The organism is Streptomyces cavernicola, assembly GCF_029968035.1.
GTDB lineage: Bacteria > Actinomycetota > Actinomycetes > Streptomycetales > Streptomycetaceae > Streptomyces > Streptomyces cavernicola.
Genome location: NZ_JASCIQ010000021.1, coordinates 54,795 through 109,870 on the forward strand (window position 1 = coordinate 54,795; position 55,076 = coordinate 109,870).

A 55,076-nucleotide genomic window follows, 5' to 3' on the forward strand; every position below is an offset into this window, starting at 1 on the left:
CGTCCGCATCAGCGGCTGCACGGACTCGTCGCCCGCCATCTCCCGCTGCAGCTTGTCGAGGACCTCCTCGGCGACCGGGGTCGAGCCGTACATGGCGGGTCCGTACGCGATGGTCGGCAGGATCCTGGCCAGGCGGTGCAGGTACGCGGGCGGGCCGTACGCCGGGCAGTCGATGCGCTCCACGAGCCGGGCGGACATCGTGACGTGCCCGAAAGCCCCGCGGACAGCCCCTGGGGGCTGCGCCCCCAGGCCCCCGCTCCCCGGGGCTGCCCCCCCTGGACCCCCATCTCGAACGCCGGAGGGGCTGAATTTGGGGCGGCGACACGGGCCCCGACAGGGGCGCGCGGCTGTGACATTTGCGGCTCCGCCGCGTGGGCGCGACCAGCCACGACGGCGCGACAGCCGAACGAACAGCGCCGCAGGCTTTCGGGAAGGGGCGGGGAGGGGAGAAGAACGCACCGAACCCCGCCGCCCCCGCCCCCGTACGGCTCACCAAGACGCGCCTCACCCCCCGCAGCGGGCTGCAATGGACGGGTGACCGCGCCCCCGGACGACTGCCTCGCGCGCAACGAACGGCTCTGCGGCGACTACCTCCGCACCCGCCGCCACCTCCTCACGGACGCCCTCCTCCAACACCTCTCCCTGACCGGGCTGTCCGTCACGATCGCGATGCTCCTCGCCGTCCCCCTCGCACTCCTCGCCCGCCGCTTCCAGCTCGTCAACGGGGTGCGGATCGCGGCCGTCCAGCTCGTCGCCACCGCCACCATCGCGGCCCTCGCCGGAGGCGGCGGCCTCGGCCGCATCATCACCGCGGGCTTCCACCTCGCCTCCACGCCGCAGGTCGTCGCGGGCGCGGTGCTGGTCGCCGTGTTCGCCCTGCTCGTCGAGGCCTGCTTCGAAGTCGGCGAACGCCTCACCCCAGGCCTGGCCCGCAGGAAGGCGGCAACCGCATGAGGGCAGCTCGCGCACGGGCCGCCGGAGCGTTCGCCGGGCTGCTGGTCCTGCCGATCCTGATCACCGGCTGCACCACGGGCCCGTCCCTGGAGGAGCAGGGCGAGGTCACCGCACCGCCCGGCGACAGCCGCAGCCTCACCATCGGATCCGCGGGCTTCACCGAGAGCGACCTGCTCGCCCACATGTACGCGCTGCTCCTGCGCGAGCAGGGCTACCGCACCCAGCTCCTCTCCGTCGCCAACCGCGAACTGTACGAACCCGCCCTGGAGAACGGCCAGATCGATGTCGTGCCCGAGTACGCGGCGACCTTCGCGGACTGGCTGAACGCCAAGGCCAACGGCCCCGACGCGAAGCCCGTCGGCTCACCCGACCTGACGGCCACCATGACCGCCCTGCGGAAACTGGCCGCCGCGCGCGGGCTCACGGTCCTCGACGCGGGCCGCGCGGTCGACCAGAACGCCTTCGCCGTCACCGCCGCCTTCGCGCAGGAGCACGGCCTGAAGACCCTCGGCGACCTGGGCCGCACCGGGCTCCCCGTACGCCTCGCCGCCGGCGACGAGTGCGTCCAACGCCCGTACTGCAAGCCGGGGTTGGAGAAGACGTACGGCATCAGGATCACCGCCGTCGACCCCAAGGGCGTCGGCACCACCCAGGCCAAGCAGGCCGTGCAGAACGGCCGAGACCAGATGGTCCTCACCACCACCACGGACGCCACCCTCGACACGTTCGGCCTCGTACTCCTGCAGGACGACAAGCACCTCCAGAACGCCGACCACATCGTCCCCGTCGTCAACCGCGCCCGAGCCGGCGACCCCCGCGTGGCGAAGGCCCTGGGAAAGCTCAACTCCGTACTCACCACAGCCGACTTGACCGCGCTCAACCGCCAGGTCGACAGCTGGCGCCGCCTGCCGGAGGACGTGGCGGAGGCCTACTTGAAGGAGAAGGGGCTGCTGCAGGGCGGGCGGTCCTAGGCCGGACACGACCTAGCCGAGCTTCGCTGCGACTGCCCGTACGAACTCGGGGCCCACGTCGTCACGCCAGGCAGTGGGAGTCGCGTCCATCCGGCCCTCGAACGTCGCGGTGGTCTGCCCGCCGACCGTGAACATCAACGGACCCTTGCGGCAGGTCCAACTGTCCTCCAGGCCACCGTCGTTGGCGCAGCCGTCGGTGCCGAAGCGCTGGTGGGAGACGGGGGCGGCCTTGTCGAAGTAGCGGGCGATGAGCTCGGGGTCGGCCACGGCGTCGACCCGAACCCACACGCGGGTGGCCGTGAACGTCTCGCCCGGCAGTTCCATGACGTACTCGCACCTGCCGTACGTGGCGTTCTCGCTCTCCTTCCACGAGGAGTCCGCGGCGAACTCCTTGATGGAGGGCGTGTAGACGCCGAGCGGCGGCTCTTCCCGGATCTCCTCGGCATCGGGAAGGATCGCCTCGACGTCCTCCTGGGTCACCAGGGCACACGCGTTCGGCCACCGGTCGGCGGCCAGGATCTGGCCCTTCTCCAGCGGGTCCACATGGACGTCCGAGGTCGGCTTCGGGGCTTTTCCGACGCTGGTCTCGGTGGCGTCGTCAGCGATCCGGAGTGTCGTCCACGCGGTGCCGGCGATCAGCAGCCCGGCGGCCAGGGCGATCCAGGAGATGCGGTCCTTTTTCTTCACAAGGACCGATCCTGCCCAACGTACCCTCTCCAAACGTCACTTGGGCCGGTACTCCGACCGCGCCCCAGCCCCTACGCACCCGAAACCGACTCGAACCCGACCTCTCCCCGTCCGACCCCTCGCGCGTCCGCGTCGACCGAGCGGCGGAGACCTCAGGCGCCGCTCAGCAGAACCACCTCCAGGGTGCGCGGCCCGTGCACCCCCTCCACCCGGTCCAGCTCGATGTCGCTGGTCGCGGACGGGCCCGAGATCCACGTCAGCGGCCGCACGGGATCGAGCCGCTGCAGCGCCTGCGGCACGGACGACACCACCTGGTCCGGGACGCGTACGACACAGATGTGGTGGTCGGGCACGAGCGTGCTGCGGCGCCGGCCCTGATCGGGCGAGCCGTCCAACACGATCGTGCCGGTCTCGGCGACGGCCACCGCGCAGCCCGTGACCACACTGTCCACCTCGTCCAGCTGCTGCGGCGTCAGCTCCGCCCGGTCGTGCACCCGCACCGGGTCCGCCGCCTTCAGCCAGGACGCGTCGAGACCCGGCGGTACGACGACGCTGCGCGCGCCGCGCACCGCGAGGAGCCGCGCGAGCAACTCCGCGAGCCCGTCCGCGTCGCTGCGGTGCACGATGGCCCGGTAGTCGGCGAGGTTCTCCGCCAGCAGCTCGACGGTCTCCTCGGTACTGCGCGCGCCGTGCTCCGTCAGATACGAGCGGTCGACCGGCTCTTCCGCACCGGGGGCGCCGGAGCCGCCGGGGCCGTCTGAGGCGCCGGGGGAGCCGTTCAGCGCCCTGCGGATCCGGTTCAGGATGACGTCCCTGCTGCTCACCTGTCTCCTCCCGTCTCGCCGCGCGTACGCCGCCACCAGTCACGGAACGGCTCCGCGGGCACCTTCGGCACGGCCCTGCTGTCGCTCCACGCCCGGCCGGGCCCCGGCAGCCGCCGCGGATGGAAGCGGCGGGTGCGGGCGGCGAGGCGCTGGCCCGCGGCGAGCGCGCCCGGATGCGTGAACGCGAAGGCGGCGGCGCGCATCGCGGCCCGCTCGGCGGCGTGCCCCTTCGCGGGCTGCAGCGTGACCTTCGCGCCGCGCCGCGTGACCGGCCCGCCCTGCACCACCCGCTCCCGCAGATGCACAAGCACCTCCGGGATGTCGATCGCGACCGGGCACACCTCGTAGCAGGCCCCGCACAGCGACGAGGCGTACGGCAGCGAAGCATCGATCTCGCTTGCCGTGCCCCGGAGTTGAGGGCTGAGGATCGCCCCGATCGGCCCCGGGTAGACCGAGCCGTACGCATGCCCGCCGGCCCGCTCGTACACCGGGCAGACGTTCAGGCACGCCGAGCAGCGGATGCAGCGCAGGGCCTGGCGGCCGACCTCGTCGGCGAGGGTGTCGGTGCGGCCGTTGTCGAGCAGGACGAGGTGGAAGTTCCGCGGCCCGTCGCCTTCTCCGGTGAGACCGTCCCTCGTCCCGGTCCACATCGACGTGTACGGGTTCATCCGCTCGGCCGTCGACGAGCGCGGCAGGGTCTGCAGGAACACCTCCAGGTCCCGCCAGGTCGGCACCAGCTTCTCGATGCCGACGACGGAGATCAGCGTCTCGGGAAGCGTCAGGCACATCCGCCCGTTGCCCTCGGACTCGACGACGACGAGCGTGCCGGTCTCGGCGACCATGAAGTTGGCCCCCGATATGCCGACCTTGGCGCGCAGGAACTTCTCCCGCAGATGAAGGCGTGCCGCCTCCGCGAGCTCGGCGGGCGTGTCCGTGAGGTCGTCGGGCGCGGGGCGGCCCCACTCGCTCATGGTGCGGGCGAAGATGTCGCGGATCTCGCCCCGGTTGCGGTGGATCGCGGGGACGAGGATGTGGCTGGGCCGGTCGTCCCCCAACTGCACGATCAACTCGGCCAGATCGGTCTCGTACGCGGTGATGCCCTCCTCGGCGAGCGCCTCGTTGAGGCCGATCTCCTGTGTGGCCATCGACTTGACCTTGACGACCTCGCGCTCGCCGGTCGCCCGTACGAGCCCCGCGACGATCCGGTTGGCCTCGTCCGCGTCGGCCGCCCAGTGCACGGTGCCGCCCGCGCGGGTCACGGACTCCTCCAACTGCACCAGATACCGGTCGAGGTGACGGAGCGTATGATCCTTGATCTGCTTGCCCGCCTCGCGCAGCCGCTCCCAGTCCTCCAACTCGGCGACGGCCTTGGCGCGTTTGGCGCGGATGGTGTGCGTGGCGTGCCGCAGATTGCCGCGCAGGGTGGTGTCCCGTACGGCGTCGTGCGCGGCCTTCGGGAAGGCGGGCATGCCGACGAACGTATGTGTCACGTGAGTTGCTCCTCTTCCGTGCTCGCCAGGATCTCCGCGATGTGCACCGGCCGCATCCCGCTGCGCAGGCGGGTCATCGTGCCGCCGATGTGCATCAGGCAGGAGTTGTCGGCCGCGCACAGCACCCCGGCCCCGGTCGACTCGGCCGCCCGCACCTTGTCGAGCCCCATCGCCGCCGACACGTCCGGGTTCTTCACGGAGAACGTGCCGCCGAAGCCGCAGCACTCCTCGGCGCCCGGCAGCTCGACCAGTTCGAGGCCGCGCACCTGCGCGAGCAGCCGCGTCGGCCGCTCGCCGAGGCCGAGCGAGCGCAGCCCGTGGCAGGTCGGGTGGTACGTCACCTTGTGCGGGTAGTACGCGCCGACGTCCGTCACGCCGAGCACGTCGACGAGGAACTCGGTCAGCTCGTACGTCTTCGGCACCACGGGGGCGAGCGCCCGGGTGAGGGACTCGCCGCGGCCCTCCGCGCGGGCCCGCGCCCCCATCCGCGGGTACAGCTCCCGCACCATCGCCCCGCACGAGCCGGACGGCGTCACGATCGCGTCGTACCCGGCGAAGACCTCCGCGAAGTGCCGGGCGAGCGGCTCGGCGCCGTGCCGGTAGCCGGTGTTGTAGTGCGCCTGACCGCAACAGGTCTGCCCCGAGGGGAAGTCGACGTCGACGCCGAGCCGCTCCAGGAGTTTCACCACGGCCCTGCCCGTGTCCGGATAGAGAGTGTCGTTGACGCAGGTCAGGAACAGGGCGACACGCATGCGTCTCCTTCCGCGACGATCATCGGATGTGCCGCAGCGTACGCGTGCGGGCGGGCGCTGGGGAGGAGTCGGACGGGATCGTTCCGCGTCGCGGAGCCGTCGTTGTCGCGGGGCCGTCGTTCCGCGGTGCGAGGCGATCGCGCCGCGTTGATACGTTGCAGGCCGCCGCAGAAGTAAGGAGCCCCCTTGACCAGCTACCGTCAGCCCGGCGTCGTCCTCACCGACCACACCTTCGACGTACCCCTCGACCACGCGAGGCCCGACGGCGAGCGGATCGAGGTGTACGCGCGGGAGGTCGTCGCGAGCGACCGGGCCGACGCCGAACTGCCGTGGCTGCTCTACCTGGAGGGCGGCCCCGGCTTCGGGGCGCGCCGCTTCGTGGGACGGCAGGCGTGGCTCGGCCGCGCGCTCAAGGAGTACCGGGTGCTGCTCCTCGACCAGCGCGGCACCGGCCGCTCCACCCCCGCCAACCGCCAGACGCTGCCGCTGCGCGGCGGACCGCGCGAACAGGCCGACTGCCTGGCGCACTTCAGGGCCGACGCCATCGTCCGGGACTGCGAGACGATCAGGGCGCGGCTCACCGGGGGCGCCCCGTGGACGGTCCTCGGCCAGAGCTTCGGCGGGTTCTGCCTCACGCACTACCTGTCCACCGCGCCCGAGGGCGTGCGCACCGCCCTGTTCACCGGCGGCCTGCCGTCCCTCGACGCGCACGCCGACGACGTGTACCGGGCGGCGTACCCGCGCATGCGCCGCAAGGTCGAGGCGCACTACGCGCGCTACCCGCAGGACGTGGAGCGCGCCCGCCGCATCGCCGCGCACCTCGCCGAGCACGGCCCGGTGACGCTCGGCGGCGGCTACCGGCTGACGGTCGAGGCGTTCCAGTCCCTGGGCATCCTGCTCGGCTCCGGCGAGGGCAGCCACCGGCTGCACTTCCTCCTGGAGAACGCGTTCGTCCGCACCCCGGACGGCCACGAACTCGCCGACGCCTTCCGGGAAGAGGCGCACGCCCTCCTCTCGTACGCGGGCCATCCCCTCTACGCGCTCGTGCACGAGGCGATCTACGCCCAGGGCGGTCGGCCCACCGAGTGGTCGGCGCAGCGGGTGCGGGGCGAGTTCCCGGAGTTCGACGCGGAGCGCACGCTGGCGGGGGACGCGCCGTTGCTCTTCACCGGGGAGACGGTGCATCCCTGGCACTTCGACGTCGACCCGTCCCTGGCGCCGCTCCGCGAGACGGCCGAACTCCTCGCGTCCCGCGCGGACTGGGCCCCGTTGTACGACGCGTCGCGTCTTTCGGGGAACGCGGTGCCGGCTGCGGCGGCGATCTACCACGACGACCTGTACGTCGACACGGCCCACTCTCTGGCCACGGCCGAGGCGATCCGCGGGCTGCGGGCTTGGGTCACGAACGAGTTCGAGCATGATGGGGTGCGGGCGAGCGGGGGGCGCGTCCTGGACCGTCTCCTCGCCCTGACCCGCGACGACCTCTGACCCGGGGGCGGCAGCCCCCGGCCCCCTTTCCGGGGCTCCGCCCCGGATCCCGGCCGTCATCCGGCTGCAGCGCCGTTGTGGTTGCTCGCGCAGTTCCCCGCGCCCCTAAAGGGGCACGTCTCGCCGCCCAAAATTAGCCCCTCCGGCGTTTGAGGAGCGGGGGTCTGGGGGCTGGCCCCCAGGGGCCGACGGCAGCCACGCGGCGGCAGCCGCATATCGGACACAGCCGGGAAGGGGCGGGGTGGGGATCCAAAACGGGGTCCGGGGCGGAGCCCCGAAGCGGAGGCCGGGGGCGGCAGCCCCGGGGCGGTCCGCAGGGCCGTCGACCGTGCAGGTCCGCAGGGACATAACCTGCCCCCATGACCGATCAGTTGAAGCCCATGCCCGAGAACTGGCAGCGCGCCCTCGCCGTAGTCGCCCACCCGGACGACCTCGAGTACGGCTGCGCCGCAGCCATCGCGCACTGGACGGACGGCGGGCGAGACGTCACCTACGTCCTCGCCACCCGCGGCGAAGCCGGCATCGACACCTGTCCGCCCACCGAGTGCGCCCCGCTGCGCGAACGCGAGCAGCGGGCCTCCGCCGCCGTCGTGGGCGTGTCGGAGGTCGAGTTCCTCAACCACCGCGACGGCGTCATCGAGTACGGCATCGACCTGCGTCGCGACATCGCCGCCGCCGTACGCCGCCACCGGCCCGAGCTCGTCATCACCCTCAACCACCGCGAGACCTGGGCGGGCGGCGCGTACTGGAACACCCCCGACCACGTCGCCGTCGGCCGCGCCACTCTCGACGCCGTGGGCGACGCGGGCAACCGCTGGATCTTCTCCGAGCTGATCGAGCAGGGCCTGGAGCCGTGGAACGGGGTGCGCTGGGTGGCGGTCGCCGGCTCGGACACCCCGACGCACGCCCAGGACGCGGGGCCCGGCTATGAGCGAGGGGTGCGTTCGCTGCTCGAACACCGTGCGTACATCGAGGCGTTGACGGACGAGGACCCGGAGGCGTACGCGCGCTCGATCCTCGACATGGGCACCTCGCAGGTCGCCGACCGCTTCGGCGGCCGCCCCGCGGTCGGGTTCGAGGTCTTCAGCCGTTGAGCCGCAACCATTAACCTGACGCCGCTTCTTGACGGACCGTCAAAGACGTAAGGGGGCGGCGGCGTGATCGACACCATCGGCACGGACATCCCGGAGGGTGAGGAGCGCCTGCGCCTCCACGTCGAGGACGGCATCGGCGTCCTCACCCTCTGCCGGCCGCGGCAACTCAACGGCTGGAGCTGGGAGTCGACCCGGCAGCTCGGCCTCATGGCCGACCGCATCCGCTTCGACGACTCCATCAGGGCGGTGCTGCTGCGCGCCGAGGGGCGGGCGTTCTGCGCGGGCATCGACGTCACGGCGCCGGGCGGCGCGATCACCGGCCGCTCCCCGGCGGAGCGCACCCGCAACTACTACGAGGGCATCCGCTGGGTGCACGAGCGCTTCGCCGACTTCGCGACGCTGCCGCAGCCCATCGTCGCCGCCGTGCAGGGCTACTGCTTGGGCTTCGGCTTCGAGCTGGCCCTGATGGCCGATGTCCGGGTCGCCGCCGACGACGCGGTGTTCGCCCTGCCCGAGGCCCAGCTGGGCGTGGCCGTGGACGCGGGCGGCGATCTGCGCATCGCCCGCGAGGCCGGCGCGGGCTGGGCGAAACTCCTCGCCCTGACCGGCCGCCGTATCGACGCGGCCACGGCGGAACGGCTCAACCTCGTCCAACTCAGCGTAGAGACAGGTGAGTTGGAGCGCACCGCCCGCGAACTCGCCGTCGAGATCGCCGCCAACGCCCCGCTCGCCGTGCAGGGAATCAAGCGCGACGTCGACGCCTTCGCGGACGCGGGTCTCACCGCCGCCCTCGACCGCACCGCGATGTCCGCCGCCGTCACCCTCACCTCCCAGGACGTCCGCGAGGGGTACGCGGCGAAAGCGGCCCGCAGAACCCCGAAGTTCGACGGCACGTGAGCGAGCGCCACCTTCAGGGCGCGAACGGCCCCCGCCCCAACTGCTCCCGCACCGGCGTCACCGGCGCCCCCACCACGTCCCGCCGCTGCCAGTTCGCCCCGTCCACGACGAGCGTGTGCCCGTTGACGAACCGGGCGTACGGCGAGGCCAGGAACGTCGCCGCCCAGCCCAACTCCCTCGGCGCGCCCACCCGTAGAGCAGGCTGGCGCAGATCCCGGTCGCCGTGCGAGCTCTCCAGGCCCTCCTGGATGTCGGCCGTCATGTCCGCGTGCGGCATCAGGCCTGGCACGAGCCCGTTCACCCGCAGCCCGTACGGGCCCCACTCCACGGCGAGCGTCTCCACCAGGTTCTTCACGCCCGCCTTGGCCGCCGCACTGTGCGCGAAGCCGGGCCCGCCCGTCCACGCGTACGAGGCGCCCACGGCGATGATCGAGGCCGGGGTGCCCGCGGCGAGGTGGCGGCGGCCGAACTCGCGGGTCATGTAGAACGTGCCGTTGAGCGTGATGTCGACGACCGAGCGCCAGGCGTTCGGCGACATGTCCTCGGCCGGTACGGGGAAGTTCGCGGCGGCGTTGTTGACCAGGACGTCCGGGAGGCTGCCGGTCGCCGCGACCTCGTCGACGACGGCCGCGATCCGGTCCGGGTCCCGGATGTCGCACTGATGCATCGTCACCTCGCCGCTGAACGCGCCGAGTTCGTGTTCGGCGGCGCGCAGGTGCGCGGGGTCTCGGCTCGCGATCGCCAGGTCCGCGCCGAGCCGCGCGAACTCCGCGGCCACCGCTTTGCCGAGCCCGGTCCCGCCGCCCGTCACGAGCACCCGGCTCCCCTCGTACGTACCGGGAGGCAGGGCACTCGCGCCGAGCGGGGGAGGGGCGGGCAGTCCGGGGAGTCTTGGCGGGTGCGTCGAGTCCGTCATGGGGCATCGATAGCGGGGCGCGCCGCAAAGGTCCATGGGCGTACGCGAACGGCGCTGTCTCGACGAGGACGGCCCCGCCCCACCGCATGGCCGTCTTGACAAGCCCACTTGCCGAAACTGCAATGACCGCATGACCTCAGAGCCGCAGCGCACCCCGCACGCCCATCCGCACGACGAGCCGCCCGCCCCCGAGGGGACGGAGGACGTCCTCGCCGAGGTCGGCCCCCGGCTCCGTCGGATCCGCAAGGAGCGGGGGGCCACCCTCGCGGGGCTCTCCGAGGCCACCGGGATCTCCGTCAGCACGCTGTCCCGCCTGGAGTCCGGCCACCGCAAGCCCAGCCTGGAACTGCTGCTGCCCATCGCCCGCGCCCACCAGGTCCCGCTGGACGAGCTCGTCGGCGCCCCGCCCGTGGGCGACCCGCGCGTCCGGGCCAAGCCGATCGTGCGCGGCGGCCGCACGATGGTGCCGCTGACCCGCCAGCCCGGCGGCCTGCAGGCGTACAAGGTGGTGATCCCGCAGCTCACCGAGGTGCCGGAGCAGCGCACGCACGAGGGGTACGAGTGGCTGTACGTCCTCTCCGGCAGGCTCCGGCTGCTGCTCGCCGACCATGACGTGGTGCTCGGCACCGGAGAGGCCGCCGAGTTCGACTGCCGCCTTCCGCACTGGTTCGGTCCGGCGGGCGACGGCGGCGTGGAGTTCCTCAGCCTCTTCGGGCCGCAGGGCGAGCGGATGCACGTACGGGCGAAGCCGACGGCGAAAAAGTAGCCGCGGATGCGCTCGGCACGGGTTCCCAGGAGGCAAGCGACCGCTTAGTATGCGGTCGAGTCCGGTTCTACGACCCCTCCGTGGAGGCCCCGCATGCAGGCATGGCGAGTGCACGAGAACGGCGAGCCCGGCGAGGTGATGCGCCTGGAAGAGACGGACGCGCCCACGCCCGGTGCGGGGCAGGTGCTGCTCAAGGTGCGGGCGGCCAACATCAACTTCCCGGACGCACTGCTCTGCCGCGGCCAGTACCAGGTCCGGCCGCCGCTGCCGTTCACGCCCGGCGTGGAGATCTGCGGCGAGACCGAGGACGGCCGCCGTGTGCTCGCCAACCCGGCCCTGCCGTACGGCGGCTTCGCCGAGTATGCGGTGGCCGACGCGGCCGCCCTGCTGCCCGCGCCCGACGCGCTCGACGACGCCGAGGCCGCGGCGCTGCACATCGGCTACCAGACCGGCTGGTTCGGCCTGCACCGGCGGGCCGCGCTGCAGCCCGGCGAGACGCTGCTCGTGCACGCGGCCGCCGGTGGCGTCGGCTCGGCCGCCGTGCAGCTCGGCAAGGCCGCGGGCGCGCAGGTCATCGGCGTCGTGGGCGGGCCCGAAAAGGCGCGCGTGGCCGAGGAGTTGGGCTGCGACGTGGTCATCGACCGACGCTCCGACGACCTGATCTCCGTCGTGAAGGAGGCCACCGGGGGCCGTGGCGCGGACGTCGTCTACGACCCGGTGGGCGGCGACGCGTACGCCAAGTCCACCAAGTGCGTGGCCTTCGAGGGGCGCATCCTCGTCGTCGGCTTCGCGAGCGGCGCGATTCCGACGCCCGCGCTCAACCACGCCCTCGTCAAGAACTACTCGGTCGTCGGCCTGCACTGGGGCCTCTACAACACCAAGGACCCCGAGGCGGTCCGCCGCTGCCACGACACGCTCACCGAACTCGCCGCCAAGGGCGCGATCAAGCCGCTGGTCAGCGAGCGGGTCGCGCTGAAGGACGGGGCCGCCGCCGTGCAGCGCGTCGCCGACGGCGTCACCACCGGCCGCGTGGCGATCGTCCCGGCCGGACCGGAAGGAGCCGCGGCATGACCCTCGACGACACTCAACTCCAGGACCGAGTACGGGAGTTCCTCGCCGCCCATCCGCCCGCGAGCACCCCGCGCGAGGCGTTCCTCGAAGCCCGCTTCGACGCCGGGCTCGCCTGGGTGCACTTCCCCGAAGGGCTCGGCGGGCTCGACCTGCCGCGCGCCCAACAGGCAGTGGTGGACGCCGAGTTGGAGGACGCGGGCGCGCCCGACAACGACCCGCGCCGGATCGGCATCGGCCTCGGCATGGCCGCGCCCACCGTCCTCGCGTACGGCTCCGAGGAGCAGAAGCGGCGCTGGCTCAGGCCGCTGTGGCTGGGCGAGGAGGTGTGGTGCCAGCTGTTCTCGGAGCCGGGCGCGGGCTCCGACCTCGCGGCGCTCGGCACCCGTGCCGTACGGGACGGCGACGCTTGGGTGGTCAACGGGCAGAAGGTGTGGACGTCCAACGCGCACAACGCCCGGTGGGCCATCCTCATCGCCCGCACCGACCCCGACCAGCCGAAGCACCGCGGCATCACCTACTTCGTGTGCGACATGACGGACCCCGGCGTCGAGGTGCGGCCGCTGCGGCAGATCACCGGCGAGGCCGAGTTCAACGAGGTGTTCCTCTCCGATGTGCGCATCCCCGACGCGCACCGGCTCGGCGAGGTCGGCGACGGCTGGCGGGTCGCGCAGACCACGCTGATGAACGAGCGCGTCGCCATCGGCGGCATGCGGCTGCCCCGTGAGGGCGGCATGATCGGCCCGGTCGTGGAGACCTGGCGCGAGCGCCCCGAGCTGCGCACCCACGACCTGCACCAGGAGCTGCTGAAGCTGTGGGTCGAGGCCGAGGTCGCCCGGCTCACCGGCGAACGCCTTCGCCAGCAGCTCGTCGCGGGCCAGCCAGGACCCGAGGGCTCCGGCATGAAGCTCGGCTTCGCCCGGCTCAACCAGCGCATCAGCGGCCTGGAGCTCGAACTCCTCGGCGAGGAGGGCCTGTCGTACGAGGACTGGACGATGCGCCGGCCCGACATCGTCGACTTCACCGGGCGCGACGCGGGCTACCGCTATCTGCGCGCCAAGGGCAACAGCATCGAGGGCGGGACCAGCGAGGTCCTCCTCAACATCGTCGCCGAACGCGTCCTGGGACTGCCGTCCGAGCCGCGCACCGACAAGGACGTCGCATGGAAGGACCTGGCCAGGTGAGCACCTCCGCAGACCTCCTCTACTCGGAGACCGAGGACGAACTCCGGTCCGTGGTACGGGACTTGCTGACCGACCGCTGCACCGCGGGCGGCGTCCTCGCCCGGATCGAGACCGACGAGCCGCACGACCGCGAGCTGTGGAAGGCCCTCGCGACGGAGATGGGCCTCGCCGGACTCCTCGTACCGGAGAAGCTCGGCGGCCAGGGAGCCACGCACCGCGAGGCGGCGGTGGTTCTGGAGGAGCTGGGCCGCGCCGTGGCGCCCGTGCCGTATCTGAGCAGTGCGGTGATCGCCACCGAGCTGCTGCTCGGCTGCCCGCAGGAGCGGCCCCAAGTCGCCGCGCAGCTCGGGGAGTTGGCGTCCGGGCGGCTTGTCGGCGCGCTCGTCGTGCCGTTCGCGACGGCGCCGCACGGCCCGTACCCGCGGGTGCGCCGCAGCGCCGACGGGCTGCTGCACGGCACGGTGACGGCCGTCGCGGACGCGGCCGGCGCGGACCTCCTGTACGTGGCCACCGACGACGCCCTGTACGCGCTCGCCGCCGACCAGGACGGCGTCACCGTCACCCCGCGCACCTCCTTCGACCTGACCCGGCCCCTCACCGACGTCACCCTCGACGGCGCGCGCGGCGGCGAGCCGGTCAGCGAGGACCCGGACACGGCGGTCCGGCGGGGCCTGCGGGCCGGGGCCGGACTGCTCGCCTCCGAGCAACTCGGCCTCGCCGACTGGTGTTTGGCGGAGACCGTCGCCTACACCCGCGACCGGCACCAGTTCAACCGGCCCGTCGGCTCGTTCCAGGCACTGAAGCACCGGCTCGCCGACCTCTGGCTGGAGACCGTCAACGCCCGCGCGGCCGCCCGGAACGCGGCCGACGCCCTGGCCACGGACAGCGCGGAGGCCCCGCTCGCCGCGGCCCTCGCGCAGGCCTACTGCTCCCCGGTGGCCGTCCACGCCGCCGAGGAGGCGCTGCAGCTGCACGGCGGCATCGGCATGACCTGGGAGCATCCGGTGCACCTGTACCTCAAGCGCGCCAAGGCCGACGCGACGGGCCTCGGCTCGGCGGGCCGGCACCGGGAGGCGATCGCCGAGCTGGTGGATCTGCAGGCGCCGTAAGTCGCCGGTGGCCCCGCGCGGCCGGGCGGCGTCGGCCCTGTGTCAGGGTTGGCGGGCGTCGCCCGGCCGGAGGGCGGCCGGAGACAACGGGGGCTTTGATGCGGCTGCGCCGTGCACCAGTGTTTCTCGCAGTGTGGTTCCTCGCGGGCGCGGTGTGGCTTCCCGTCGCCGAGTGGCCCTCGCAGGAGCCCACGGCGAACGGTCACGACTACGACGCGGACAGGCCGTTGGAGCTGGCGGACGGCCGCCGCGTGTTCGTCGAGTTCACGGAGCAGGGCCTGGTCGAGCGGCACCAGAGCGCGAAGGGCGAGCCCTGGTCGAAGCCCCGTGTGCTCCATGCCGAGCCCGGGGACACCGAATGCCCGGTCGAACTCAGCGCGTACGGCGACACGGTGGCCGTCATGGCGCACTGGGACGTGGGCTGCAACGACCCCGCGGCCGACACGGCGATCGCCGCCGTGGGCGACGACGGCCTCACCGACTGGGACGTCGAGCCCATCGACCACATCGACCGCTGGGAGTGGACCCGCTTCTCCTGGAGCGGCTACCGGGTCGTCTTCCGCAAGAGCGGCGGCGACGGCATCGAGGAACTCAGCTGGCGCGAGAGCATCGGCTTCACCGGCCCCTGACCCGGGCCGGCCGCACGCAAGCGCGAACTCAGCCGCCCGCGTACCTCGAAGTCGCCAACGCATAGGCCCGCGCCAGCCGTTCAAGTTCCGCGGGCGCGCCCGGCTCCGCCACGTCCAGGGCTCGGGTCGCCCGTGTGATCGCGTCGAGCAGGTGCTCCTGCGCCTCGGCCGCGGCAGGCGATGCGGGCGGCGCCGCGGGGGTCGCAGCGGCACGGGGCGCTTCCGGGGCGACCGCCGCGCGGGCCCAGTACTCCAGCGGGTTGCGGTCGCGCGTCACGGGACTCGGCCGGGCCTCGCCCTCCTGCGGTGTGCGCTCGGTCATGACACCCCCCTTTCCTGTCCAGAGAAGATCAACTTACCGAGCGGGCCCCCGCGCGGGCGAGCGGTACGGAGCCGAGGCGGCCCCTGCCCATTACGCCCCGCTTACGTGCGGCATAATTGCGAGCTGTTCGCAATAACGGCTGATCTTGAACAGGGGTGTGGGCATGACGGCCCGATCGATACGCATAGCGGGCGGTGCGCTCGCAGCGGTCACCGCGCTGGCTCTGGCCGCCTCGGCCTGCTCGGCGCCGAGTGAGACGTCCCCGGACGGTGCGATGTCCGGATCGGCGGTCGTCGGCATCGCCTACGAGCCCGACAGCCTCAGCCCGCTCCTCGGCTACGGCAAGGACGGCAACTCCAAGATCTTCGACGGGCTGCTCACCCGCGCCGCGAACATGGAGCTCCAGCCCGCCCTCGCCGCCGAACTGCCGAAGGTCTCCGACGGCGGCAGGACGTACACGTACAAGCTCCGCGAGGGCGTGAAGTTCTCCGACGGGAAGCCGTTCACCGCGAAGGACGTCGTCTTCACGTACGAGACGATCCTCGACGAGAAGACCAACAACGCGTACAAGACCGAGCTGGACGCGCTGAAGTCCGTCGAGGCCGAGGGGGACAGCGAGGTGGTGTTCCATCTCAAGTACCCCTACGCGCCGTTCGCCGAGCGGACCGTGCTGCCCATCGCGCCCGAGCACGTGGCCGGCGAACAGGACGTGAACAGCGGCCCGTTCACCACCAAGCCCATCGGCACCGGCCCGTACGAGCTGGTCAAGTGGTCCAAGGGCGAGAAGCTCACCTTCAAGGCCAACCCGAACTACTGGGCCGGTGAGCCGAAGGTGAAGGAATTCACCATGGCGATCATCAAGGACGACGACGTCCGCGCCACCCGCCTGCGCTCCGGCGACCTCGACGGCGCGATCCTGCCGCCCAACCTGGCCAAGGGCTTCAAGGGCGAGAGCGGCATGAGGACGTACACCGCGAAGAGCTTCGACTACCGGCTCGTGACCCTGCCCACCCACAACAAGGTCACCGGCGACACCGACGTCCGCCGCGCCCTGGACGTAGCCGTGGACCGCAAGGCCATGGTCGACTCCATCCTCTACGGCGAGGGCAAGGAGGCCTACGGGCCCGTGCCCACCGACAGCGAGTGGTTCACCAAGGGCACCGAGCGGAAGCACGACCTGAAGAAGGCCGAGCAGATCCTCGACGACGCCGGCTGGAAGAAGGGCAAGGACGGGATCCGCGAGAAGGACGGCCGCCGCGCCTCCTTCCCGCTCTGGTACCTCTCCGGCGACAAGCTCCGCCAGGACCACGCCCTCGCCTACGCCTCCGACGCCAAGAAGGCCGGCGTCGAGGTCAAGGTGCAGGCCGGCACCTGGGAGGTCATCGAGCCGAGGATGAAGACCGACGCGGTCCTCGCCGGCGGCGGCTCCCCTGCCGACCCCGACTTCGACCAGTACAGCCTCCTCGCCTCGAAGCTCTCCGGCGACGGCTTCAACAACATGGCCTGGTACGACAACGCCAAGGTCGACAAGGCCCTCGAAGACGCCCGCAAGACCGACGACAAGGGCGAGCGGAAGGCCGCGTACGACACGATCCAGCGCGAGCTCGTGAAGGACCCCGGCTACACCTTCCTCACGCACATCGACCACCTGTACGTGTTGAGCAGCCGCTTCGGCGAGCGCTCCACGCAGGTCGAGCCGCACGACCACGGCCTCGCCTCCGGCCCGTGGTGGGACGTCGAGGACTGGCAGCCGAAGAAGTGAACTCCCGTACCGCCAGGCTTCCTTGGGGGCCCATGGCGCGCATGACGGCACGGCGGGCCCTGTTCGCCGTGCCTGTCGTGCTCGCCGTGACCTTCGGCGTCTTCGCCGTCGCCGCGGCCTCCCCGTTCGACCCCGTCAAGGCGTACGCGGGCACCGCCGGGCTCACCGCCTCGCAGGAGACCCTGGACCAGCTCCGGGTCAACCTCGGCGTGGACAAGGCGCTAGTCACCCGCTGGTGGGAGTGGCTGACCCATGCGGTCACCGGTGACCTCGGCGACTCGGCGGTGCTCCGCCAGCCCGTCGCCCAGGTCATCGGGGAGCGGCTCGGCTGGTCCGTGCTGCTCGCCGCCGTGGCGTTCGCCGTGGCCGTCCTCGTCGGCAGCGCGCTCGGCGTCCTCGCCGCCCGCCGCCAGGGCGGCTGGTTCGACCGCGGCGTCACCTCCCTCGCGTACACCCTGGAAGCCGCCCCGCCGTTCTGGCTCGGGCTCCTCGCCATGTGGCTGTTCGCGCTCGAGCTCGGCGTGCTGCCCGCGGGCGGCCTCACCGACACCGGCTCGACCGTCGTCACCTTCGACCAGGTCGCCCGCCACCTCGTACTGCCCGCCGCGGTCCTGGCGATCTCGCAGCTGCCCTGGTTCGTGCTCTACGTACGCCAGGGCGTGGCCGACGCCCTGGAGGAGGACCCGGTGCGCGGCGCCCGCGCGCGCGGGCTCGCCGCACGCACCGTGCTCCTCGGCCACGCCCTGCGCTCCGGGCTGCTCCCCGTGCTCACCCTGATCGGCTCGCGGGTGCCCGAACTCATCACGGGCGCGCTGCTCGTGGAGACCGTGTTCAGCTGGCCCGGCATCGCCGCCGCCACCGTGCAGGCCGCCACCTCCGTGGACTTCCCGCTGCTCGCCGCGCTCACCGTGCTCGCCACGATCGCGGTGCTGCTCGGCAACCTGATCTCCGACCTCCTGTACGGACTCGCCGACCCGAGGGTGGGATTCGATGGCTGAGCTCACCTGGAAACCGGTCGGTGCGGTACGCCGCTCCACGCGCGCGTGGCGGGTGCGCAGCTCCGCCGTGATCGTCGCGCTCGTCGTCCTCGCCGTGTTGATCGTGCCGCCGCTCGTGCAGCTCGACGAGCAGGCCGTCGACCTCGCCGCGAAGCTCCAACCCCCGTCCTTCGCCCACCCGTTCGGCACCGACGACGTGGGCCGCGACCTGCTGCTCCGCTGCATCTACGGGCTGCGCGTCTCACTCCTCGTCGGCTTCGTCGCCGCCGTCGTGGCGACCGTCATCGGCACCGCCGTGGGGGCTGCCGCGGCGGCCTCGGGCGGCTGGTTCGACCGGGTCGCGATGCGCCTCGTCGACCTGTTCTCGTCCGTGCCGCACCTGCTGCTCGGCATCTTCATCGTGGCGATGTTCAGCCCCGGCGTCTGGCCCGTCGTGATCTCCGTGGGCCTCACCCACTGGCTGTCCACGGCCCGCATCGTCCGCTCCGAGGTGCTCTCGCTGCGCTCCCGGCCGTACGTCGACGCCGCGATCTCCGGCGGCGCGTCCCGGTGGCGGGTCGCCGTGCGCCATCTGCTGCCGGGCGTCCTGCCACAGGCCGGGCTCGCCGCGGTCCTGATGATCCCGCACGCCATCTGGCACGAGTCCGCGCTGTCCTTCCTCGGCCTCGGCCTGCCCACGCACCAGGCCAGCCTCGGCACGCTCGTGCAGAGCGCCCGCAGCTCGCTGCTCGCCGGCGACTGGTGGCCGACGCTGTTCCCCGGCCTGTTCATCATCGTCCCCACCCTGGCCATCGCCGGGCTCGCGGGCGCCTGGCGCGAGCGGCTCAACCCGCGCCGCCGATCGGAGCTGATGCTGTGACCACCGCCACGGACACCACACCCGCCGCACCGGTCCTCTCCGTCCAGGGCCTCTCCGTACGCTTCCGGATGCGCGGCGGCGCCTTCGTGCGGGCCGTCAGCGACGCGCACTTCGAGCTCGGCTCGGGGGAATGCCTGGCCCTGGTCGGGGAGAGCGGCTGCGGCAAGTCCGTGCTCGCCTCCGCGCTGCTCGGGCTGCTCCCCGGCAACGCCGAGACCGCGGGCAGCGCCCTGCTCGGCGGGGACATCGACCTGCTGAGCGCGGACGAGCAGACCCTGGCCCGCACCGTGCGCGGCCGCCGCATCGGGCTCGTCCCGCAGTCGCCCGCCGCGCACCTCACCCCCGTACGCACGGTCCGCTCCCAACTGGAGGAGACAGTACGGGAGTTGACCGGAACGCCGAAGCCGGACGTGCGCAAGGCGGCGGTGGCGGCGGCCGAGCGGGCCGCGTTCCCCGCCGACCACCTCGACCGGCACCCGCACGAACTGTCCGGCGGCCTCGCCCAGCGCGCCGCGACCGCGCTCGCCCTGATCGGCGACGCCCCGCTGCTGCTCGCCGACGAGCCCACGACCGGGCTCGACCGGGACCTGGTGGAGCGCACCGTCGACGAGCTGAAGCGGCACACCGGCGACACCCGCGCCCTGTTGATGATCACCCACGACCTCGCGGCCGCCGAGCGCATCGCCGACCGGATCGCCGTCATGTACGCGGGCCGCATCGTCGAACAGGCCGACGCCCGCGCCTTCTTCGGCGAGCCCGGACCCCGCCACCCGTACGCGCGGGGCCTCCTGAACGCCCTGCCCGAGCGGGAGTTCACCCCGATCCCCGGCATGCCGCCCGAGCTGGCCGACCTGCCCGCGGGCTGCGCCTTCGCCCCGCGCTGCCCGTCCGCGACCCCGGCCTGCGAGGAGCTTCCGCTGCTCGTCGACGGCGTCGCCTGCCACCACGCCCTGGAGGCCCAGCGTGCTTGAACTCCAGGACGTCACCGCCGGGTACGAGCGCCGCGCGCCCGTCTTCCGGGACGTCTCCCTGACCGTCGCCCCCGGCGAGGCCGTCGGCCTGCTCGGCCCCAGCGGCTGCGGCAAGTCCACGCTCGCCCGCGTCGCCGCCCTCCTGCACCGGCCCGACGCCGGCCGCGTCGTCATCGACGGCACCCCCGCCGGCGGCTGGCGGCACCGCGCCCCGCGCGCCCAGCGCACCGCGTTCGGCGTGGTCTTCCAGCAGCCCCGGCTGTCCGCCGACCCGCGCCTGCGCCTCGCCGACCTGGTCGCCGAACCGCTGCGCGCCAACGGCCGTTCCGCCGAAGTCGCGGACGCCGTACGGGAGTTGACGGAGCGCGTCGGCCTCGGCCCCGAACTGCTCGGCCGCCGCCCGCACGAGGTCAGCGACGGCCAGCTGCAACGCGCCTGCCTGGCCCGCGCGTTGATCCTGAAGCCGCGCTGGCTGGTGTGCGACGAGATGACGGCGATGCTGGACGCCTCCACGACGGCCGCGCTCGTGGCCGTGGTCGAGGAGTACCGCGCGGAGAGCGGCGCGGGCCTCCTCGCCGTGGGTCACGACCGGGTCCTGCTGCGGCGCTGGTGCGACCGGACCGTGGAGTGGGACGGGCTCGGGGCCTCTCCGGGCGAGTGAACCGCGGCCGTCCGTCCGGCCAACTCCCGTGCACAGCACTGCCGTTGGAGCCGTGATCGGGCGCATACTCCCTGACGCCGTAGCCGACGCCGTCAGGGAGACACGCATGAACCGCCTCACGCGCCGCAGAGCCGTCACGACCCTCGCCGCAGCGGCGGTCGGTACGCTCGCCGTCCCCGCCCAGCGCGCCGCCGCGCACACCGAGCCCCCGCTGCGCCGCGCCCACGCGCACAACGACTACCTGCACACCCGGCCGTTGCTCGACGCGCTCGACCACCGCTTCACCAGCGTCGAGGCCGATGTGTTCCTCGTCGACGGCCGCCTGCTCGTCGCGCACGAACCGAGCCAACTCGACCCCACCCGCACCCTGGAGTCCCTCTACCTGGACCCGCTGCAGGCCCGAGTCCGCGCCAACGGCGGCTCCGTGTACGCGGGGTACGGCCGCCCCGTCCAGCTCCTCGTCGACCTGAAGAACGAGGGCGCCGCCACATATCTCGAACTCCACCGCAGGCTCGCCCCGTACCGCCGCATGCTCACCGCGTACGACCACGGGCGGGTGCGGAGCGGGGCCGTGACCGTGGTCGTGTCCGGGGACCGGGCCGCGCGGGAGCCGATGGCCGCGCAGCGCGTGCGGTACGCCTTCTACGACGGCAGGTTGGCCGACCTCGGCGGCCCGGACGACGCCTCCTTCATGCCGCTGATCAGCGACAACTGGTCCAACACCTTCAGCTGGCAGGGCGTCGGGCCGATGCCCGCCGCGGAGCGGGCCGAGCTGCACGCGATCGTCGGCGCCGCGCACGGGCGGGGGCAGCGGGTGCGGTTCTGGGCCACGCCCGACCAGGCGGGCGCGGCGCGCGCCGCGGTCTGGTCCGAGCTGATCGGCGCCGACGTCGACCACCTCAACACGGACGACCTGGCGGCGCTCGAAGCGTTCCTCGACGCCTACGACCGCTGAGGGGACGCCTGTTCGGCAGCTTCCGTCCGTACACGTTCGGGGGACATGTCACTCGCCTGCGCGCCGCCCTCCCTCCGCCACACTGTCCGCCGTGAGCCACGGAGTTGACGTGGCGGAGGAGGGTGTCGCGATGGCCATTTCGATTTCGGTGTTCCTGCTGCTGCTGATCCTCGCGGTGGTGTTCCTGCGCAACGGCGCGCTGAAGCTCTCGCACGCCGTGGTGTGCGTCCTGCTCGGCTTCTACCTGGCCAGCACGAGCCTCGCGCCGACCATCCAGAACGGCCTGACAGCCACGGCGGACCTGGTGAGCGACCTCAAGCCCTGAGACCGGGCGGTGCTGCCGGGCGGTGCTGCAGGGTGGCGGGCCGGATCGTTGCGCTTGGTGAACAGCTGGCTGCATCGTCCCGCGATGAAGGCAGAACACCATGCGGAGGATGGCGAGTTGGTTGCGCTTGGCTTTGTCGGCGCAAGTGCTACTGCCCGCGAGTGATTGCCAATGCGCCTTACCGGACGGGGAGTTGAGGGCGGACAAGGTGGTTCGAAGGCAGCTCGCTCGGCGACCCGAACAGCGCGCCCGCAGCTAGGGCATCGCCGTCGGGAAGACCGACCGAACGCCTCGGCGAGGGACGGCCACTTGCCTCGATGGAGGACCTGTCCGGTGGTGGATCCATACACACCTCCCTATCAACGCGATGGTTAGTCGAATCAAGGAGCGCTGGTCCTGAGGGTGCTGCCTGTCGATACTGGAGATCAGCACCTCACATGTCATGCACACAGAAACGGGGGACATATGCGTACTCGTAAGCGCATCCGCAATCTGCTGGCCGTCGGCTTTCTGGCCGGTGCAGCCGCGCTCACCGCTGCTGCACCCGCTCAGTCAGCGCCGCGCTTCGATTGCATGACCGAGATCCAGAACGGCGGCGAAACCGGGGCAGGTCGGTGTACCAACCTCGGTGATGGGGTGGGCGAATTCCGCGTCCACGTCGTATGCGGCCTGGCCATGGACCAGTACTCCAGCTGGGTGCTCGTCATGCCGGGGGAGAGGGCGCAGACCTCCGCAAACTGCCCCTTCACCCTTCCAGGGCAGGGAGTCGGGCGGGTCACCGTCGAATTCAGGTGACTTCTGGCATGTGCCGGTGAGCGGCGCCGCATGCGCCCACGGCGGACCCCGGTCTGGTCGGTGTTCGCGGGTCAGCCTGGAGGCCCACAACTCGACGTTGATGGCGCCGCTCCTCGGCGCCCCGGGCTGGCCCCCCTGCCCTCCGCCACGGGTGGTTGGGCTGGTTCTAGTCGGGGGTCTCTTCTTGTAAAGCGGTGGTCTCTTCTTGTAATGCGGTGTTGTGTACGACGGAGTGTGCGATGTTCCGGAGCAGGGCGATGTCGGCGCGGTCGCGGTTCTTGGCGAACCATGCGAGGGCCATCGTGCACGAGGGGGCGTCCGTTAGGTCCCGGTAGACGATGCCGGGGCGGGGGTAGAAGGTGCGGGCCGAGGCGGGGAGGATGCCGATGGCCTGTCTGCGTGAGACCGCGTGCAGCACTCCTTCCACGTCTACGGCCAACGGGCCGAAGTGGAGGGGCGATCCGTCGGGGCGTGGGTTGATGGCCCAGTAGTCACGCCACTCCTTGGGCGACTCCGGCGGCATGGTGACCATGGGGCGTCCGGAGAGCTGATCCAGTCTCACCTCGGCCTCGCCCGCGAGGGGGTCTTCGGCCGGGAGGCAGACGACGCGGGGCTCCTCGGCCAGTTGCAACACCTGGATGCCAGGCGGGGCCGGCGGACGCAGAAAAGCGGCGTCCACTTCGCCAGAGGCCAACGCGTCGTACTGGTTGACGAAGTTGAGGCTGCGTATTTCGACGGTCAGTCCTGGCTGCCGCTTGTTCAGTTCGTCGAGGATGGCGTGGGTGTGCGGCATCGCGGGCTCGGCCGAGAGCGTGCCGATCACGATGCGTTCGGCCACCGCCCGCGACCGGGCCTCGGCCTCGCGACGCAGTTCAGCCATGGCTTCCGTGACGGCACGTGCTCTCGGTAGCAGGGCACGCCCAGCGGGGGTCAACTCCACAGCTCGGGAGGTCCGGTCGATCAACTGGAGCCCCAGACGCCGTTCCAGGGACCGGATCTGCTGGCTGAATGCAGGCTGGGTGATGAACAGCCGCGCGGCGGCCCGCCCGAAGTGCAGTTCCTCCGCCAGGGTGAGAAAGAGCCGGAGCTGATGGGTGCTCGGATCCGCGCCCCCGCTCGCCGGCCTTTCGCGTACGGACTCGGCATCATCGCCACCACGTATCGCCATGCCGAAAATCTACCGCCCCCGAATCCGGCGGGGCGCAGTCGACTACATGCAGTGACTGCCAGGGGTGATGGAGGAGCTTGATGTGCCCCTCGGCGGCAGTCTGGCCGTGTACGTGTGTGCGGGTCGGGGGGAATTGCCAGTGGTGCGTTCTACCGTGAAGGCCCAACTGGCAGCCACACAGGGGGATTTGTGGCGAACGGGCGAACCTGAGCACCAGCAACCCTGACGTGATCGAAAGCGCCCAGCGCATCGCCGACGCGCAGGAGCGGCCCGAGCTGGCCTTCTGCAACCGCCGGCGGGTGCTGGAAGATGACGGCTTCTACGTGATCGTCATCCAGTGGTCGCCGCAGACGCCCCCAGTAGCAAGCTGGCCCCGTCGCTGCGCCGGCGTCGTCCGCCGTAGTAGCGACGGGCCTATGAAAGGAAGCCCGCTCATGGCCAGCGCCAACAGCCCTCTGGCTACCGCCCATCGGCGTCCTCGCGTCGAATACCGGCAGTTCCTGCTGGCCGATGAGGAGTCGCTGCCCGAGTTCCCCTCGTGGAAGGGGTCCGACCGCATCGTGATCCAAGGGGATCGCGGCGTACTGTTCCGCACGGCGGCCAATGACTTCTACCCGGACGTCAGTCTCGAAGTCTGGCCTGATGAACCACCCCGAGCCGAGGGCTCCTGGGAAGCCCTGGAGGAGGCTGTGATCAACAGTCAGACCGGGCGGGTCGAACTGCGAGAGTGGGACCACAGCCCCTGTGGAGGCCCAGCGGAACTCGGTGCGTCCGGAAGATTCCATCTCCGTGCCTACTGCCGCGGTCGCGCAGAAGCAGCAGCCCGCTCTGTCGACGAGATGCACTTCGAGGGCGTCGAGGAATGGTTGCTGCAACTCTGGGCCGAAGTCCCTGGCGCTTGACCCTGATTTCTTCGCCTCGCTGCCACCGTTGAGAGTCTGACACGCAGAGAGGAACCATCCCTCGGCGGGCACACGCGCGCCGGAGTCGGCATCCGCTGTGCACCGAACCGCGAGCATGCCCTGCGCCCCCGGCAAGATCCGAAGGAGACGCCCTAGTCCTGGTGCTGGCTGTTTGCGTCAGCCTCGCCGGCGTCAGCGACCGGGCGGTTTCGGTTGGCGGTCGGTTTTGGACATGCAGGGTCTCTGCGTCGGGCAGACCAGGGACCCGCGGCCCTGAAGTGGCGGCGCTGGGGGCTCGGGTGGCGAAGGTGCCCACGCATGCCTGGCCATGACGTCTGCGTACGCCATGGCCGGGAGGAGCGGCACGAGGACGCGAAGACGTGGGCGGCCGGAGAAGCGTCAGGCGGTCAACTGAGACCGGGCAAATGAGTCCGCTCTGGGATAACGCCGCTCGCCCAGTTCGAGATCGCGTCGGATGCCTCGGTGCGATCTCGCCAAAGGATTGCCTCGGCGCCGTACGGGACGAAAGGGTCGATCTCACCGGGCAGCGCTCTGAGGCAGCGCTGCCCCTCGGCCGGTGCGCACGCCGGGGCGGGACTCTACGACCAGAAAGCGTCGAACGCTCTCAGATCAGTCCACAGTTCCCAGCCCTCAGTGATCCTTCCGTCGCTGATGTGGAACACGATGGCGTAGTCCATGTCGAGTTCCTTCCCTTCACGGGACGCAGTTGCGTGCAACAGGGCGACGGTGTGCGCGTCGTTGGCGAGCACATCGTGGAGTTGTGGTCGGTAAGTGCCGCCGGAGAGTCGGAAATCGAGCTCGAACGAGGCGAAGGTGGCGTCACGGCCCTGGAAGTCGCCCGCCAGCGGGGATTGCCCAGGCACGTGCCATCGCACGTCGGGGTGGAAAACTTCTGCGAGGGCGTCCATGTTGCCTGCGGTGAAGGCATTCATGGCGCGCTTGAACACGGCGATGTTGGGATGGTTGATCACGGCGCCTCCATGAGTCAGGAGGATGCTCGGGGGAGCGGTGTGGAGGGCAGCGACCACGCCGGATCGCCATTCCCTGCCACCCCGTTGGTTGCGGCCATGCGGAGCAGATGGCGCATGGATGTGCTACGACGAATCCCGGCAATGCTTCGCCATCCAATCGATGACCTCGGTCGGTGAGAATCGGAGCTGTCGGCCGTCTGTACCCATGCCGGATGCCCCCCCTGGACGAGGGCAAGGCGCTGGAGGCCTGTATCCGGTGCCCCCGGCACGGGAGCGTCTTCCGGCCGGCGGACGGTGCCGCAGTCCGAGGGCCCGCCGCGGTCGCGGTCGCGGCCATCTGGGGCTGCGTGAGGCTGGTCGGCCGTTATGGAGCGTTGGTCAGGTGGCGCCAGCCGTCCATCCCGGCTTTGGTGTCGGGGGAGGTGTTCTCGACGATGCGGACGAGGGTCCGACGAAGGTGCGGCGGCTGGTGCCGCAGGCCCAGGAAGTCCATGGCCTCCAGGAGTTGGAGCAGGCCGGTCCGCTGCTCGTGGGGCAGCTGGCCGAGGGCGATTGCGGCGTCCGCGGCAGCACAGGCAGGGGCTCCCAGTGTGGTGGCGAGCGCCGCGATGCCGGCTCGTTGGGTGTCGGTGAGGGAAGCGTTCGGCTGGGGCGAAGTGCTCATCTGCGTCAACGTCTCCAGGGTCGGGGATCCGGTGGGAGTCGGGTGCGGGTCAGGGCAGTTGGATGGCCTTGGTCTCCAGGAACTCTTCGAGGCCGTGGGTGCCGAGTTCGCGTCCGGTGCCGGACTGCTTGTAGCCGCCGAAGGGGGCGTGGTGGTTCCAGGGGGCGCCGTTGATCTCGACCTGTCCGCTGCGGATGCGGCGTGCGACGTGCTGGGCTCGGTCGAGGTCGGCGGAGAACACTCCGGCGTTGAGTCCGTAAGGGGTGTCGTTGGCGATGCGGATCGCGTCGTCCTCGTCGTCGTACGCCTGGATGACGAGTACGGGGCCGAAGATCTCTTCCTGGACGATGGCCATGTCGCGGGTGGTGTCGGAGAAGACGGTGGGTTGTACGTAGTAGCCGGTGTCGAGGCTCTGGGGTGGTTCGGTGCCGCCGGTCACCAGGCGGGCGCCTTCTTCGATGCCGCGGCGTATGTAGTCGCGTACGGTTTCGCGCTGCCGGTCGGAGATGACCGGGCCGAGGACGGTGCCGGGCTGGAACGGGTCGCCGACCGGGATGGCCTCGGCGACGGTCTTGGCGATCTGCTCGGCCTCCGCAAGGCGGGCGCGGGGCACGATCAGCCGGGTGAGGGCGGAGCAGGTCTGTCCGGTGTTGAGGAAGCAGGCGGTCACGCCGCGGGTCACGGCGGCGGTGAGGTCGGCGTCGTCGAGGACGATGAGTGGGGACTTGCCGCCCAGTTCGAGGGCGACCCGCTTGACCGTGGCGGCGGCGAGTTCAGCGACGCGGCGCCCGGCCCGCGTCGACCCGGTGAAGGACACCATGTCCACCTCGGGGTGGGCGGCGATGGCTTCACCGACCACTGTTCCCTTGCCGCTCACCAGGTTGAACACCCCGTCGGGCAGGCCGACTTCGTGGAGTATGTCGGCGAGGACGAAGGCGTTCAGCGGTGCCACTTCGCTGGGCTTGAGGACGACGGTGCAGCCGGTGGCCAGGGCCGGGGCGATCTTGGCGGCGATCTGGTGCAGCGGGTAGTTCCAGGGGGTGATGGCGCCGACCACGCCGATCGGTTCGCGTACGACGAGGGAGTTGTGCTGCTGTTCGGTGAAGGCGTAGGAGCGGGCGAGTTCGGCGGCGGTGGCGAACGACATGACGGGCAGGCCGACTTGGATGAGGTTGCTGTGGAGGTAGGGCATGCCGACCTCTTGGCTGATCAGGGTGGCGAGCTCGGTCTGGCGGTCGAGGAGGGCCTCGACGGCGCGGTCGAGCAGCTTCGCACGCTGTTCGGCGGGGGTCTGCGACCAGTCCGCGAAGGCCCGTCGGGCGGCGGTCACCGCGCGGTCGACGTCCTCGGCGGTGCCGGCGGGGGTGCTTCCCATGACCTGTTCGGTCGCGGCGTTGACGACCTGTGTGGTCTCGCTGCCGGTGGACGGGGTCCAGGCCCCGTCGACGTAGATCTTGCTGCGGTGGTTCATCGGTGGTCGCTCTCCTTGGGGGGCGGGGCGGTGTCAGGCCAGCTCGCGCTTGAGGATCTTTCCGGTGGGGCCGAGCGGCAGGGCTTCGCGGAATTCCACGAGCCGTGGGTACTTGTGGCCGGCCATGGCCGCCTTGCTCCACGCCACCAGCTCGTCCTCGGTGACGGTGCTTTCGGGGGTGGGGATCACGAAGGCTTTGACTTCCTCGCCGTGGCGGTTGTGCGGTACGCCGACGACGGCGGCGAGGCTGACGGCGGGGTGGGTCATGAGGGCTTCCTCGACCTCGCGCGGGTAGACGTTGAAGCCGCCGCGGATGATGAGGTCCTTGACCCGGTCGACGATGTAGAGGTAGCCGTCCTCGTCGCGGCGGCCGATGTCGCCGGTGTGGAACCACCCGTCGCGCAGTGCCTCGGCCGTCTCCGCGGGGCGTCCGAAGTAGCCCTTCATGACGTTGTGGCCCTTGATGACCAGTTCGCCCGGCTCGCCGACGGGTGCCTCCCGGCCGTCCTCGTCGACGACCCGGACCTCAACGCCCCATACCGGCAGGCCGATCGAGCCCGGTCGGACGGGCCGGTCCTGGCGGTTGAAGGTGGCGGTGGGGCAGGTCTCGGAGAGGCCGTACCCCTCCAGGATCTGCACGCCGAACTTCTCGGTGAAGCCGCGCAGAACCGCCGGTGGCAGCGGGGCGCCGCCCGAGACGGCCACCCGGAGCGTTGCGCGGACGGCATCGAGGTCGATGCTGTCGGTGTCGGCGTTGAGCAGTTCCCAGTACATCGTCGGGACGCCCGCGAAGAAGGTGACCTGCTCGCGTTGCGTCAGCGTCAGCACGTCGGCCGCGGAGAAGCGGGGGAGCAGGACCAGCGTCGCGCGGGAGTAGAAACCGGCGTTCATCTGTGTGGTCTGGGCGAAGCTGTGGAACAGCGGTAGGGCGATGAGCTGTACGTCGTGTGGGTGCCACTCGTACATCACGTCGTAGAGCCGGGCGTTGAGCAGCATGTTCGCGTGGCTGAGTTCGGCGCCCTTGGGCTGCCCGGTGGTGCCGCTGGTGTAGAGGATGACCGCGGTGTCCTGCGGCTCGGTCGGCACGGTCTCGAACGTCGTCGGCCGGCCCTCAAGGGCGGCACCGAGCGTCTGTGCGCCGGCGATCGGTGAGGAGGCTGTGGGATCCGCGGTCAGGAGGAAGAAGTGCTCGCACTTCTCCGCCGCCTGGAAGCCGGCCCAGCCTTCGTCCCCGAGGCGGAGCTGCTCTGTGCCTTCGAAGCAGAGGAACGCCTTCGCCTGCGAGTCCTCCAAGTGGTAGGCGATCTCACGGGACTTGAGCAGGACGTTGAGTGGTACGACGACGCCGCCCGCCTTGAGGATGCCGTAGTAGACGATCGGGAAGTACGGCACGTTGGGGCAGGCGAGCGCGACCCTGTCGCCCGGCTCGATACCGGAGGCGACCAGCAGATGCGCCACTTGGTTGGCTGCCGCCTCAACTGCCGCGTAGGACAGCCGTGTTGATCCGCACACGACCGCCTCACGCGACGGCTGCTCGCGTGCGGAATCCTCAAGCAGCATGGCAAGGTTGAGCATCTGTCGTCGTCCTTCGGTCAGGTGTGGGACATGAGCGGCCGACGCGCGTCGCAGTCGGCGGGCCGTGGTGTGTCAGGTGTTGGCGCGGGTGGCGTCGCGGGCCGGGTCGATGAGGGTGAGGGCCGCGAGGGCGCCAAGGAGCAGGAGGGCTCCGGAGAGCACGATGGCGCTCTGGTAGCCGGTCTCGCCCTGGGTGTCGAGCAGGTGTCCGACGACGGCGGGGGCGATGAGGCCCGCGGTGGTGACGGTGGCGTTCATCGTGCCGAGGGCGCCGCCGCGCCGGGCGGGCGGGGCCAGTTCGGTGATGGTGGTGACCGCGACGGCCGCGAAGGAACCGCCCAGTCCGAGGCCGACGGCAAGGAGTGCGGTCTTCGCTGCCGTGCCGTCCACCAGGGGTACGGCCAGGCAGGCGGCCGCACCGATGAACAGCAGGCCGCTGCCGACTCTGCCGCGCGCCCAGCGGCTGCTGACGCCGCGGCGCATGAGCCATCCGGTGACGGCGGCCTGGCCGAGCAGTGTGAGTCCGCCCAGGACCCAGGTGAGGGCGACGAGGTTGGCGGAGGCGCTTGGGGAGTGGCCCAGGCCGCTGCGTAGGTAGGAGGGCAGCCAGGCGAGCATCAGCGCCAGCGTCCAGTAGCTGGTGAAGTACGCGAGGGTGGTGCCGAGCCAGGTGCGGGTGCCCAGGATCCGCCGGTAGGCGGGCCTGGCCGCAGCGGTGTCGGAGACGGGCCCGGAGGTGGTGGAGGGGGCCTCCGGGGTGTTGGTCCGGTACGGTCCGTCGGCGCCGAGGAGGGCCCAGGCGACGGCCCACAGCACTCCGACGGCGGCCAGCACCCAGAGCGCGGCACGCCAGCCATGGTGGTTGATGACCCAGGTCAGGCCGGGTGCGGCGGTGATCACGCCCAGGGTGACGCCGAGGGTGACCAGGGCCCCGGGGAGGTTGCGCCGATGGTTGGGGAACCAGGACATCGCGGCCTGCTGGGCGACGGGGAAGGCGGGACCTTCGGCCGCGCCCAGCATGACGCGCGACCCGATCAGTACGGCCAGACCGCCGCCCAGCGCGGCCGGTGTCTGAGCGATCGACCAGAGCAGGGCCATGGCCAGGAGCAGCCATTTCGGTCGTACGCGGTCGGCGAGCAGCCCCACCGCGGCGCCGGCGACGGAGAAGAGCAGGAAGAAGGCGCTGTTGGCGAGTCCGAAGTCGGTGGCCGACAGGCCCATGTCCGTGCGGATCTGCTCGGCCGCGAGGCCGAGCACGGACTTGTCCGCGAAGTTGACCATCATGAAGACCACGAGCAGGGCGGTGACGGTCCAGGCGCGGGCGCCGGCGCCCCGGCCTGCCGGCGGGGTCTTGTCGAACTGTCTGGGTGCGGTTCCGGCGGCGGTCACGAGGTCCTCCGAAAGGGATTGCCGGTCACGAGGTGGACGCACGTGGAAGCGGGCCTGCTTCCAGGAAGCGTGCTGGGGCCCGGCACCGCACGTGGTGCGGGCGGCGGAGGAGCGGATCAGGAGAGGGGGACGCCGGCGATCGCGATGCGCTCCATGACGCGTCGCTGCGGGAAGTAGTCGTTGATCGCGTAGTGCTGGACCGCGATGTTGTCCCAGATCGCGATGGAGTCCGGCTGCCAGCGGAAGCGGATCTGGTACTCGGGGACGCGGGCCTGGAGGACGAGTTCGTCGAGGAGCTCGCGGCTCTCGGTGTCGGACAGGCCGACGATCCGTGTGGTGAAGGGCTCGTTGACGTAGAGCACCTTGCGTCCGGACTGCGGGTGGCGGACGACCACCGGATGCTCCACCGGCGGCAGGGTCTTGCGCAGCGGGGCGATCTGGTCCTCGGTCATGGTCGATCCCCAACTGGGCACCCAGTCGTGCACCGCGGTGAGTCCCTCGATCCGGTCCTTCAGGGGCTCGGAGAGGTTGTCGTACGCGGCCCCCATGTCCGCCCACATCGTGTCGCCGCCTGCGGGGGGCACCTCGATGGCGCGCAGTACGGAACCCAGGGCCGGCGCGGCCATGAAGGAGTGGTCGCTGTGCCAGATGTTCTCGTTGCCGATCATCGCGGCGTCCTTGGCCAGGCGGGAGACACCGGCGGTGTCGGCCTTGGGGAAGAAGGGGTTCGCCTCCCGCTCGCCCCAGAGCCCGGCGAGCGCGACATGGTGCTCGGGGGTGAAGCGGTGCTGGTCGCGGAAGAAGATCACCTTCCACTCGAGGAGGGCCTGCCGCAGCTCGTCGGCGAGGCCGTCGCCGATCGGCTGGGAGAGGTCGACGCCGGTGATCTCGGCGCCGATGTGCGGGGTGAGCGGTGCGATGTCCAGCATCCGGTACTCGGTCCGGCGGGCGCCCGGAGCCGTGCGGTTCAGGACACGCTGCCCGTAGTGCATCAGGGGCTTGTCGAGGGCGGGCTTCGGGGTGACGACGGTCGTTGCCATGAGGGCTCCTCCGCGGTGACGAAACCAATTTCGTTAACGGGAGTATCGATATTGCGACGCGTCGGGGCAAGGGCCTGGGCACAGCAAAATTTCAGGACCGCCTCAAGGCAGCCGACTCCGGCCGGGCGTGAACCCTGGGCTCAGGGCTGAACGCCCACGGCGCGGGCGACCAGCTCGACCAGCTCGTCCACCAGCCGGCTGTCGGGCAGCTCCTGCTCGCTCACCAAGCGGAACACCAGAGGCGCGGCCACCAGGGTCGCCGCGGCCCCGACGTCGGTGTCGGGCCGCACCTCCCCGCGCTCGATACCGCGCTCCAGGATGTGCCGGGTCTCGCTCATGACCCGGGCGGTGTAGGCCCCGTACGCGCTGCGCCCGGCTCCGGCCTCGGCCGCCAGGCCGACGACGCCGGCGATGAGGCGGTCGGTCCCGGGCCTGCGGTACGCCTCCATGCGCGCGGTGAGCACCTCGCGCAGCTCGGCACGGAAGTCCCCCAGGTCGGGGACGGACAGGGGGCCGATGCGCGACTCGGCAGCCGCGATGATCAGGTTCTGCTTGGTGGGCCAGCGCCGGTAGATGGCAGGCTTGCTCACCTCCGCACGCAGAGCCACCGCGTCCATCGTGACCGCGCTCATCCCCTCCTCCGCGACCAGCGCGACGACCGCTTCGAGCACCGCGTGAGTGACCCTCTCCTCCCGCGGGCGCCCCGGTCCCCGTGCCGCGCCCCGAGCCTGCTTCTCGACCATGCCCTGACCCTATGGGTTGCGCCGCAGGCCAACCAGGCCGGGGCGTCGGCGCTCTCGTGGGAAGCCCGCGTGTACCCGCCGACGGGGCCGAGCCTGCGCCGGCGCGGCCTCAAATCCAGGCCGCAGAAGGGGTGTTCTGAATGAGGCGTCGTGTCGCGCTTCCCACCGGGTCCGGCAGGGCCTGCCTCGGCTGCGGGCGGGCGGCGCGGGATCGAGCAGGCCAAATCCCGGCGCGCCGCCGCCCTCTTCGGTCTGTGAGGCTCGGCTCTGGTGCGCCACCACGTCCAGCACCGCCGGGTACGGGCCACTGACACGGCACCGCTCTTCGCTCAACTGGCCATTCACGGCGGGCCGTTCCGCGAGTACGTGGCCGCCACCGCTGGACACGCGCCTCACGTGATGGTCGGTTCAAGGTGCGCCCAGGTCGGGGTCGCCGGTCCGCCGGTTGCCGGGTGCGGCCGGGGCCGTGCTGGTCGGTGCTGGTCGGTCCAGTAGTCGACGATCGCGGTGGTGACTTCCTCGGCGGACAGCTTTCCGTCGCCGTCGCGACAGGGGCGTCAGAGGCGGGCCTCGCGGACGCCCTGCGGGCGGCTCGCCCCGGAGTCTGAGGGGGCGGCCGATCACCACACGGTCGTGCTGTCGCACCTTGATGCCTGGTCGGAGGCGGGCGCCGGGGCAGTACCGCTGGTGGTGGCCTGGGCGGACCGGCGTGGCTGGCCGGTTGACGGATTCCACTCCTGCCAGCACACTGAGCGAACGCTTACCAACTAAGCGGTTGCTTAGCGTGGGATTTCTCGGTGCTGTGGCCATTCCGGCGCGTTCCTCCCCGTTCTGAGGTGAAACCATGTATCGCACCCTTTTCGACACCGACCACGAGGCTTTCCGGGCTTCCGTCCAGGCGTTCATCGGCCGTGAACTGCGGCCGCACCATGAGAGGTTCATCGCTCAGCGCTCCATCGACCGTCAGGTGTGGACGGAGGCCGGCAAGCAGGGCTTCCTCGGCCTCCTTGTGCCCGAGGAGTACGGGGGCGGCGACGCGGGGGACTACCGGTTCAGCGCGGTCCTTGGGGAGGAACTGGCCAAGGTGTCCGCCGCTTTCGCCTCCTGCCTGTCCATCCACCGACGTGGTGGCGCCGTACCTGGTGGAGCTGACCACCGACGAGCAGAAGAAGCGGTGGCTGCCAGGCTTCTGCGACGGGTCGCTGGTCACCGCGATCGGCATGACCGAAGCCTCCGGGGGCTCGGACCTGGCCGCCCTGCGCACCACCGCTGTGCGGGACGGCGCCGACTGGATCCTCGACGGCTCCAAGACCTTCATCACCAACGGCTACTCCGCCGACCTCGTGGTGGTCGCGGCCCGGACCAGCCCGGAGAAGAAGGCCAAGGGCATCACGCTGTTCGCGGTCGAAGCCGGCACGAAGGGGTTCGAGCGGGGCCGGAAGCTGGACAAGGTCGGCCAACCGGAGGCCGACACCGCCGAGTTGTTCTTCGACCGGATGCGGATCCCCGCCGAGAACGTGCTCGGCGAGGTCGACCGCGGCTTCATCCACATGATGGAACGACTCCCGCAGGAGCGGGTCGGAGCCGCGGTCACCAACATCGCCCACGCCGACCAGATCCTGCGGGAGACCATCGAATACACCAAGGAGCGACGGGCGTTCGGGCAACCGGTCGGCTCCTTCCAGTACAACAAGTTCCGCCTCGCCGAACTCGTGACCGCCGTCGAGGTCACCCAGGCATACGTCGACAACTGCGTGGCCGCGCACGTGGCCGGTGAGCTGACCGCGATCGACGCCGCGAAGGCCAAGTGGTGGTCCGCCCAGGTCCAGAACGACGTCCTCGACACCTGCGTCCAACTGCACGGCGGCTACGGCTACATGAACGAATACCGGGTCGCCCGCGCCTGGCAGGACGCCCGCGTGACCAAGATCTGGGCCGGCTCCAACGAGATCATGAAGGAACTGATCGGCCGCGACCTCGGCCTGTAGACCCTCTGCACCCCTCCCGAAAGGCACCGCACCATGACCGAGGCCGTCATCGTCGCCACCGCCCGCACCCCCATCGGGCGCGCATTCAAAGGCTCCCTGAAGGACATCCGCCCGGACGACCTGGCCGCCACCGCCGTCCGCGCCGCCCTCGACCAGATCCCCGAGCTCGACCCCACGCAGCTCAACGACCTGCACATGGGCTGCGCGGAACCGCACGACGAGCACGGCGGCAACATCGCGCGCCGCGTCGCGGTCCAGCTCGGCCTCGATGCCCTGCCGGGCACGACCGTCAACCGGTTCTGCTCGTCTTCGGTGCAGACCGCGCGGATGGCGTTCCACGCGATCAAGTCCGGCGAGGGCCACGCCTTCATCAGCGCCGGCGTGGAATGCGTCTCCCGTTACCGGCACTTCACCTCGGCCGGCCTCGACCCCGAGGACACCATGAACCCGCTCTTCGCCAGAGCACGGGCCCGCACCGCCGAGTACGCGCACACCCACGCCCGCTGGTCCGACCCACGGGCCGACGGCCTGCTCCCCGACATCTACACCAGCATGGGCCAGACCGCCGAGAACGTGGCCACGGTGCGCGGAATCAGCCGCCGCGAGCAGGACGAGTACGCCCTGCGCAGCCAACTGCTCGCCGCCGAGGCGGTGAAGAACGGCTTCTACGCCCGGGAGATCACGCCGGTCACCCTGCCCGACGGCACGGTCGTTGCGACCGACGACAGCCCGCGCCCCGGCACCACGTACGAGACCCTCGCCGGGCTGTCGACCGCCTTCCGTCCGGAGGGCACCGTCACCGCCGGAAACGCGTGCCCGCTCAACGACGGCGCCGCGGCCGTCGTCATCATGAGCGACACCAAGGCACGTGAGCTGGGGATCACCCCACTGGCCCGGATCGTCGCCACCGGAGTCTCCGGACTCTCCCCGGAGATCATGGGGCTCGGACCCGTGGGCGCCACCCGGCAGGCGCTCGGTCACGCCGGCCTGTCCGTCCCGGACATCGACCTCTTCGAGATCAACGAGGCGTTCGCCGCACAAGTCATCGCCTCCTACCGCGAGTTGGGCATCCCCGCCGACCGGCTCAATGTGCACGGCGGCGCGATCGCCCTCGGCCACCCCTTCGGCATGACCGGCGCACGCATCATGACCACCCTCATCAACGGACTGCGCACCCTCGACGAGCAGTTCGGCGTGGAGACCATGTGCGTCGGCGGCGGCCAAGGCATGGCCATCGTCCTCGAACGCCTCAGCTGACCCCGTACCGGGTACGCGTCATCACCTGAACAGGAGCACCCCATGGGCAATCTCACGTACGACTTCACCGGCCGCACCGTCATCGTCACCGGCGCCGCCCGCGGCATCGGCCTGGAACTGGGCCGGTTCTTCCGCAACAGCGGCGCGCACGTCTACCTGGTCGACCGGGACGGGGACGAACTCGCCGCCGCGGCCAAGGAGATCGACGCCCACGCACTCACCGCGGACGTCGCCAACACCGCCGATGTCGAGCAGGTGGTGGCCACCGCGGTGGCCGAGACCGGTCGGGTCGACGTCCTGGTCAACAACGCCGGCATTCTGCGCGACGCGGTGCTGTGGAAGCTCACCGACGACGACTGGGACGCGGTGGTCACCGTCCACGCCGACGGAACCTTCCGCTTCACCCGCGCCTGCGTCCCCCACTTCCGCACCCAAGGGCACGGGCGCGTGATCAACGTGACCTCCTACTCCGGGCTGCACGGCAACGTCGGCCAGGCCAACTACGCCACCGCCAAGGCCGGGATCATCGGCTTCACGAAGACCGCCGCCAAGGAGCTCGCCCGCTTCGGTGTCACCGTCAACGCCATCTCGCCGAACGCCGAGACCCGCATGGTCGCCTCCATCCCCGACGACAAGCGCGCCGAGCTCACCGCGGCCATTCCTCTCGGCCGCTTCGGTGACCCCGCCGAGATGTGCGCCGCCGTCGGATTCCTCGCCTCCCAGGAGGCCGGGTACGTCACCGGAGTCGTCCTGCCGGTCGACGGCGGCATCTCCATCTGATCCAGGTCACCAGCCGGTCCACGCCGACCGCCATCTGACGCCTAACACCAGCAGAACGAACGGAAGTTCACCATGAGCATCCTCGACCGCTTTCGGCTCGACGGCCGGGTCGCCATCGTCACCGGAGCGTCCTCCGGCCTCGGCGTGGCCTTCGCCCGCGGCCTGGCCGAAGCGGGTGCCGACATCGTCCTCGCCGCCCGCCGCGCCGACCGCCTCGCCGGGACCGCAGCCCTGGTCGAACAGGCCGGACGCCGGGCGCTGTGCGTGCCCACCGATGTGTCCTCGCCCGACGACTGCCGGGCACTCGCGGAGGCCGCCGCCGCGTTCGGACCCGTCGGTGTGCTCGTCAACAACGCAGGGGTCGCTTCCGCCGTCCCCGCCGGCCGGGAGACCCCCGAGCAGTTCCGGTCCGTCCTCGACGTCAACCTGTCCGGCGCGTACTGGATGGCCCAGGCCACGGCCGCCGTGATGCGCGACGGCGGCTCCGTCGTCAACATCTCCAGCGTTCTCGGGCTGGTCACCGCCGGACTGCCGCAGGCCGCGTACGCCGCTTCCAAGGCGGGGCTGCTCGGACTCACCCGGGATCTCGCGGCGCAGTGGAGCACCCGCAAGAACATCCGCGTCAACGCCATCGCCCCCGGATTCTTCGCCTCCGAGATGACCGACGAATACGAGGACGGCTACCTCGACGCCCGGGTCCGCGACCTGCCCATCTCCCGCCCCGGCGACGCGGACGAACTGGCCGCCGCGGTCCTGTTCCTGGCGTCGGACGCCTCCGCGTACGTCACCGGCACCACCCTCACCGTCGACGGCGGCCTGGTCATCTCCTGAGCCGCCGCGGTCCCGCATCCGCTCGGCCGGAGTCCGGCGGGACATCACGCGGCAGTCACACGGTGGCAAGAGGTGGCTAGGGGACGCAAGGCAAGGGAGCCGGTGGACCGCCGGCGGTGTCCAGATCTGGTCGAGGACCGCCGCGTCCGCCCAGTCGTTGGGGTGGAAGAAGTGGTGCTCGTCGTAGAGCGTCAACGACCAGAAGCCCTTGACTGGCGGAGTCCCGTCGGCGGTGAAGGTGACGGTGTAGGTGTTGGCTCCGTGCAGCCGCGCACCTGTGGAGTCGAGGTCATGGTAGTAGTAGGCCGTTTCGTTCGGCGGGTTGACGAAGATGTTGGCGTTGCCCAGGGCTGTCCGGGACAGGTAGTCGGTGCCGAACGATGCCCCGTTGCGCTGCGTGGTCCAGTGATGCGCCGACGGCAGTCCGATGTTGCGGAACTCGCAGAGGTCGGAGACGAGTTCGGCGTCGGCGTCCCGCGCGACCTGGCGCAACGTGTCGCCCACCCTGGAGTCGGCCTCTGCCGCCGTCAGCAGTGAGCGGAACCGCTTGGCGGCCGACGTCTACCGGGGCGAGGTCGGCTTTGACGAGCTCAGAGCACCGCAGGGTGCGCGGGAGTACGCGCGGAGGCTGGCGCAGCACGGCGTCACACCGACCGCCCTCGTCCGGGCCTACCGACTCGGCCAGCAAATCCACCTGACCTGGGCCATCGACGAGCTCGTCCGCACCTACCCGGATCCCGTACGCGTCCTCGCCGCCGTCCGGACGTTGCTGAGCGTGAACTTCCGCTACATCGACGCGGTCTCGGAGCAGGCCATCGAGGAGTACCAGGCCGAGCGGGAGCGGTGGGTGAGGTATGTGGCCGCCGTAGACCCTGATCGGAGGCGGGTAGTGGTGCGCGGAGCTGGACCAGGCCGGAGGCGAGTAGAGGACGCGTGGCGATTAGCTGACGCCTAGTCAAGCGGGCTGTTTTGGGCGGTGCTTCACCGTTGCGGCGGAGGCGCGGCATGACGAGGGGCCGGTGCCCGGGTGGCCGCCGTCGGCGATCGTGGTGGTCAGTCCGACGGCGGCCTTCGCGCCGGATTCCGACCACGCCGAACAGCGGAGCAAGCTGGCGGAGCGTCAAGTTCGTGCGTCAGTGAGCTGCGACCAGCAATTGCCGATCCTGCAGAGGCAGGCCCCAGGGCCGACCCCGGCGGAGGGCGTCAGCCTCCTGGTTCGGCAGGGGGGAGATCGTGAACCGACCGCTGCTGTTCCTTGATGTGGACGGACCGCTCAACCCCTATGCGGCCAAGCCGGAGAAGCGCCCCGACGGCTACACCACACTCAGGGTGCCTCGGGACAGCGGGACTCCAATGGGACACGGAGGGCTCTCGGCCCGGCGGCGGCCCCTGCGGGTCTGGCTCACCCCCGAGCACGGGCAAGCCTTGCTTCGACTCGACTACGAGCTGTGCTGGGCCACCACGTGGACGGACTTCGGGACAAGCCTCAGCGGGGGTGACCCGTGGTGGTCGAGCCCTTGTCGAGTGCACCCGCGACCTGAACGCCCGCGCCCAGAAACGCCTACTCAGCATCACCGCAAGACAGTTGGGTGACGGCCTCGACTGCCTCGGATGGGGCGAGCGAGTCAGAGCCCGTGACTCAGGCTGGACCCATCGGACAGGCTCTAGTTGTTGCGGGGTGAGACGTTGGTGACGGTTCTGCGGCCGGATCCGGGTCTGGGGGGAGCGCTGTCTCGGGCAGATTGACGTGGCTGTTTGATGCCGACGGTGGTGGCGCCGTGTCCTGGGGTGGCCAGCAGGCTCGGCAGCAGGCCGGGGAATCGCTGCTCGAGTTCGTCGGACCGCAGGTGTACGTAGCAGCGTGTGCCTTCCTCGCGAGTTCGGGTGACACCGGAGGACCTGAGCACCTTCAGGTGGTGGCTGAGTGTGGACTTCGCCACCGGTGCGTCCAGCTCTCCCCATTGGCGCTCGATCCCGTCGGACAAGAGGCGCACGAGCCCCAAGCGCAGTGGATCGGACAGGGCAGCAAGGACTGTTGTCAGCGCTACGTCGTCGAGGTCTGGGTGATGAGCATCCTTGGCCACCCGTTCAGTATCGCACCCCACCCCCTTATTCGATGTTCGGCGAACATCGAATAAGGTGCCGTGCATGATGCCTCTTCACCTACCCGGCTGGCTGGTCGGGCTCTTCGTCGCCACGCTCGCCCTGGGAACCGACGAGTTCGTGATCGCCGGGCTCCTGCCCGAGCTGGCCGACGATCTGCAGGTCTCCACGGGCATGGCCGGTCAGTTGATCTCCGTGTTCGCGCTCACCTTCGCCATCGGTGCGCCCGTCATGGCGGTCGTGCTGGATCCCTACCCGCGGCGCCGCGTGATCCTGGCTGCCTTGGCGGTGTTCGTGGTCGCGAACGTCGCCGCTGCCCTCGCGCCCACCTTCGGCGCCCTGATCGTGCTGCGGGCCATCGCCGGGCTGGCCGCGGCAGTGGTTTCCTCCACGGCGTTCGCTGCCGCCGCGCAGGGGGCCCCGCCTGATCGGCAGGGCCGCTACCTCGCGGTCGTCACCGCCGGTTTGACCGTGGCGCTGTTCACCGGCGTGCCGGTCGGGGCATGGGTCGGCTCCCTGCTCGGCTGGCGCTCGACCTTCGTCCTGGTCGCAATCGTCGCGCTCGCCGCGATCGTCGTCCTGGCCCTCGGGCTGCCCCGCTTGGAGGGGGCTGCGACAGCCGGTCTGGCCGAGCGCCTGCGTCCTCTGCGCAGCGCGCGGGTGCTGCGGCTCGTCCTGGCCGTGTTCCTCTGCGGAGTCGGCGGGTTGATGTTCTACAGCTACCTCTCCGCTCTCCTGGAGCAGCACCAGGGCGGCACGGACACTCTGCCGCTGGTGCTTCTGCTGGTCGGCGTCATCGGTGTCCCGTCAGCGTTCCTCGGCGGGAGGCTCGCCGATCGCTACGGCGGCCGTCGCAGTCGTCTGATGGTCGTCGGCGGCCACGCGATCGCCCTCGCGGCCACCGGCGCCCTCCTCGCCCTCGGCGCGCCGTTCCCGCTCCTGCTGGCCGGCATCGCCGCCTGGTCCGTCTTCGCCTGGGCCCTCAACCCACCCCTGCAGGCCAGCACCATCGAAGCCGCGCCGGAAGCACCCATGACGGCGATCTCGCTCAACATCTCCGGTCTCTACCTCGGCACCGCGGCCGCAGCCGCTATCGGCGGGATCATCGTCGACGGACCCGGCGTGCTGTGGATCCCCTTCGCCGCCGCCATCTCCCTGACCCTCGCCTGGATCAGCGCATCCTTCCGCACACCGCAGCCCGCGACAGCCGCGGCATGACCCACTCCGGCGCCCGGCTCGGCAGGGAAGGACGCCGACGGCCCCTTTCGCCGGTCACCAGGTCACGGGCAGAGACTCCAGGCCGCCGGTGAGGGTGTCGGTGCGGACGCGTAGCGCTTCGACGGGTACGGCGAGCCGCAGGTGCGGGAAGCGTCGGATCAACTGGGCGAAGACGGCGTGGAGTTCCATCCGGGCCAGTGGGGCGCCGATGCAGTAACGGGCACCGTGGCCGAAGGTCAGGTGCGCCGGCGTGGTGCGGGTCGCGTCGAAGCTGTCGGGGTCGGTGAAGGCGGACGGGTCGTGGTTCGCCGCGCCGGTGTCGAGCATGACGAGGTCGCCGGCCGTGATGGTGGTACCGGCGATCTCGATGTCGGTGCGGGCGTAGCGGGGAATGCCGCCACCGCTCTTTCCCGGCATCCGCAGGATCTCCTCGACCACTCCGTGCAGCAGGCCGGGGTCCTCGACTGCGGCCTGCCACTGTGCCGGGTGGGTGAGGAGGAGCAGTGCGCCGAGGCCGATCTGGACGACGGTCGTCTCGTGTCCCGCGAACAGCAGGGCCATGGAGAGCATGGCGATCTCGTCGTCGGGCACGCCGTCGCTCGCGCACAGCGCGGAGATGATGTCGGCGCCCGGAGCACGTCGCTTGCGCGCCACGAGTTCCTGTCCGTACGCGAACAGGTCGCCCAGCCCCTGTTCGGAGCGGGAGCGGTCCTGGATGTCGGCGGCGGCCTGCGTCCAGGCGCGGAACTGGGTCCGTTCCTCGTAGGGCACGCCCAGGAGTTCGCAGATGACGAGGATCGGGAGGGGGAGGGCGAGTGCGAAGTGGAGGTCGGCGGGCGGGCTTTGGGATTCGAGTTCGTCCAGGAGCTGTTCGGTCAGCCGCTCCACCCGGGGCCGGAACTCCTTCATCCGACGCGGGGTGAAGTGCGGCTGGAGCAGACTCCGCATCCGCGCGTGGTCGCTCTTCTCGCTGTCGTAGTCGCCCTGCGGACCGCCGAAGAGGGCCGACTCCCCGGAGCGGGCCGCGCGGGCGGGGTCGGGGTGGGAGCGGCCGAGCCGGGGATCGTCGAGGAGCCTGCGCACCTGGTCGTAGTCGGTGACGAGCCAGGCGTCGTCGCCGACCCGAGTGCGGATGCGGTGGACAGGGTGTTGCTTCTGGAGCGTACGCAGCAGGGGCGGGACGTCGAGCGGACCGGGCTGGTCGAAGGGGAGGCGTACGGGCATGGGTCCTCCTGTACACACGTAATTTGTGTACGCTGACGTAAACAAAATTACGTGTACACGCTGAAGTAAACAAGAGGAGGCGGAACCGCATGGCGGAGAAGGGAACTGCCGGGGCCGCGGGCGCGACGCCGGTGAAGCGGCTGCGCAAGGCGGAGCGGCGGGAGCAGATCCTCGACGCGGCCACCCGCTCCTTCGCCCGCGCGGGCTTCACCGCCACCAGCCTTGAGGACGTGTCGGCGGAGGCGGGGATCACCCGGGTGCTGCTCTACCGGCACTTCGAGTCCAAGGCCGACCTGTACCGCGCTGTCCTCGACCGCGCCTGCCGGCGGCTGGCCGGCACCGTCGGCGAGGACTCCTTCGACGACGACTCGATCCCCGCCCTGCTGCAGGCCGCCTCCTGCGACCCCGACGGGTTCCGGCTGCTGTTCCGGCACGCCGCACGCGAACCGGAATTCCGCGACCTGGTCGACACCCTGACCCGCGCCTCGCGGGAGATCGCCCGGCAGAACCTCGCGGAGCGCATCCCGGCGGGCCCGTGGCTCGACTGGGCGGCCCAGGTCATCCCCGCCCTGACCATCGAGGCCGTCATCGCTTGGCTCGACGCCGGAAGTCCCGACCCCGCCCTGGCGGCGGCCCGTATCCGTCAGGCCGTCGACGGAGTCATCGGCGCCGCGCACCCCATGCCTGCGGTGCGGGGTAGCGGTCGATGCCGAAGGGCCTGACAGTCGGGGGGCAGCGCGGCGTCGTCCGCTTTCGGCTCGTAGCCGTAGCCGTAGCCGTAGCCGTAGCCGTAGCCGTAGCCGTAGCCGTAGCCGTAGCCGTCCGGGCGGGCGGGCGGCTATCCGGCTTCGTCTAGGAGGCGGGCCGGGTCGAGGACGGTGATGCGGCCGCGGGCGAGGCGGAGCAGGCCGCGGTCGGCGAAGTCGTGCAGGACCTTGGTGGTGGTTTCGCGGGAGGTGCCGGCCAGGGCGGCCAACTGCTCGTGGGTGAGGGCGATCTGCGGGTGGCGGGGGCCAGGGCGGAACTTGCCGGCGGAGGTGTCGGTGCGGGTGGCGAGGGTGGTCAGGGTGGTGGCGATGCGCTGGGGCACGGACTTGAAGACGCTGTCGGAGAGGCGTTGTTCGAGGTCGGCCAGGCGGCGGCCGAGGATCTCGGTGATGCGGGCGGCGATCCGGGCGTCGGACAGCAGGAACTTGTGGACGTCGGCGCGGCTCATGACGCAGACGGTGACGTCGTCGAGGGCTTCGGCGTAGTTGTCGTACATACGCTGACCGAGCAGGGCCATTTCGCCGAAGATCGTGCCGGGGCTGATGATCGCGCAGGTCAGGGCGCGGCCTTCGGCGGAGACGCGGAAGATGCGGACCCGGCCGCGTTTGAGGATGAACAGCACTTCGGACGGCTGGGCGGGGGAGTGGAGGATCTCTCCGGCTGTGTAGGTCTTCATCGGGGCCGCGGCGGCGATGGCGTCCATCTCCTGCTCGGAGAGGTCGCGGAAGATGTCGACCTCGGAGATGCACCAGGTGCGGTCGGGGGCGTCCGTGCCGCTGTCGTGGTCGTCGGCCATGTGGTGGATCTCCTCGCGTCGCCCCGGGGCCCAGGGCGGTGGTGCGGCGCCCCAGGCGGGGGCGCCCAGTGAGCCGGTGTTCTCGGCCAGACAGTAGGTCACCGCCCCGCCGTCGGGGGTGCTGCCGTGCGTCGGCGGGTTCTCGGGCGGGGCGGTCGGGTTGCCGTCGGGTGCGTCGGGTATCGGTGTCATCGCCGGGACGTGCCCTGGCTGTGCTTGCCGGTCATCTGGGCGATGCGGGAGTAGGCCAGGCCCGCGAGCAGGCCGAAGACGAGGTGGGCACCGAGGCTGGAGCTGGTGACGTCGTTCCACTCGAACACCGGCATGCCCATGTTCGCGGGCATGACCCACAGGGCGCCGAGTACCCACCACACGGCCCCGTACCCGAGCCCGAGGATGACGGCAGGCCCCGACCTCTGCGCGTACCGGCCGAGGAGGACGCCGAAGCCGGCGCCGGCGAAGAGGGCGATGCCGAGGTGGATGATCCAGCCGGCGAGGGCGTTGGTGGAGCCGAGCAGGCCCGCGACCATGGTGATCATCGCGGTGTCCGTCATCGGGCGGGACACCGACATCCAGATGCCCATCCCGACACCGCCGACCAGGCCGGCCGCCGCGCCGTGGAGGGCGTGGAGCGGGATGGTCGCGGTGTGCGGGGAAACGTGCACGGTGCTGGCCATGACGGTGAACTCCTCTCCTTGCTGGTCGTTCTGCGTTCGCTTGTGACGCTATGGCGGTGGACCGGGGCACGTATGTGAGGGCGCTTACCTACGGGCCGGTAGGCAGTGGGTGTCAGGGTGTCTTTTCGGCGATCAGCAGGGCGTAGCCGAGCGTGCCGTCGGCGACGGCGGCACGTGCTGCGGCGAGGACGGCGGGGGCGGCGTCCAGGTCCACTCCTGCCTCGGCGAGCCGCCCCGCGGAGGTCATGCGCAGCAGGTTCAGGCGGGCCTCGACCTGGTCGATCATGCGGAGCATGGCCTGGTCGTGGCGTTCGGTACGCACCGTACGGAGCCCGGATTCGGCGAGGATCTCCGCGTACTCCTCCAGGGGCCGGGCGTCGGCGATGCAGGCGATCCGTGCGGTCAGGCCGGTCAGTTCGGGCGGGAGCCGGTCCGGGTGGGCGGTGACGTCGGTGATGCCGAGGCGGCCGCCGGGTTTCAGGACGCGGGCGAACTCGGCGGCCGCGCGGGCCTTGTCGGGGAAGGTGCACAGGGCGCATTCGCACACCGCCGCCTCGAACACGTCCTCCGCGTAAGGAAGTTGCTCGGCGTCGCCGGTCGTGAAGACCGCCCACGCGGAGAGCCCGGCGGCCTCGGTGGCGCCCCGCGCGAGGGCGGTGTTGGCGGGCGCGTAGTCGACGCCGTCGACGCGTACGCCGTAGGCGTTGGCGAGGAGCAGGGCGGTGGTGCCGCGGCCGGAGGCCACATCGAGCACGCGGGCGCCCTCGGCCAGGCCCAGGCCGTCGGCGAGACGCCGGGTCAGGGCCGCGCCACCGGGGTGGTAGGAGTCGCCGAGCAGCAGGGTGACGACGTCGGAGGAGTAGGCGGCGGCGCAGCACGCCTTGAGGTCGTCTTCGGCGTTCACCGTGAACTCCCGTCCCTGCGCTCGGTCTTGGAGCCGTACGGCGTGGTGGTCAGCCGGTCTTGGATGCGCAAGGCATTGGGGGCCACGTCGGCGACGGGCACTCCGGACTGCTCGGCGCGAACCTGTTCGCGGTAGCCGACGGAGTTGTACGCGCAGAACGGGATGAGCCGGCCGTCGGGCGTGATCTCCTCGACGCAGCACTTCATCAGCTGCTTGACGTTGAGCGTGTACGGGTCCTGGAAGTCCTGCACGACGACCATGAACGCCTTGTCGTTCAGCTGCTTCACGGCCTCGGGCAGGTCGATGCCGCACGCGCCAGCGCAGTCCAGTGCCTCGGCGGTCGTGCGCAGCTTCTCTTCAGTGGTCTCCGTGCCCATGAACGCGGAGGCGGACCACAGCTTCTCCAGGGCCTCGCGGATCCCGGCGTCGGGCATGACGCGGTTGGTGACGTAGTCGAGGTGGTCCTCGACGTTCAGCAGCCGGGGGATGGGGACGACGGTGCGGTTGCCGGGTTCGCCGTCCACGAGCAGGTAGGTGATGGAGCGGCAGGTCGGGAAGCAGCACGGTACGGGGAAGAAGTCGCCCTTCTGGAACCACTTCGGGCGCTGCTCGTTGATGAGCCGGATCACGTCGGGGTTGGTGAGCCGGTCCAGCGGGTCGAACGGCACGTGCCGACCGGAGTGCGTGACCGGCTGGAACGCCACCGACCGTACGGCGGGGTGGTCGATGCCGTACTCGATGATCGCCCCCAACTCGTGCTCGTTCAGGCCACGTTCGACGGCGGCGACGAGCGTGACGGTCAGGCCGTGATCGGCACAGTTGTCGAGCGCGCGCTGTTTGAACGTACGCAGGTCACGGCCGCGGATCTCCCGGTGGGTGCGCTCGTCGAAGCCGTCGAACTGCAGGTAGACGTTGACCGACTTGCCCGGCACCTGGTTGCGTCGGCCGAGTTCGGCGACGAAGTTCTGGTCGGTGGCCAGGCGGATGCCGTTGGTGTTCAGGTTGACGTTGTTGATCGGCCTGGCCTGGGCGAGGTCGATGAAGTCGAGGATGTGCCTGTGGATGGTGGGCTCGCCGCCGGAGAACATCACCACCTCCGCCTCGCCCTCGGACTCCACGAAGACGTCGAGCATTCGCTCGCACTGCTCGTGCGTGATCGAGTAGCCTCCCCCACTCTCGGCTTCGCTCGAGCGGGAGGTGCCCCCAGCCTGGTGGCCGGAGTCGGCGAAGCAGATCGGGCAGTCGAGGTTGCAGCCGGTGTTGACCTCGACGATGCCGAGGCAGGCGTGCTGCTTGTGCTCGGGGCAGAGCCCGCAGTCCGACGGGCAGCCGTCCTTCACCTCGGTCTGGAACGTCAGCGGGATCGTGCCGGGCTTGTTGAACCGTGAGGAGGCCAGATACTCCTCGGCGTCCCCGTACACCAGGGCCTCGAACTCGCCGTGCTCGCGGCAGCGTTTACGCAGGTACACCTTGTTCTCGCGGATGTTGACCTGTGCGTCGACGGGCGTCTTGCACATCGGGCAGATCGACTTGGTGAACTCCACGAACACCTCGTCACGGTCCGTTTTGCGCCGCGGCGCCGGGGTTTGCGTCATCTCGCGGTTCCTCGCAGTTTCTCGAAGGGGGAGGTGTGGCCGGTCAGTAACGGTGTGCGTCTACGGGGTGGGGACATCGCGGCCCGCCTCCGCCCCGCCCGTCGGCCCCCGGGTGGCCGCCGTCCTGCGGGCCGTGCGCAGCAGCAGTACGGCGTACAGCAAGGCCAGGGCGTCCTGGACGAGGACCGGCCAACTCAGTTGCTGGGTCAGGTAGTTGCCGAAGCAGCCGCAGTTGTCGACCGTCAGGCCCCGTGCGTACGCCTGCACGGCAAGGCCCGACCACATCAGCGACACGGCCGCGTACACCCACACCGGGACGATCGCTGTCGACCGGGGACGGGCCAGGAACCACGCTCCGCACACCAGCTCACCCGCGATCAGCAGCGCGGCGAGCACGCCGGCCGGGGCGCCGTGGACCAGGCCGTAGGCACCGAGAACGGCCGGCATGTCGGTGACGGAGGCCACCTGGCCGACGGCCATCGCCGTGCAGACCGTGCCGAGGACGAGACGGAGCACCATGTGCGTGACGCTACGGGCGACGCGGCGGTCCGATCTGTAAGCGCGCTCACCGAACCGGGCGCCGATCCCTCACCGGTGTGGCCGGGCGCGGCGTTCGGCCTCGGCCCTGACCGAGGCGAGCGCGTCGGCGACGGCAGCCTCCCAGCGCGCGGCCACCGCCCCGCCCCACCACTGCCCGAGCCGCCACAGGTCGGTGCCCAGCTCACCTTCGTACACGAGCCGCGTCCCCGCCCCGGCATCCGCAAGGACGAAGGACTCGGTGACGTGCGGCACGGGTCCGCGCACCAGGCGGAAGTCGATCCGCTCGGGCCGGGTGAAGCGCACCGTCTCCACGGTCACCGCTCGCAGCCGTCCGCCGGCGATCGGTGTGAAGTGCTCGGCGAGCACCAGGTCGCTGCCGCGCTCGAGCACGCTCAGCTTCTCGCGCATCGTCCGCGGCGTACGGCCCAGATACGGGCCCGCCACCACGTCGAACACCGTCTCCCGCGGTGCGTCGATGTCGACGCTCTGCGGGCCCAGCGGCCGCGTTCGGCGCCCCACACCGACATCGACGGGAACGGCACCGGTCACAAGCCCCAGGTAACCGGCGGCCAGGACACCACCAGTACCCACGGCCCAGCCCATGCCTCGCAGCACGCGCGCGGCGCTCACTGCTTCACCTGCGGGGCGGCTTCTTCGACGACGACACCGTTGCCGAAGGCGACGTGATGCTTGATCCTCCGGGCGAGTGGGCTCGGGTGCGGGTAGTACCAGGCCGCGTTCCTGTCGGTCTGCCCGCCCGCGGTCACGCTGTAGTAGCGGGCGAGGCCTTTCCAGAAGCACAGCGACCTGGCGCGGCTCTGGGTGAAGTGCTCAGGATCCCTGGCTATGTCCATGAATTCGGAGTCGTCGACTTCCGTCGGGCGTTCCTGGTTCATAAGCGGATCTTCCTCTCTTCTTTGTCCGCATGCGCGTTGGGTTCCGGAGACCACGACTGGGTGGTGGTAACGCGCTTCTTCTTGCTCGTCGGGCATGGAGTCAATTCGCCTACACGCCTGGGGCCGGGGCTCGCTGCCACCTGCTACTGGGGCCGGCTGATGCGGCGCAGTTCGCGTCGAAGACCCACGCTCTTGACCAGGGACCACACTCCGAACGCCAGGGTGCCCAGCCCGGCGAGCGCCAATGCCCAGCCGAATGCGCCTTGCGTCGTCCCGTAGCTGGCACCGCCGACAGTCAGGACTACGCCGAAGATCAGACACTGCACGAAAGCCCGAGTGCGGTTGTGGATGTGGATGCTGAGCACCCGCTGCGCATGGTTGAGATGCGGGCCCAGGGATGTACGTGGGTCACCGCTGGACAACCAGCCCACGTGCATTTTGGGAAGGGGTTGTTCTGTCCGGTCTGGAGAGGGCGGCTGTGAGTGAAGCTGCCGTGACGGGTCTTGCGGACGGGATCCATCTGGCCACATGTGTCAACCCACCATCCTGGCACGAATGACTCGTCCGGCAGCAGGCATCAGGTGACTGGTGGAGCAGGGCGAAGGTCTGCTCGACGACGTATCGGAGCTTGCCCAGTCCCTTGATGTTCGGGGAACCCTTGCAAGAGATCACCGGCAGGATTCGGTGGCGTCGCAGTTAGCCGCGCACAGCCTTGGAATCGTGCGCCTCGTCGCCGAGCAGGGAGTCGAGTCGACAGCACGGGTGGCCGACCCGTCCGGACACGGGCGGGATGCCGTCGACCAGGTGGAGGGTCTGGGTGATGTCGTTGACGTTAGCGGCCGTCATGATGACGTGCAGCGGGATGCCCTTCCCGTCACAGATCAGGTGGTGCTTGCTGCCCGTCTTCCACCGATCGACCGGCGACGGACCGGTCGCGGCTCCCTCTTTTTGGCGCGGATGTGGGAGCCGTCCACGTACACACGGGCCCAGTGGAGTTCGCCTGCCGCGTTCAGCTCGGCGAGCAGAGCGCGGTGCAGCTTCTGAAGAGCTCTCTTGTGACGCCGACGTCAGGAGGACCGTCTTTCCTCCACGACCGATCGCCTCTTCACCGGCTGGGAGAACTTCACGCTGAGCCAGATCGGATTCGCTGACTGGTTGTTCAGGCTTGTGCTCGGGGTTGGTCTGCGGGCTCCCGCGCCGCTGGCACGTTGGGCAACGGGGTGTTGGATGCTCGCCACCCGGCGGCTGACGCGCGTTCGACCCTCCGGACGTAGTCGTCTGCTTCATGTTGGGTCAGCGCCTCTCGGTCGGCCAAGTGCCTCAGACGCTCTGCGTCCAGCATGGGAGGCGACTCGATGACGAGCCTGTGGAGGCTCGCGAAGTCCGGCCCATGGGTGGCCGCGTTGCCACGGCAGGTCTCCGCCTTTCTGTCGTCCGATTGAGGGTGAGCTGTGCGGATCCAGCCAGTCATGCTGTGATCCCACGCCGAGCGCACCCGCAACCTGTACGCGGGGCCGATCGACGATTACCCGCCTGAAAGCCCGGCAATCGGCCGCCGGACTGGCCTCGCCGGCATGGGGCAAATGGAAACTCGCCGCCCTCTGGCAGATGCGCCGCTCCTGAAAGACCCCAGTTGACGAGCGATCAGTGCCGACGGGATGCCCCGGACATTGTCCGCGCGGTCGAATCTTCCCCGTGCGGATTCGCATGCTGCGAGGATGACCAGCCGGACACCTCTCAAGTCGGCCTCCAGGAAGTCGTACGCGAAGACCCCACCGTCGCCGTCCTGGTCCGCCACCGGATGCCGGTTGCTGTTTGCGTCTGCTTCGTCGAGATCCCGGCCCTGTCCGGTCACGGCGAGCAGTACGGCCCCACCGCTCACGACCGCAGAGAGGAACCAGGTCAACAGCACCGTTCGGTCGTCCAGCAGTTCATGTACTTTCGCCCAGGGGCGCTGGTAGTCGATGAGGCGTGTTGAGCGGCTGCGCAGTTCGTCGTCGATGAAGGACGAGATGCGCCATCGCAGGTTCCGGACGATTTCCGTGTGGTTGTGACCGTTCGGACGGTGGTCGGCGTCGAGCACGTTCAGCAGGTTCGGTGACGACCCGCCGGCAGCGGCCGGCTTCTCGAGGTCGCGCAGCCTGCCGATGAAGTGCTGGATGTGCCCCGGGCGAAAGCAGGGGACGGGCTGGGGCAGAGCACTCCCATGTGGCCCTGCACGCCGAGCTCCGACAGCTTGGCGAGTAGCGGGTTGTCCGACCACCAGCTGTGCGCGGTGAAATCGCCCTTCGCGGGGTCGACGGCGTGGCTTCGTCAACGCACTTCCGTCTGAGACAAGTTGAAGGGTTCCTGGCGTACCCAATTGGTGTAGATCTCTCATCCGATGACCGGCGTTACAACCACAGATGTACCCAACGGTTCCGCTCGTCTGGTGCTGCTCGACGGTGTATCGCTTCTGCATCCCGAAGACGCGGCCTTCGAGGCGATGCTGGAGGGCTGGGCCAGTTCCCGCTTCACCTCAGGAACACGACAGCCCGGACCAGTAGCCGTCCGCAAGGCCCTGGGCGACGGGTCAGGTGCGGCCCTTCCACGCGGTGTGCAAGAGCGTTTCGAGGTCGGGACCGGTGACCGGCCGGGGGTTCGCGTACGGGTGGGCCAGCACCTCGGCGGCGATCCGAGGCAGGTCGGATGCGGCGACGCCCAGGTCGCGCAGGCCGGGCGGTACGTCGAGTCGGGAGCCGAGGTAGGCCAGGGCGGCGGCGGCGTCATCGGTGGCGAGTGCGCGGTTGAGGGCAGCGGCGGCGGACGGCGCTGCCGGAAGGTTGTACGCGGCCACGTGCGGCAGTACGACGGCGTGCGTCTCGGCGTGGGGCAGGTCGAGCATGCCGCCGAGCACGTGGCACAGCTTGTGGTGCAGGCCCATCGTGGTCGAGCCGAGGCAGGCGCCGCACAGCCAGGCGCCCTGCAGGCACGCCGCGCGGGCGGCGCTGTCGCCGGGATCTGCGGCGATGAGGGGCAGGGCTGCCGCGAGGTCGCGTACGCCCTGCTCGGCCATGGCGGAGACGACGGGGGAGACGTCGGGCGCGTAGAGCGCCTCGACCGCGTGCGCGAGGGCGTTGAGGCCGCTGGTCGCGGACACCGACGGGGGCAGGGAGAGGGTGAGGTCCGGGTCGTAGATCACGGTGTGGGGCAGCACCGACCGGTCGCGGCCGGTCTTCTTGCGGCCGTCCTGGGTCAGCCCCCAGATCGGGGTCATCTCGGAGCCCGCGTAGGTCGTGGGGACGGCGACGACGGGCAGCCCGGTACGCAACGCCAGTGCCTTGCCGAGACCGATGGTCGACCCGCCGCCGGCGGCCACCCAGCCGTCGGCTTCCAGATCCACGGCCACGGTGCCGGCCGCCTCGACGGTCTCGACCGGCACGTGCATCCGGGCTTGGTCGAAGACTCCGGCGGCCCGGTTGCCCAGCAACTCGGCCACCTGGTCGGCCAGTTCGCGCTGTTGTGGGGTGCACAGCACGAGCACCCGCTGCAGGCCGAGACGCTCGACCTCGTCGGCGACGCGGGCGAGGCTGCCGGAGCCGAACACGACCCGCATCGGCAGGGCGTCGTAGACGAAGGAACTCATGAAGGATCTCCTGCTCGGACGAGACGGATGGGGAAGTGCGCGTGCCGGAACGGCACCGGTACGCCGTAGCGCTCGGCTTCCGTGGTGTCGGTGGACTCGGCGAACTCGCGCACCAGGCTCTGCTTGACCGCGAACACGGCGTCGCTGTCGATGTAGGGACCGTCGGCCACGAACATGTGGGTGGTCAGCGACGTGAAGCCGGGAGCGGTCGCGATGACGTGTACGTGGGCCGGGCGGAAGGGGTGCCGTCGGGCGGCGTGGAGGAGGCGGCCGACCGGTCCGTCGGTCGGGATCGGGTAGTGGGAGGGCACGACGGTGCGGAACCAGAATCGGCCTTGGTCGTCGGCGTGGAAGAGGCCGCGGCCGTTGCCGGGCGGCTGGACGCCCGGCTGCTGCACGTCGTAGAAGCCGTGCTCGTCGCACTGCCACACATCGATGACGGCGTCGCGGACAGGTGTCCCGTCGGGGTCGGTGACGGTGCCGGTGATGACGCAGGAGGCGTCCGCGTCGACCTCGTCGATGGAGTCGCCGAGGTCTCGGCGGGGCGATTCGGTCATGTGGAACGGGCCCAGAACCGTGCCGTCGGTGCCGTGCTCATCGCCGTTCATGGTTTCGACCAGCATCGACACACCCAGTACATCGGAGAGCAGTACGAACTCCTGCCGAGTGTCGTCGCACATCCGGCCGACGGCCGTGAGGAAGGCGATGGCGCTCTCCCACTCGCTCGTGGTCGGCCGCAGCTCGTGCACCAGTGCGTGCAGGTGCCGGGTCACCGCGCGCAGGATCTCACGCTGTCGCGGATCGGGGGTGTCGTCGAAGCTCGCAAGGACCGCATCGAGCGCGGTGTGTTCGTCGAAGTCCATGCCTTACTCCTTCCCGCCACGGAGGTGGTCGGTGAACCAGTCCGCGACGTAGGCGGTCTTCTCGTCGGCGTGGTTGTAGATCGTGTGCTCGCCGTCGTCCCAGACGCGCAGGGTCGATCCAGCGGGTCCCGCGTCGAGGAAGGGTTGCTGCTCCTCGAGCGTGACGATCGGGTCCTGGCCTCCGTGGAGTACCAGGACCGAGCCGGAAATGCGGTCCTCGGGGCGCAGGGCGAGGCGCTCGAAGTTGGCCGTGACAGCTGCCGGATCGCTGGTGCCGAGCATCGCCGCGGCCTGATCGTCGAAGGTGCGCATGCCGAGCAGGCGGGGCCGTGCCGGAGCCCCGTTGACGCAGACCGCGCCGACCCGTGCGTCGGCGGCGGCGGTCGTCGCCGCGAACAAGCCGCCCATGCTGTTGCCCCACAGGCCGACCCGGCCGCCGAGCGACGGGTCGGCAAGGACGTGATCGACGAAGGTCGAGTAGGCGGCGCGCACATCGACGTCGAGGAGCAGGCCGCCGGTCATCCTGGTCTGCCCCTGGCCTGGGCCTTCGACGAGGAAGGCGGCCAGGCCGCGGGCGGTCAGCGCGTCGGCGGCCTTGAGGTAGGCGGCGCCCCATCCGCTCTGTCCGCCGAACACGATCACGGTGCCCTGTACAGGGCCGGTGGGCCGGACGAGCCAGCCGAAGAGGCGGCCGGAGCCGAAGGGCAGCGACACGTGCTCCCAGGCCGGCTCCGCCAGAGAGCCCGCCGCGGCGACCGCTTCGGTGAACCGGCCGTATAGCTCGATCTTGCGTGGCACGTCGTGGTTGAAGGCCATCTGCGCGAAGAGCAGGTCGGCGGCGGCCGACCGGGACGCCATGTGCGCGGTGACCCGGTGGCCCGCGTCCAGGGCCGTACGGGCGGACCGCTGCCGGTCGACGGCCAGGCGCTGGGTCGCCTCGTCCCAGGGGATTCCGGCGTCGGTCAGGGTCCGCAGGGCGAGGATGTCGGCGTGGTCCATGCCGCAGTCGAGCATTCGGGTGGGCGACATCGCCCGCCAGAGCACCTCCGCCGGAGGCACCTCGGCGGAAGTCACCTCAGCCGCAGCGGAATTGGCCTCGGCTGAAGGTGCCTCGGTGGGAGGCAGTGAACGCTGGGATGTGCTCATGACGCGGCTCCGACGCTCGCACGGTTTCCGGTCCACGCCAGGCGGGTCCGGAGCTGGTCGACGGCCTCGGGCAGGCCGGTCAGGGGGCCCGCCCAGAACAGGTGGTAGTCAGGGCGCCCGATCAGGACTTCGCAGCCCTGGTCGGCCAGCCACGAACCGTAGGCGTCGGCCACATCGTCGACCGAGTCGTCCGCGCCGTCGGCAAGGGTCGCGGTGCTGACGCCGAGGGCGTGGAGGAAGGAGAGCCGGCCGTCGTCGAGGACCGTGCGCCAGTCGAGGGCGCTCACCAGGGAGAAGCCACGGCCGACGACGTCGTCGAACAGCCCTTCACCAGCCCCCGTACGCACGACTCCGTGTGGGGCGAGCGTGCCCGCAGGGCGGCTCGCCGTGCCGTCCGCCCTGTGGTGGACGACACCCGCGCCGATGGCCGGGAACGGCGGGAGCGGGGGCACGTCGCCGGTCCGGAACGCTTCGTCGCGGGCGGCCGCCTCGACCGGGTCATGGGTGTTGGCCACCCGGCCGAGGACGGTGGAGATCTCGGTGATCTCCGTCGCGTGCGGCCGGCGTTCGGCCTCGTAGCTGTCGAGCAACGCGTCGTCGGCCAGGCCGCGCAGCACCAGATCCAGCTTCCAGCCCAGGGTGATGCCGTCGCGCATGCCCGAACAGGCGCCCTGGCCCAGGTACGGCGGGGTCGTGTGCGCGGCGTCGCCGGCCAGCAGGATCCGGCCCCGGCGCCACGACTCGGCGATCCGGCCCTGGAAGGTGTAGACGACCTGGCGCAGGATTCGCAGGTCCTGCGGGCCGAGGCCGTGCGTCCTTCTCAGCCACTCCCACGCGAACTCCGGTTCCTCGAAAGGCGCTTGGTCCTCGTCCGGGAGGACGGCCAGCTCGAACCGCTGCCGGTTCCTGCCGATGGGCATGTGCATATGGCCGCGCTCGGGGTCGCAGAACACCGTGACCCGCGCGAACCTGTCCGGCAGCTCCCGCAGCTGCTCGGTGTCGATGTTCAGCCACCGGTCGTCGACGCCGTTGTCGCTGCGCTCGATGCCCAGGGTCGCCCGTACGAAGCTGTTCGCGCCGTCGGCGCCGACGAGGTACTTCGCCGTGAGCGTGCGCTCCTCGCCGGTGTGCGACCACTGGCCGGTGCGCGACTGGCTCCACGGTCTGGCCGTGACCACGACGCGGTCCTCGAACGGCTGCACGTTGACGACCGCCCAGCCCTGGTTGACCTCCACGCTTCCCGCGGCCCGCACGTGCCGGTCGATGGCGTCCTCGATGTCGGGCTGGTAGATGGAGAGGTGGGCCGGGTAGCCGCACGACTCGCCTCGCCAGTCCAGCTCGATGAGCTCTTCGCCCGCGCCGTCGAGGTAGCGGTAGTCGGACACCGGACAGGCGTCGCGCAGCGCGTGTGCGATGTCGCCGACCGAGGCGATGACGCGTGCGG

General features: G+C 70.7%; 54 protein-coding genes and 6 pseudogenes (1 of these 60 only partly in view). 27 read left to right on the forward strand and 33 right to left on the reverse strand.

Annotation, left to right across the window (positions count from 1 at the left end; all coding sequences use genetic code 11):
• Nucleotides 1-42 precede the first annotated feature (42 nt).
• Nucleotides 43-198, reverse strand: a pseudogene (locus tag QIS96_RS20510) (diiron oxygenase); the annotation flags it as partial.
• Between the two features lie 516 nt (nt 199-714).
• On the opposite strand from QIS96_RS20510, the pseudogene QIS96_RS20515 reads away from it, so the two are divergent.
• Both QIS96_RS20515 and QIS96_RS20520 read left to right on the forward strand, forming a co-directional pair.
• Nucleotides 715-954: pseudogene (locus QIS96_RS20515) on the forward strand (ABC transporter permease); the annotation flags it as partial.
• Complete coding sequence (locus QIS96_RS20520) at nt 951-1,925, forward strand: ABC transporter substrate-binding protein (RefSeq protein WP_282544116.1); 975 nt, start codon at nt 951-953, stop codon at nt 1,923-1,925. The pseudogene QIS96_RS20515 and the gene QIS96_RS20520, both read left to right, overlap by 4 nt.
• Nucleotides 1,926-1,937: 12 nt before the next feature.
• Here the strand turns inward: QIS96_RS20520 and QIS96_RS20525 are convergent, their stop codons facing one another.
• From QIS96_RS20525 to QIS96_RS20540, 4 genes are all read right to left on the reverse strand, one after another.
• Nucleotides 1,938-2,612 (reverse strand): hypothetical protein, encoded by a 675-nt coding sequence (locus QIS96_RS20525; protein WP_282544117.1) that lies wholly within the window; start codon nt 2,610-2,612, stop codon nt 1,938-1,940.
• A gap of 152 nt (nt 2,613-2,764) precedes the next feature.
• Complete coding sequence (locus QIS96_RS20530; protein ID WP_282544118.1) at nt 2,765-3,436, reverse strand: LutC/YkgG family protein; 672 nt, start codon at nt 3,434-3,436, stop codon at nt 2,765-2,767.
• A complete protein-coding gene (locus QIS96_RS20535; RefSeq protein ID WP_282544119.1) occupies nt 3,433-4,926 on the reverse strand; it encodes a LutB/LldF family L-lactate oxidation iron-sulfur protein in 1,494 nt (497 codons plus the stop codon). Before QIS96_RS20535 ends, QIS96_RS20530 begins: the two co-directional genes overlap by 4 nt.
• On the reverse strand, nt 4,923-5,678 hold the full coding sequence (locus QIS96_RS20540) for a (Fe-S)-binding protein (RefSeq protein WP_282544120.1): 756 nt from the start codon (nt 5,676-5,678) through the stop codon (nt 4,923-4,925). Before QIS96_RS20540 ends, QIS96_RS20535 begins: the two co-directional genes overlap by 4 nt.
• A gap of 186 nt (nt 5,679-5,864) precedes the next feature.
• On the opposite strand from QIS96_RS20540, the gene QIS96_RS20545 reads away from it, so the two are divergent.
• From QIS96_RS20545 to QIS96_RS20555, 3 genes are all read left to right on the forward strand, one after another.
• The gene (locus QIS96_RS20545; RefSeq protein ID WP_282544121.1) at nt 5,865-7,166 is read left to right on the forward strand and encodes an alpha/beta fold hydrolase; all 1,302 of its coding nucleotides are present in this window, start codon (nt 5,865-5,867) and stop codon (nt 7,164-7,166) included.
• A 359-nt stretch (nt 7,167-7,525) separates the two neighbouring features.
• Nucleotides 7,526-8,260, forward strand: coding sequence for a PIG-L deacetylase family protein (locus tag QIS96_RS20550; RefSeq protein WP_282544122.1), 735 nt, complete (start codon nt 7,526-7,528; stop codon nt 8,258-8,260).
• 63 nt (nt 8,261-8,323) lie between these two features.
• Nucleotides 8,324-9,157 carry an enoyl-CoA hydratase/isomerase family protein gene (locus tag QIS96_RS20555; protein WP_282544123.1) on the forward strand — a complete coding sequence of 278 codons (834 nt, stop codon included), beginning with the start codon at nt 8,324-8,326 and terminating at the stop codon, nt 9,155-9,157.
• Between the two features lie 13 nt (nt 9,158-9,170).
• On the opposite strand, the gene QIS96_RS20560 is transcribed toward QIS96_RS20555, so the two are convergent.
• Nucleotides 9,171-10,073 (reverse strand): SDR family oxidoreductase, encoded by a 903-nt coding sequence (locus QIS96_RS20560; protein WP_282544124.1) that lies wholly within the window; start codon nt 10,071-10,073, stop codon nt 9,171-9,173.
• 130 nt (nt 10,074-10,203) lie between these two features.
• Here QIS96_RS20560 and QIS96_RS20565 point away from each other — a divergent pair, with 130 nt between their 5' ends.
• The 5 genes from QIS96_RS20565 to QIS96_RS20585 all read left to right on the forward strand — a co-directional run bounded on the left by QIS96_RS20565 (nt 10,204) and on the right by QIS96_RS20585 (nt 14,829).
• On the forward strand, nt 10,204-10,839 hold the full coding sequence (locus QIS96_RS20565; protein WP_282544125.1) for a helix-turn-helix domain-containing protein: 636 nt from the start codon (nt 10,204-10,206) through the stop codon (nt 10,837-10,839).
• A 93-nt stretch (nt 10,840-10,932) separates the two neighbouring features.
• A complete protein-coding gene (locus QIS96_RS20570) occupies nt 10,933-11,910 on the forward strand; it encodes an NADPH:quinone oxidoreductase family protein (RefSeq protein ID WP_282544126.1) in 978 nt (325 codons plus the stop codon).
• Entirely contained in the window at nt 11,907-13,091 is a 1,185-nt protein-coding gene (locus tag QIS96_RS20575; RefSeq protein WP_282544127.1) for an acyl-CoA dehydrogenase family protein, read from the forward strand. The genes QIS96_RS20570 and QIS96_RS20575 overlap by 4 nt, the downstream gene beginning before the upstream one ends.
• On the forward strand, nt 13,070-14,200 hold the full coding sequence (locus QIS96_RS20580) for an acyl-CoA dehydrogenase family protein (protein ID WP_282544128.1): 1,131 nt from the start codon (nt 13,070-13,072) through the stop codon (nt 14,198-14,200). The genes QIS96_RS20575 and QIS96_RS20580 overlap by 22 nt, the downstream gene beginning before the upstream one ends.
• A 119-nt stretch (nt 14,201-14,319) precedes the next feature.
• A complete protein-coding gene (locus QIS96_RS20585; RefSeq protein ID WP_282544129.1) occupies nt 14,320-14,829 on the forward strand; it encodes a hypothetical protein in 510 nt (169 codons plus the stop codon).
• A 28-nt stretch (nt 14,830-14,857) separates the two neighbouring features.
• Here QIS96_RS20585 and QIS96_RS20590 read toward each other — a convergent pair whose 3' ends face one another.
• Nucleotides 14,858-15,151: a hypothetical protein gene (locus QIS96_RS20590; RefSeq protein ID WP_282544130.1), complete on the reverse strand. Its 294-nt coding sequence runs from the start codon at nt 15,149-15,151 to the stop codon at nt 14,858-14,860.
• Between the two features lie 163 nt (nt 15,152-15,314).
• Between QIS96_RS20590 and QIS96_RS20595 the strand changes: the two genes are divergently transcribed.
• From QIS96_RS20595 to QIS96_RS20630, 8 genes are all read left to right on the forward strand, one after another.
• Entirely contained in the window at nt 15,315-16,913 is a 1,599-nt protein-coding gene (locus tag QIS96_RS20595) for an ABC transporter substrate-binding protein (protein WP_282544131.1), read from the forward strand.
• A 32-nt stretch (nt 16,914-16,945) separates the two neighbouring features.
• Nucleotides 16,946-17,911: an ABC transporter permease gene (locus QIS96_RS20600; protein ID WP_282544132.1), complete on the forward strand. Its 966-nt coding sequence runs from the start codon at nt 16,946-16,948 to the stop codon at nt 17,909-17,911.
• A complete protein-coding gene (locus tag QIS96_RS20605) occupies nt 17,904-18,770 on the forward strand; it encodes an ABC transporter permease (protein ID WP_282544133.1) in 867 nt (288 codons plus the stop codon). Before QIS96_RS20600 ends, QIS96_RS20605 begins: the two co-directional genes overlap by 8 nt.
• Nucleotides 18,771-18,838: 68 nt before the next feature.
• Nucleotides 18,839-19,741, forward strand: a complete 903-nt coding sequence (locus tag QIS96_RS20610; RefSeq protein ID WP_282544201.1) for an ABC transporter ATP-binding protein — start codon at nt 18,839-18,841, stop codon at nt 19,739-19,741.
• Nucleotides 19,734-20,402 (forward strand): ABC transporter ATP-binding protein, encoded by a 669-nt coding sequence (locus tag QIS96_RS20615; protein ID WP_282544134.1) that lies wholly within the window; start codon nt 19,734-19,736, stop codon nt 20,400-20,402. Before QIS96_RS20610 ends, QIS96_RS20615 begins: the two co-directional genes overlap by 8 nt.
• 106 nt (nt 20,403-20,508) lie before the next feature.
• On the forward strand, nt 20,509-21,357 hold the full coding sequence (locus QIS96_RS20620) for a phosphatidylinositol-specific phospholipase C/glycerophosphodiester phosphodiesterase family protein (RefSeq protein WP_282544135.1): 849 nt from the start codon (nt 20,509-20,511) through the stop codon (nt 21,355-21,357).
• Nucleotides 21,358-21,487: 130 nt separating this feature from the next.
• On the forward strand, nt 21,488-21,682 hold the full coding sequence (locus QIS96_RS20625) for a hypothetical protein (RefSeq protein ID WP_282544136.1): 195 nt from the start codon (nt 21,488-21,490) through the stop codon (nt 21,680-21,682).
• Between the two features lie 465 nt (nt 21,683-22,147).
• Nucleotides 22,148-22,477: a hypothetical protein gene (locus QIS96_RS20630; RefSeq protein ID WP_282544137.1), complete on the forward strand. Its 330-nt coding sequence runs from the start codon at nt 22,148-22,150 to the stop codon at nt 22,475-22,477.
• Nucleotides 22,478-22,643: 166 nt separating this feature from the next.
• Here QIS96_RS20630 and QIS96_RS20635 read toward each other — a convergent pair whose 3' ends face one another.
• Nucleotides 22,644-23,645: a LysR family transcriptional regulator gene (locus QIS96_RS20635; protein WP_282544138.1), complete on the reverse strand. Its 1,002-nt coding sequence runs from the start codon at nt 23,643-23,645 to the stop codon at nt 22,644-22,646.
• A gap of 227 nt (nt 23,646-23,872) precedes the next feature.
• Here QIS96_RS20635 and QIS96_RS20640 point away from each other — a divergent pair, with 227 nt between their 5' ends.
• Entirely contained in the window at nt 23,873-24,547 is a 675-nt protein-coding gene (locus QIS96_RS20640; protein WP_282544139.1) for a hypothetical protein, read from the forward strand.
• A 599-nt stretch (nt 24,548-25,146) separates the two neighbouring features.
• On the opposite strand, the gene QIS96_RS20645 is transcribed toward QIS96_RS20640, so the two are convergent.
• The 7 genes from QIS96_RS20645 to QIS96_RS20680 all read right to left on the reverse strand — a co-directional run bounded on the left by QIS96_RS20645 (nt 25,147) and on the right by QIS96_RS20680 (nt 32,421).
• Nucleotides 25,147-25,539 carry a nuclear transport factor 2 family protein gene (locus QIS96_RS20645; protein ID WP_282544140.1) on the reverse strand — a complete coding sequence of 131 codons (393 nt, stop codon included), beginning with the start codon at nt 25,537-25,539 and terminating at the stop codon, nt 25,147-25,149.
• 364 nt (nt 25,540-25,903) lie between these two features.
• Entirely contained in the window at nt 25,904-26,203 is a 300-nt protein-coding gene (locus QIS96_RS20655; protein ID WP_282544141.1) for a hypothetical protein, read from the reverse strand.
• 49 nt (nt 26,204-26,252) lie between these two features.
• Entirely contained in the window at nt 26,253-27,674 is a 1,422-nt protein-coding gene (locus tag QIS96_RS20660; RefSeq protein WP_282544142.1) for an aldehyde dehydrogenase family protein, read from the reverse strand.
• 33 nt (nt 27,675-27,707) lie between these two features.
• The gene (locus QIS96_RS20665; protein WP_282544143.1) at nt 27,708-29,249 is read right to left on the reverse strand and encodes a long-chain-fatty-acid--CoA ligase; all 1,542 of its coding nucleotides are present in this window, start codon (nt 29,247-29,249) and stop codon (nt 27,708-27,710) included.
• Nucleotides 29,250-29,321: 72 nt separating this feature from the next.
• A complete protein-coding gene (locus tag QIS96_RS20670; protein WP_282544144.1) occupies nt 29,322-30,638 on the reverse strand; it encodes an MFS transporter in 1,317 nt (438 codons plus the stop codon).
• 116 nt (nt 30,639-30,754) lie between these two features.
• Nucleotides 30,755-31,678: a TauD/TfdA dioxygenase family protein gene (locus tag QIS96_RS20675; protein WP_282544145.1), complete on the reverse strand. Its 924-nt coding sequence runs from the start codon at nt 31,676-31,678 to the stop codon at nt 30,755-30,757.
• A gap of 140 nt (nt 31,679-31,818) precedes the next feature.
• Nucleotides 31,819-32,421 carry a TetR/AcrR family transcriptional regulator gene (locus QIS96_RS20680; protein WP_282544146.1) on the reverse strand — a complete coding sequence of 201 codons (603 nt, stop codon included), beginning with the start codon at nt 32,419-32,421 and terminating at the stop codon, nt 31,819-31,821.
• A gap of 844 nt (nt 32,422-33,265) precedes the next feature.
• Between QIS96_RS20680 and QIS96_RS20685 the strand changes: the two are divergent.
• From QIS96_RS20685 to QIS96_RS20700, 4 genes and pseudogenes are all read left to right on the forward strand, one after another.
• A pseudogene (locus QIS96_RS20685) lies at nt 33,266-34,409 on the forward strand (acyl-CoA dehydrogenase family protein).
• Between the two features lie 33 nt (nt 34,410-34,442).
• Nucleotides 34,443-35,666, forward strand: coding sequence for an acetyl-CoA C-acetyltransferase (locus tag QIS96_RS20690; RefSeq protein ID WP_282544147.1), 1,224 nt, complete (start codon nt 34,443-34,445; stop codon nt 35,664-35,666).
• 42 nt (nt 35,667-35,708) lie between these two features.
• A complete protein-coding gene (locus QIS96_RS20695) occupies nt 35,709-36,446 on the forward strand; it encodes an SDR family oxidoreductase (RefSeq protein WP_282544148.1) in 738 nt (245 codons plus the stop codon).
• A 72-nt stretch (nt 36,447-36,518) separates the two neighbouring features.
• Entirely contained in the window at nt 36,519-37,277 is a 759-nt protein-coding gene (locus tag QIS96_RS20700) for an SDR family NAD(P)-dependent oxidoreductase (protein ID WP_282544149.1), read from the forward strand.
• A gap of 150 nt (nt 37,278-37,427) precedes the next feature.
• Here the strand turns inward: QIS96_RS20700 and QIS96_RS20705 are convergent.
• A pseudogene (locus tag QIS96_RS20705) lies at nt 37,428-37,781 on the reverse strand (DUF1214 domain-containing protein); the annotation flags it as partial.
• Here QIS96_RS20705 and QIS96_RS20710 point away from each other — a divergent pair.
• Nucleotides 37,705-38,232 (forward strand): hypothetical protein, encoded by a 528-nt coding sequence (locus QIS96_RS20710; protein WP_282544150.1) that lies wholly within the window; start codon nt 37,705-37,707, stop codon nt 38,230-38,232. The pseudogene QIS96_RS20705 and the gene QIS96_RS20710 overlap by 77 nt on opposite strands.
• 181 nt (nt 38,233-38,413) lie before the next feature.
• Here the strand turns inward: QIS96_RS20710 and QIS96_RS37895 are convergent.
• Nucleotides 38,414-38,491, reverse strand: a pseudogene (locus QIS96_RS37895) (IS5/IS1182 family transposase); the annotation flags it as partial.
• A 19-nt stretch (nt 38,492-38,510) separates the two neighbouring features.
• On the opposite strand from QIS96_RS37895, the pseudogene QIS96_RS20715 reads away from it, so the two are divergent.
• Nucleotides 38,511-38,750: pseudogene (locus QIS96_RS20715) on the forward strand (hypothetical protein); the annotation flags it as partial.
• Nucleotides 38,751-38,941: 191 nt separating this feature from the next.
• Here the strand turns inward: QIS96_RS20715 and QIS96_RS37735 are convergent.
• Complete coding sequence (locus tag QIS96_RS37735; protein WP_349017403.1) at nt 38,942-39,427, reverse strand: ArsR/SmtB family transcription factor; 486 nt, start codon at nt 39,425-39,427, stop codon at nt 38,942-38,944.
• Between QIS96_RS37735 and QIS96_RS20725 the strand changes: the two genes are divergently transcribed.
• Nucleotides 39,426-40,598: an MFS transporter gene (locus QIS96_RS20725; protein ID WP_282544151.1), complete on the forward strand. Its 1,173-nt coding sequence runs from the start codon at nt 39,426-39,428 to the stop codon at nt 40,596-40,598. The two genes, QIS96_RS37735 and QIS96_RS20725, sit on opposite strands and share 2 nt — an antisense overlap.
• 54 nt (nt 40,599-40,652) lie before the next feature.
• Here QIS96_RS20725 and QIS96_RS20730 read toward each other — a convergent pair whose 3' ends face one another.
• Complete coding sequence (locus tag QIS96_RS20730) at nt 40,653-41,822, reverse strand: cytochrome P450 (protein WP_282544152.1); 1,170 nt, start codon at nt 41,820-41,822, stop codon at nt 40,653-40,655.
• An 89-nt stretch (nt 41,823-41,911) separates the two neighbouring features.
• Between QIS96_RS20730 and QIS96_RS20735 the strand changes: the two genes are divergently transcribed.
• Complete coding sequence (locus QIS96_RS20735; protein ID WP_282544153.1) at nt 41,912-42,544, forward strand: TetR/AcrR family transcriptional regulator; 633 nt, start codon at nt 41,912-41,914, stop codon at nt 42,542-42,544.
• 116 nt (nt 42,545-42,660) lie between these two features.
• On the opposite strand, the gene QIS96_RS20740 is transcribed toward QIS96_RS20735, so the two are convergent.
• The 14 genes from QIS96_RS20740 to mhpA all read right to left on the reverse strand — a co-directional run.
• Complete coding sequence (locus QIS96_RS20740) at nt 42,661-43,578, reverse strand: Crp/Fnr family transcriptional regulator (protein ID WP_282544154.1); 918 nt, start codon at nt 43,576-43,578, stop codon at nt 42,661-42,663.
• Nucleotides 43,575-44,063, reverse strand: a complete 489-nt coding sequence (locus tag QIS96_RS20745) for a hypothetical protein (RefSeq protein WP_282544155.1) — start codon at nt 44,061-44,063, stop codon at nt 43,575-43,577. The genes QIS96_RS20740 and QIS96_RS20745 overlap by 4 nt, the downstream gene beginning before the upstream one ends.
• 112 nt (nt 44,064-44,175) lie before the next feature.
• On the reverse strand, nt 44,176-44,967 hold the full coding sequence (locus QIS96_RS20750) for a class I SAM-dependent methyltransferase (RefSeq protein ID WP_282544156.1): 792 nt from the start codon (nt 44,965-44,967) through the stop codon (nt 44,176-44,178).
• The gene (locus QIS96_RS20755) at nt 44,964-46,562 is read right to left on the reverse strand and encodes a radical SAM protein (RefSeq protein ID WP_282544157.1); all 1,599 of its coding nucleotides are present in this window, start codon (nt 46,560-46,562) and stop codon (nt 44,964-44,966) included. The genes QIS96_RS20750 and QIS96_RS20755 overlap by 4 nt, the downstream gene beginning before the upstream one ends.
• A 60-nt stretch (nt 46,563-46,622) precedes the next feature.
• Nucleotides 46,623-47,081, reverse strand: coding sequence for a MauE/DoxX family redox-associated membrane protein (locus QIS96_RS20760; RefSeq protein WP_282544158.1), 459 nt, complete (start codon nt 47,079-47,081; stop codon nt 46,623-46,625).
• 69 nt (nt 47,082-47,150) lie between these two features.
• A complete protein-coding gene (locus tag QIS96_RS20765) occupies nt 47,151-47,732 on the reverse strand; it encodes an SRPBCC family protein (RefSeq protein ID WP_282544159.1) in 582 nt (193 codons plus the stop codon).
• Nucleotides 47,729-47,998 carry a DUF427 domain-containing protein gene (locus QIS96_RS20770; RefSeq protein WP_282544160.1) on the reverse strand — a complete coding sequence of 90 codons (270 nt, stop codon included), beginning with the start codon at nt 47,996-47,998 and terminating at the stop codon, nt 47,729-47,731. Before QIS96_RS20770 ends, QIS96_RS20765 begins: the two co-directional genes overlap by 4 nt.
• A 143-nt stretch (nt 47,999-48,141) precedes the next feature.
• Nucleotides 48,142-48,363 carry a hypothetical protein gene (locus QIS96_RS20775; protein ID WP_282544161.1) on the reverse strand — a complete coding sequence of 74 codons (222 nt, stop codon included), beginning with the start codon at nt 48,361-48,363 and terminating at the stop codon, nt 48,142-48,144.
• 331 nt (nt 48,364-48,694) lie between these two features.
• Nucleotides 48,695-49,285, reverse strand: coding sequence for a transposase (locus tag QIS96_RS20780; RefSeq protein WP_282544162.1), 591 nt, complete (start codon nt 49,283-49,285; stop codon nt 48,695-48,697).
• A gap of 238 nt (nt 49,286-49,523) precedes the next feature.
• Entirely contained in the window at nt 49,524-50,081 is a 558-nt protein-coding gene (locus tag QIS96_RS20785; protein WP_349017404.1) for a CHAT domain-containing protein, read from the reverse strand.
• 489 nt (nt 50,082-50,570) lie between these two features.
• Entirely contained in the window at nt 50,571-51,623 is a 1,053-nt protein-coding gene (locus tag QIS96_RS20790; RefSeq protein WP_282544163.1) for a maleylacetate reductase, read from the reverse strand.
• A complete protein-coding gene (locus tag QIS96_RS20795; protein ID WP_282544164.1) occupies nt 51,620-52,486 on the reverse strand; it encodes a dioxygenase family protein in 867 nt (288 codons plus the stop codon). The genes QIS96_RS20790 and QIS96_RS20795 overlap by 4 nt, the downstream gene beginning before the upstream one ends.
• A gap of 3 nt (nt 52,487-52,489) precedes the next feature.
• Nucleotides 52,490-53,515, reverse strand: a complete 1,026-nt coding sequence (locus tag QIS96_RS20800) for an alpha/beta hydrolase (protein WP_282544165.1) — start codon at nt 53,513-53,515, stop codon at nt 52,490-52,492.
• A 113-nt stretch (nt 53,516-53,628) separates the two neighbouring features.
• On the reverse strand, nt 53,629-55,076 hold the 3' portion of the coding sequence (gene mhpA / locus QIS96_RS20805; RefSeq protein WP_282544166.1) for a bifunctional 3-(3-hydroxy-phenyl)propionate/3-hydroxycinnamic acid hydroxylase MhpA. 154 nt of this gene lie beyond the right edge of the window; only the last 1,448 of its 1,602 coding nucleotides appear in the window; its start codon lies off the right edge, out of view; its stop codon occupies nt 53,629-53,631.

What these genes read in the sequence shown, in the direction of transcription:
- QIS96_RS20575 (WP_282544127.1), top strand. Translation starts at nt 11,907, where the DNA reads ATGACCCTCGACGACACTCAACTCCAGGACCGAGTACGGGAGTTCCTC.
- QIS96_RS20780 (WP_282544162.1), bottom strand. Translation starts at nt 49,285, where the DNA reads ATGAAGCAGACGACTACGTCCGGAGGGTCGAACGCGCGTCAGCCGCCG.
- QIS96_RS20565 (WP_282544125.1), top strand. Translation starts at nt 10,204, where the DNA reads ATGACCTCAGAGCCGCAGCGCACCCCGCACGCCCATCCGCACGACGAG.
- QIS96_RS20635 (WP_282544138.1), bottom strand. Translation starts at nt 23,645, where the DNA reads ATGGCGATACGTGGTGGCGATGATGCCGAGTCCGTACGCGAAAGGCCG.
- QIS96_RS20745 (WP_282544155.1), bottom strand. Translation starts at nt 44,063, where the DNA reads ATGGCCAGCACCGTGCACGTTTCCCCGCACACCGCGACCATCCCGCTC.
- QIS96_RS20625 (WP_282544136.1), top strand. Translation starts at nt 21,488, where the DNA reads ATGGCCATTTCGATTTCGGTGTTCCTGCTGCTGCTGATCCTCGCGGTG.
- QIS96_RS20665 (WP_282544143.1), bottom strand. Translation starts at nt 29,249, where the DNA reads ATGCTCAACCTTGCCATGCTGCTTGAGGATTCCGCACGCGAGCAGCCG.
- QIS96_RS20760 (WP_282544158.1), bottom strand. Translation starts at nt 47,081, where the DNA reads ATGGTGCTCCGTCTCGTCCTCGGCACGGTCTGCACGGCGATGGCCGTC.
- QIS96_RS20770 (WP_282544160.1), bottom strand. Translation starts at nt 47,998, where the DNA reads ATGAACCAGGAACGCCCGACGGAAGTCGACGACTCCGAATTCATGGAC.
- QIS96_RS37735 (WP_349017403.1), bottom strand. Translation starts at nt 39,427, where the DNA reads ATGCACGGCACCTTATTCGATGTTCGCCGAACATCGAATAAGGGGGTG.
- QIS96_RS20580 (WP_282544128.1), top strand. Translation starts at nt 13,070, where the DNA reads ATGGAAGGACCTGGCCAGGTGAGCACCTCCGCAGACCTCCTCTACTCG.
- QIS96_RS20735 (WP_282544153.1), top strand. Translation starts at nt 41,912, where the DNA reads ATGGCGGAGAAGGGAACTGCCGGGGCCGCGGGCGCGACGCCGGTGAAG.
- QIS96_RS20610 (WP_282544201.1), top strand. Translation starts at nt 18,839, where the DNA reads ATGCGCGGCGGCGCCTTCGTGCGGGCCGTCAGCGACGCGCACTTCGAG.
- QIS96_RS20790 (WP_282544163.1), bottom strand. Translation starts at nt 51,623, where the DNA reads ATGAGTTCCTTCGTCTACGACGCCCTGCCGATGCGGGTCGTGTTCGGC.
- QIS96_RS20680 (WP_282544146.1), bottom strand. Translation starts at nt 32,421, where the DNA reads ATGGTCGAGAAGCAGGCTCGGGGCGCGGCACGGGGACCGGGGCGCCCG.
- QIS96_RS20690 (WP_282544147.1), top strand. Translation starts at nt 34,443, where the DNA reads ATGACCGAGGCCGTCATCGTCGCCACCGCCCGCACCCCCATCGGGCGC.
- QIS96_RS20560 (WP_282544124.1), bottom strand. Translation starts at nt 10,073, where the DNA reads ATGACGGACTCGACGCACCCGCCAAGACTCCCCGGACTGCCCGCCCCT.
- QIS96_RS20605 (WP_282544133.1), top strand. Translation starts at nt 17,904, where the DNA reads ATGGCTGAGCTCACCTGGAAACCGGTCGGTGCGGTACGCCGCTCCACG.
- QIS96_RS20740 (WP_282544154.1), bottom strand. Translation starts at nt 43,578, where the DNA reads ATGACACCGATACCCGACGCACCCGACGGCAACCCGACCGCCCCGCCC.
- QIS96_RS20595 (WP_282544131.1), top strand. Translation starts at nt 15,315, where the DNA reads ATGACGGCCCGATCGATACGCATAGCGGGCGGTGCGCTCGCAGCGGTC.
- QIS96_RS20590 (WP_282544130.1), bottom strand. Translation starts at nt 15,151, where the DNA reads ATGACCGAGCGCACACCGCAGGAGGGCGAGGCCCGGCCGAGTCCCGTG.
- QIS96_RS20660 (WP_282544142.1), bottom strand. Translation starts at nt 27,674, where the DNA reads ATGAACCACCGCAGCAAGATCTACGTCGACGGGGCCTGGACCCCGTCC.
- QIS96_RS20675 (WP_282544145.1), bottom strand. Translation starts at nt 31,678, where the DNA reads ATGGCAACGACCGTCGTCACCCCGAAGCCCGCCCTCGACAAGCCCCTG.
- QIS96_RS20700 (WP_282544149.1), top strand. Translation starts at nt 36,519, where the DNA reads ATGAGCATCCTCGACCGCTTTCGGCTCGACGGCCGGGTCGCCATCGTC.
- QIS96_RS20655 (WP_282544141.1), bottom strand. Translation starts at nt 26,203, where the DNA reads ATGAGCACTTCGCCCCAGCCGAACGCTTCCCTCACCGACACCCAACGA.
- QIS96_RS20755 (WP_282544157.1), bottom strand. Translation starts at nt 46,562, where the DNA reads ATGACGCAAACCCCGGCGCCGCGGCGCAAAACGGACCGTGACGAGGTG.
- QIS96_RS20795 (WP_282544164.1), bottom strand. Translation starts at nt 52,486, where the DNA reads ATGGACTTCGACGAACACACCGCGCTCGATGCGGTCCTTGCGAGCTTC.
- QIS96_RS20520 (WP_282544116.1), top strand. Translation starts at nt 951, where the DNA reads ATGAGGGCAGCTCGCGCACGGGCCGCCGGAGCGTTCGCCGGGCTGCTG.
- QIS96_RS20695 (WP_282544148.1), top strand. Translation starts at nt 35,709, where the DNA reads ATGGGCAATCTCACGTACGACTTCACCGGCCGCACCGTCATCGTCACC.
- QIS96_RS20630 (WP_282544137.1), top strand. Translation starts at nt 22,148, where the DNA reads ATGCGTACTCGTAAGCGCATCCGCAATCTGCTGGCCGTCGGCTTTCTG.
- QIS96_RS20600 (WP_282544132.1), top strand. Translation starts at nt 16,946, where the DNA reads ATGGCGCGCATGACGGCACGGCGGGCCCTGTTCGCCGTGCCTGTCGTG.
- QIS96_RS20620 (WP_282544135.1), top strand. Translation starts at nt 20,509, where the DNA reads ATGAACCGCCTCACGCGCCGCAGAGCCGTCACGACCCTCGCCGCAGCG.
- QIS96_RS20800 (WP_282544165.1), bottom strand. Translation starts at nt 53,515, where the DNA reads ATGTCGCCCACCCGAATGCTCGACTGCGGCATGGACCACGCCGACATC.
- QIS96_RS20730 (WP_282544152.1), bottom strand. Translation starts at nt 41,822, where the DNA reads ATGCCCGTACGCCTCCCCTTCGACCAGCCCGGTCCGCTCGACGTCCCG.
- QIS96_RS20725 (WP_282544151.1), top strand. Translation starts at nt 39,426, where the DNA reads ATGATGCCTCTTCACCTACCCGGCTGGCTGGTCGGGCTCTTCGTCGCC.
- QIS96_RS20550 (WP_282544122.1), top strand. Translation starts at nt 7,526, where the DNA reads ATGACCGATCAGTTGAAGCCCATGCCCGAGAACTGGCAGCGCGCCCTC.
- QIS96_RS20710 (WP_282544150.1), top strand. Translation starts at nt 37,705, where the DNA reads ATGTTGCGGAACTCGCAGAGGTCGGAGACGAGTTCGGCGTCGGCGTCC.
- QIS96_RS20570 (WP_282544126.1), top strand. Translation starts at nt 10,933, where the DNA reads ATGCAGGCATGGCGAGTGCACGAGAACGGCGAGCCCGGCGAGGTGATG.
- QIS96_RS20540 (WP_282544120.1), bottom strand. Translation starts at nt 5,678, where the DNA reads ATGCGTGTCGCCCTGTTCCTGACCTGCGTCAACGACACTCTCTATCCG.